The organism is Legionella nigrisilvae, from assembly GCF_977063395.2.
Map to the genome: position 1 here is coordinate 403,701 of NZ_CDRUGZ020000041.1, position 57,671 is coordinate 461,371.

The window sequence follows — 57,671 nt, forward strand, 5'->3', positions numbered from 1 at the left end:
TGCAAAATCGTGCAGAAGCGTTAGGAATTCGCGTAAATTTACAAGTTCACACTGAGCCTGTTCAACAGCTTTATGAGCCTCAAAAATAAAGGAAGTTTCATGCGCTAACTTTTGCAGCTCTGTAAAAAACCTCTCTTTGTCAATTAGATCCACATGTTCTTTAAACTGACGAACCTGTTCTCCAAAATGGTAAATCGTACGTAATTTAATGATTTTCTGTTCAATATTATCTTTACGCTTTTTAAAACCCACCTCTTCAATTTGAAATGCTTTATCCATACGTAGCCACAATTCTTGATTATTCGTGACTCGTCGAACCAAAGCACTCGGCATTTCTGCATTTAACTCTTCCAAACATAGAGTAACAAGTTGCACACCATTCATTTGGTGCAGCTCCTCATCACTAATAGGATAGAAAAATGGACTTTCAAAAACCTCGACCGGAAGCTCCTGAATGTTACTGGAGTGCTTTGTTAATTCTTCATTTGCTTTTTTAAATCGTTCAACAGCTTCTTGAAATAAAGTGACTGTAGCATTCATCTCCTCCCATGAGGTTTTAGCTATTTGTTGCTTTTTTAAATCTCGGAGTATTAAAACTACCTCAGTACCCGCAGATAGTAAGTTACTTATTTTGCTCCAGTAAGTATGAGGTTGATGGATTCTACATTCTGCAGCAGGATGTTCGTACGGTTTAAACGGCAAAGAACAAAGATCGGTACTATTTAAAGCATATAAACGTCTTAGGATGGTACTCTCACGATACTGGGGCAAAAAAGCATGTCCCTCATTAAGCTCGGTCTTTTTATTCGAGTAATTAGCAAGAATATTTGTTGTTTGAGAAAAATTGTGTTCCCAATGATTAAGAGCCTCTGCGTTTTCAGCTAAATAGTCTACATATAAATTAAATTGTTTCGCCAGATCGTTTAAATCTAATTTCGAGTAATCAATTAGATTGATTTGAGCAAGGGGTAAGAGATTTTTTTGTATTCCGGATATCAGTTGAGGAAATGAAATTTCATCGCTGGTTGTTAAAGTGATAGGTTGAGTAAATTCTTTTGCCCGGTCTGTAATTTTTCTCAGCTTATCAATAGACTCTATACTGATAGAAACTGGCTCATCGCATAACACCCAGCTTGTACTTAAATCAGATATCTCTTCTAAGGATGATGGGAAGGGATTTTGCAGGGCATTTATTTGGATCTCAATCTGTTGAAGAAAAAATTCCAGTGCTTCTTGCTCTTTGGTAATGGGCTGTTTCTTAAAATGCTTTTGCATAATCAATAGCTTTTCCAAGATAACTTTGCTTTCTTCCTGTAAATCATCGTATTGATTTTTTAGCAACAGTTCCTGATGTGTTTGGTTCAATTTCGGATCAATCCCAAGCTGCAATTTAAATAACTTTTGAATGCGATCAATAGCTTTCTGGTACGGAAGTGGAATATTTTTTAATTGCTTAATTTCTGCAATCTGATGTTTCAACGGTTTATAACTATCCACATCACCTTGTTGTAATTTTTTAATCGTTATTAACAAATTGGCCTGTAGGTTTGAGAGAGCAGATTGACTCTCAAAATCCATTTGCCCCTCAATAATGAACACCTGATAAATACGTTTCAAATAAGTATCAAAATCAAGTGTAATGTAACTTAAGGGATTATTTTCAGTCGCTACAGCAGTTTTTGGTTTGGAGAGCAGAAACGCTAATAAATCTTTTTTATGATCTTCGTCAGCCAGAAGCCGGAGTTGCTCTAAAGTTTTTTTGACAGATGGCCAATTCTCATCGTTAATCGTAACTTGCATTGCGCCGTATTTATCCGGTGGGAAAACACCTTTTTCGCTTACAAGTTTGGCTTGATATACTGGATCACTAAAATATAAAGACCCAGCAGCAGTATACGTATCTGAAGCGCCCTTTAATGAATGTCCTTGACCGAATTGATCATGGTCTTGTTGTACATTATTAGCATACTTTTTTGCCCCCATTAAAAATTCTAACGGGGAAGCGGCAGGTGCTGTTTGTTCAAGACCAAGCATGAGCAAACAATCTGTGTCATTGCGGTGAAAATAAAAATGACCACTGAAACCATTAGCTGATATTTTTTTTCCATAAAAATTATCTTGCCCCTCGCCACCCATAGCGATATTAATACCAAAATCCTGGGGAGTTTTGATAAGACCGGGTAATTGTCCCATTAAACCCAGCAAAAAACCCTTTCCTTCGACAATTTCACCACCCATACCGCGACGCACATTATGTGTGGCTGAGCGGGAAAAAACATTTTTTCCATCAGGAGGGAAATAATTTAATAATTCTTCCCTATTTGCTCCGGTTAATCCTTTATAGTCAAGAATAATACGACTGGCATGCGATAAATAATCAGCAATAGTTAATTGATCCGAGGGAGCTTGTAATTTCGATGTTTTAGATAAATAAGGGCGTACTTTGAAATCACCCGATGCTAAACAGGATAGTAATAACTGCGTCATATTAACGGCAATATCATTCTTAGGATTATAAATGAAAGTTTTTGCCCATTGCTCAGCAACAGCAGCTTGATCGTGTTCAATGGCACACGAAAGGATATCGAATTTTTTATAAGACATTTTTTTAATCAATATTGAATTTTAAGCTGGATGATAACAAAAAAAGCGTATGGATAGCAAAAAACCCAATTGTATAATTGATGATCCAGTAAAGTTAATTGCTCCTTTTGCAATGAGGTACCTCGAAGCAGAACCCGAGTAATTTTTCTTTGACAAAAGACACCAAGATTCTCCTTTCCCCGCATCCAGGCTATAGCGCATTGTTTCAGTGGCTAATATTTGAAAAATTACTATAAAAATCAAGCAATAAAAAATGTTGGGATAAATGGAAAGAATTCGAGAATTATTATATTCTTAATCTTGAGTTTCATACTCAAGTATACAAACAATTTTATAAGGATAGTAATAATGAATGCATGGAATAGTGTAATTTTTGTAAAAAGTAACAAAGCAATGTCTGATATGAATGCTATGGCTAAATGGGATGGCGTAGAAAAAATGTGGTCTACAACAGGCGAATGGGATTGGTGCATTAAATTGGATCAAAAATCATCCACTCCTGAAAAAGCTGAGGAATTTGTTGCTCGTATGCGTGCAGGACATTGGGTCACTGAGACCAAAACCAATTGGTGGAAAGAAATTGCCGCAAAATAGTAGTGTTATTAACTCGGAGCAGAATGCTCCGAGCCCCGCATTTTTAGCGGCCTTGATACTCCCTTGACCTCATCTCCCAAACCAAATCTGCTTCCAGATGAAGATATTCAATACACATTTATGGTATTATAGCCCTGAGTCCAGTTAGGAAACAAACCAGAACATGTGAATGTCACTTTATGTCAACTTCACAAAACTATGAAAGCAGGTACTAAATATGTATGGGTTTTTTGATTTTAAGACATTAAATATGTCATTAAAATTAACAATACAAGATAGAGTGTTTCTCTATATGTTTAATCAAGCAAATCGTGAACAAAAACTTGCGCTAATTAAAAATCAGAAGATTGAAACCATTGCCCGCCTTACCTATCACGTCCCTTCCATCGAAGAATTTTGCAAGGATCAAGAATTAGTTGAATACTGGGGAAAAATATGGTGCGCCTATGGTGTGGCTTTAGCACAGCAAAAAAATTTACCCTTGGTGATGTTTTTTTCCCAACCCCAATTAAATCAGTTTAATTTAGTACGAGGTGCTTATTTTTTTCATTACTCACAAGAAATAAGAAAAAATATGAAGAACGATTTTGGATTTTCCGAAGTTGAATCGCTCAAAATTGCCATTCGATACGGTTCTGTTCATGCAATTCAGCGTTATAATGAATACATTTACCATAAATTACAACAAGCTAGTACTGAAGAATCCTACACTCTTTATCAACAACTAATCTCCAATAGCAAACGGATGCTTCCCTATTACGGCAGTTATGGTTATATGGTTTTGGCGGAGGCAATATCTCATTACTGCTTGTGGTTACTAAATAATTCTAAAATGGAAGAAGCTCAAATTGAATATAAGCATGTTTTAGATGCTTTGGATTATGCAGAATTAATTTTAAACGAAAGCAAATACAGCATTCAAAATGCAAGTATAGGTGCAGGCCTTAAATGCAGTAATTCTAAGGGGTTTGAATTACCCTCCCAGGCCAAAGATTTTTTTATTGCATATTATACCAATGCTCTTGCAGAAATCTCAGCTTCCTGCTCGAGTAGACCGCAACTGATCTAAAATAGAACAAATGGTCTATATTATAAATAATACAATGAATCCTTATTTCTGATAAATAAGGGAGGTTATGATATGTCCCCTAAAATTTTTATCTCTTACGCAGTTACTCCCAAAAAGGAACTGGTCATCTCAAGTTATCATGAAAAAGTCCAGTCCATGGTTAATGGTTTTGCTTTAATTAAAAAGGATGGCTTAAAGTCGGGAGACTTAAAAAAACTAGAAGAATCTCTTCCTGAAGAATACGATAATAACGATGTAAAAAATAAACTCCTGGGATTATTAAAAATTATTAAACAGAGTGAAGATTTTGATACAGTAACCTATAGGGGCGATTTAAATTTATGTACTCACAAAAAAGAAGAGTTAGCCCCCTTTTTGTTTGACGGGACCTTAAATGACTTTTTCTCAGGAAAAGGGGTTAAGTTAATTTTAGAGTCTGCGAATGTGGAATATGTCGAAGGCGCTATAAAGTTTGCAGATACCATCCAACTAAGCAATGTAATTTTGCAAACTAAAACGGCAACTAAAGATGGAATATCGAAAACGTACCCACCTCTAAATGCAGAATCATCTATTCCATTACCTGAGTCCGATGCGCTTGCTCAACCTTCTATTAGTATTAAAGACCCTCATGCTTTAAGCGATGCGTTAGGGAAAGTAGGGATTTTTAATACCCCAAAAACGGAAACCAGTCCTAAGTCGACAAATGATCTCCCTAGGCCAGGATTTTCAACTGAAATAAATGAATGAGTGATAACAGAGGAGGAATAAAAGAGCCTCCTCATTCATTTCACGAACCTTTATCTTATACCTGAATGTAACAAAGCCATAAATTCATAAGGACTCAGTTGATTTGAGAAATACGTTCCTTGCCCATATTTACAACCATATTGCTTCAGCTGTTCTCTAATTTCCTTATCTTCTACTCCATCAGCCATTACCTCTAGCTCTAAGGTTTGTGCTAATTTAACAATCGCTTCAACAATTTTAGACTTCCTCTTGTCTTTAATCATGTTCAAAATAAGTGACTTATCAATTTTTATTTCATTAATTGGCAAATTGGCTAAATAAAGAATTGAAGAATAACCACTACAAAAATCATGTATTGATAGCTTCACGCCTAAATTGCTTAATTGATTTAATACTTCAATTGATTGTTCCTGATCCGATAGACACGCCCGCTCATTAAACTCTAAGGTCAAATACTCTGGAGCAATTTTATTTTCTTTAAGTAATTTCTCTACAAATTCTGGTAATTTTTTATCAACCGCATCCTGAACAGAAAGATTAACCGATGCAAAAATTTTATGTCCTGCCTGATGCCAAAGTGCTAATTGTTTCGTAACATTTATTAACATGAACGAGGTTAATTGCTGGGTTAAACTCGATCGCTCAATAAGTGGCATAAATTTTTCCAAACTGAGTAAGCCATATTGTTCATGTACAAAACGCACCATGACTTCAGCACCAATGATTCTACCTGTTTTCAGCTCCACAGCAGGTTGATAATAGATCTTCATCTCCTGGTTTTCTATAGATTTCTTCAAGGCATTCATCACAATTCGGTTGGTAGTAAAGTCCTCTTCCATATTTGCATTATAAATAGCAAAAGGCTTTTCTTTCTTTCTTGCATGAAAAACTGCCGTTCGTGCATGACTGATTAAAGAAACGTTATCATCTCCATCACGAGGATAAATTGCAGCTCCGGCCGTGGTACCAATATTTACATGGATACCATCTACTATAAAATCAAGAGTCGTTATCTCAACAATGTTTTTCAATAAGGTGTTATAATTAACCTGTTCATTCAATCTAGGAAGCAATAAAGCAAATTCATCGCTTTCTATCCGAGCTATAGTATTTATGCCCATAGTCGCTTTCAGCATAAAAGGGTTAATTAACATGTCTTTTAGTTTTTTAACAAACTGGGTTAAAACACTGTTGGCATTAAAATCACCGAAATTATCGTGAATGACCTTAAAATCATTTAATTTTAATATAATAACCGCCAATTCATGTAACTCCTCCATTTTATTAATGGCTTGTTTGATTTGCTCACTAAACAGGAAGGCATTAGGTAATTGTGTGAAATAATCATGTTCACTTTTATATTTTAGTTTTGATTCGAGATCGCTACTTTTATATAGAAGAGCTTCCGTTTTATCTGCAACAAGTGATTCTGTGGTGTTCACCAATCCATGGAAAAATGATTGCCCCCAATAAGCAAATAGAAAAGGAGTTAAATCAAGAATCCAAATGGCAGGATTTGTTGTTTGCGCCCTAATAAAACCATTTAGATTGACAAATCCTGTGATTTGATAAGACACAACCAGCGAAGCGATTAAAATACTACAAATCGAAATGCTTAATCCTATATAAGCATATTTGTTCACATATTCTTTTAAAATAATTGAACTTCTTGCGATATTGTAATTTATGTCCATATAAGTAATGGTGACGTGTGTCCATAACTTAATTTTAGTACTTTAATTTATAAGTGGGTAACGATTAATAAGAAGAACCAACAAATTATCGAAATTATTCAAATAACTGGGTGGGTTTGGGCTTTACTAAAAAATAGGTGGGCATATCCCCTATTCCTTTGACTAAAATGGTTCCTCTTTTTTCAAATTCAAAAAGATCTTTCAGCAGTTGATAAGTTTCTTCACTCACATGAATTCGATCGGACTCACCATGAGACTCCATACGGCTTGCTATATTGATGGCTTTCCCCCACAAATCATAGGCAAATTTTTTCTTGCCAATGACTCCGCCCACTACAGCTCCAGTATGAATTCCTATGCGAAGATGAATGGGGAAAAGAGAGTCTTCATTTACAGAACACTACAGGTAAAATGAGGGACGCTTTTAGCAAATGCGTCCTGGTGGTAAGTGGAGCCATCGTCAACTCGTGCACTTAAGGATATTGTGTCAAATTTATGCAGCTGATTCTTTGGAGGCAATAAGATTCCTCTCATAAAATCGCAACTAGATCTAATATCTTTCTCTGGATATAACCAATTTTCATTTGAGGAAGTTATATATCTTTGGGCGTTTGGTTTTATAATATGATTGATTTTTGATACTTCAATTTCATTTTACTCCCTAGATAATATGAAATTAAAAGAGTACTAACCAATGTTTTTCTTATGAGCTTTCTGATCTATCGATTAAACTGAAATACATTAAACATTTTATATACAATTAAGGAAGTTATGGATGTACACGAGACGCTATTTCGTTGATGCATTAATTAAAGCTATTAAAGAAAATAACTTCGAGGATGTGATAGACCTGGTTAGGTTAATCAATGAGCGATCGCCCGCTTCTTTATTTGCTTGTGATGAAGAGAATAAAACGCTTTTACATCTGGCCTTAGCAACTGGTGATGAGGAACTATCTAACTTTTTATTTAATGAAATGAAAAATAATAAAGTGATTTATACAAAAGACCATGAATTAAGAACGGTTTTTTGGTATGCAGCAAAAGATTCATTTTGCGATATTTTTATCAAGCTACTAAATCAGGCAAAAAAGGACGAGCAACAAACTTTGATTTTTGCATGTGACATATATAAATCTACACTTTTACATAAAACAGCTTGGCTTGGTCAGCTTAAAATTATAGATATCTTATTTCATCATGTCATTTCAGATAAAGATAATGAATTTATTAATCAAGCTGATGATGACGGTAATACGGCATTGCATAAATGCTATCAGGTACTTCTGGATTGCAGGAAAGAACAACCAATAGATGAGGAGTCTATAAAAAAGCACATTCAGATCATAGTAATACTATTTAAAAATGGAGCAGACCTACATCTTTTCAATAATGAAAATATCACACCTTTTATGTTGCATAGGCAACTTCCTATCCGCGATCAAGAACATATTTTGCTTTGTCTTAAAAGCGGAGAGAGGGCACAATTTTTACGTGCTTATGCTCAGTTATTCGAAGAACAAAAAGACAAATATGATCCCATGGTAAAAAGTATTTATATACGATATAGCGGAACTCTTAGCCTGGTCGAGTTAGTAAGAGCTAATTATTTATGTAATCCAAGAATGATTCCAAGAGCATTATATCTGCAAAGTGTGAGCGTACCAAAAGATCAAATATTATCCTATGAAGCTAGGGGGTATGCTTTTATCGAGTCAGATCAAAGATCTTTTGAATCAGAAAAAGGTAAAGAAATAGTTGAAGATCGTGGTGATAAAAATGACGAAGACTTTGTCTTAATGATAGGACAAGAAATCATCCCGGACTCCATATTAGTGGAGATGCCGCGAGCGTTCAAAGATAATTTAAAATCAGACACAAAGCTTAATACAGTAGCAAGGAGCAATATTTCGAAATCCTTTCCTTCATCTTCAATCACTTATCACTACCAACATTCAAATAATGACAGGCTTGTTTTGAATTGCTTGATTAAGCAGATGGAAGATTATTTAGCTGACTTACAAAGACGCACTCCACAAGCTGATCCATGTTTTAGGGCGGCAACAATAAGTATGTCAGGTGGATCTATTTGTTGTTCACTAGTTATTATATTATATTTTATTTATCGTGCTGTTGATGCCTACCAATATTTAAAATCTCATAAAGAAGTGCTTGACTATGAAACAAGAGGATATTATAGAGAGCAGGTTGACTTATACGGGGCTCTTGCAATATTGACACCTTGGCTTCTTCTTATTCCTGTAGTCGGGATATCTACGTGCTCTGCTAATTTTTGGAATATAGAAAAAAAGATTGCAAATCTTGAATATCAACGCTTTATTGAAAGATTGGAACTCATTTCGAATAAGCTGGCTGATATGCAAGGGCTTCACGCCCCAATTTATCATGACATTCACGTGCAATTATTGCGAGATATTGGCTTATTAAAACAGGATCAGTACCTGGAGGATACCATTAATATATTTACACGTTGTATTGAGGCATTAAAGGTAATACGACGAGACGTAACAAATAATGAAAAATTATCAGCATATTCAATTTTTTCACGTAGGGAAATTGTTATTACAGTAAATGAAAGTACACCGTTACAACATATTCCCCCATCCAGATTAACTTATGGAACACTATAAATACTTTCTGACTTTGCAGCCAAAAAGCATTGATTCATTATTTTCAGCACAACCTATTGATTTTATTAAGACTGCTAGCTAATCTTGCTCCCCTAAGAGGAGCAATGTTGCTAATGACACCAGCAAAAGAATTACCCATTGTCATTAAAAATCTCAGGAAGAAGTTGAGCAGATCGTTGCATTGGTGCACTCATCCAACCTACCTGAGGGCACAAAACCGTTTGTCATTGGTTGTATTCACCTGGCTTCTTGGATCCCGCGGGCACTGCTCGAGCATAAAGTCTCTGTATCCAATTTAAAGCGGTTTATCTTTGGCAACAGAGATAAGACCACGAACCAATAAGACAATCTCCAAAGGTAGAACATAATAACACTGCTGCAGGAGAACCTGCGCCGAGCCAATCAAATTAAGAGAGCCATGCGCCCAAAGAGCCTAAAGGACATGGACGCCTTCCGCATACCGCCTACATCAATGTACAGGAACACACCATTCCGTAAGAGTTCCTGAGCGCCTGTGAACTATGTCCACATAGCAGTGGCGGCAGACTTTATTCCATCAATCCCGGCGTCCTCATTAACATCAAAGGGCAAAATCTGGCCTCTGTTGATAAATACTGGACTGAGAAGCTACGATGTGCTTTATGTAATGAAATCTTTTCAGCCACCATCCCAGCCCATGTCGATAAAGAAAAATATCATCCGAGTTTTAAAGCAATCTTGGCGTTACAAAAGTACTACATGGCCATGCCATTTCATCGGCAAGAATACGTTCTATCACTTCTTGGTTTTCCCATTCCGGCATCTACCCAATGGCAACTGATGGAAGAATTAGCTGGTTGTGCGTTGTTGGTATTCCCAGTCTTAGAGAAACTAGCGGCCAATGGTTCTTTGGTTCACATTCGCATGCGATTGGTAAAAACAAATACGCCGCCGCTGAAGGGGTCATCAAGAAACTTTTGTCGGAATAAGGCTTTCAAGCCATCGATGCCTTTTCTAAAATCAATGGGTTCAACAGCAAGTAACAACCGATGTTGTGGGGTAATCTGCAGCATCATTGCTCCAGAAATCCAGAATGAGTTTTGATACCCTACTCAGAGGCACTGCATTGATTTTCAGTATACTGCCACAGGGACGATGAAGTTCAACACTACCAAGCGCATCGTTATTCGATAGAAACTCTGAATCAAGCCTCCTCGTAGGTTTTCCTTTTACCTCAACAAATTTCAGGTCCGTTTTCTCTACAGGCAATAATTTTTTCCTGATTTGGATTGGACTAATCCCTAAATGACTGCCGATTTTCGAAGGAGTATAATCACCCAATAATCCCTTGACCTGCTCCCATAACTCATCAGGAATTTGCCCGCGCATTGTTCGTGAGGCTCGCCAGTGTCTATAGGCTTGTTTGACCGTGTCTAATAATCACATCACGTATTATTACATTCGACTTCTTAAACTGTGCTAATAAATCAGACCCCTTCCATTGCACTTGAGCTAATCGATTTATTGCGTGAATGTTTTCATTTACTTATCCATTAAAAAGGAGCTCTAGAATTAAAAAATTATAGTTGATTAAATGGATGTCGGCATTACAAATAAGTATATTTTGGGATATAAAGTTTTAGAATGAACTTGTAGCGTAATCCAAGTACTTTGCAGTATCTTAGATTACGGTTGCTACCCTCAATCGATATTCAAATTTCTATCGCTTCGGGCCAAACGCCACATTGAACCTGTCCAATATGTTTTTTCTGTAATAACAGCATTACCAAACGAGATTGACCAATACCGCCCCCAATCGTTTGAGGTAAAGAACCAGAGATTAATTTCTGGTGCCAATCAAAATCCAACCGGTTTTGGCAACCAGTTAATGCCAATTGATATTTTAAGGTGGACTCATTAACTCGAATACCCATCGAAGAAATTTCAAAAACATCTGAAAGTATTGGATTCCAAACTAAAATATCACCGTTTAGTCCAGTGAAACCCACTTCATTCACTGTACTCCAATCATCATAATCCGGTGCGCGTAAATCATGGGGCTTGCCATCAGATAGTGCACCGCCAATTCCAATTAAAAAAACTGCTCCATACTTCTTAGTAATAGCCCGCTCTCTTTCTTTAGGGGATAAATGCGGATATAAAGCGAGTAACTCTTCTGTATAAATAAAATGAATATATTCAGGGAGAAATGGTTTTAAACCATAAAAATCACTCACCATTTTTTCCGTTTTCTTTATTGCTCCATAAAGTTCAATAACGGTTTTTTTCAAATAACTTAAACCGCGATCATGAGCATTTATAACCCGCTCCCAATCCCATTGGTCTACAAAAACTGAATGGGTTGCACTTAACACTTCCTCATCAGGTCTTAAGGCACTCATATGAGTATATATACCTTCTTCAGCTTGAAAACCAAAGTCTGCGAGCAATTTCCTTTTCCATTTTGCTAAAGAATGAACAATTTCAAAGGAACGTTCTGGCATGGCTTTAATTTTCACAGAGACTGCTTGCTCTGTGCCTGACAAATTATCTTGTACGCCATCCCCGACACACGTTAATAATGGTCCCTGCACTTCAATAAGACCTAATCTTTGTTCTAATTCGCGAGAAAAAGAAGTCTTAACAAAGCTTATTTGTTTTTGTTTTTCAATAAATGCCTGCTTCATAATACTACCTTTAAAATTAATAAAGTTGATATTATATTGCTTTTTTTATGTATTTTTGTTCTAAATTTAAAATAAACCTAGATAAGAAAAATAATATTCATTAAAATAGGATTATTATTAGAAATAATTTAAAAAATTGCCATGAAAGACCTTGAAAATTATCAAATCGATAATCTGGACCAAAAAATACTTAACGACTTAATGAAAAATGCGCGTACTGCGTATGCGGAATTAGCTAAAAAATATGCTGTAAGCCCCGCTACGATTCATGTCCGAGTAGAAAAAATGCGTCAAGCAGGAATTATTGAAGGGGTGCATGTGCATGTTAACCCTAAACGTTTAGGATATGATGTCTGTTGTTTCATTGGAATTACTCTTAATCATGCGAAAGATTATCAGGCCGTCTTAAAAAAACTGGAAGATTTAGAGGAGGTCATTGAAGCTTATTACACTATTGGCCATCATTTTAATATCTTTATTAAGGTAATGTGTCAATCAATAGAGACCTTACAGCAACTTTTAGTCAATAAAATTCAGCTTATTGAAGAAATTCAATCAACTGAGACGTTGATCTCATTACAAAATCCCATCATGCGCTCAGTAACCCCATAGTAAGATATATAATATTAAAAGCCTGCTTAGGAGACAGTCGGAGTTTTCAGGTCTGGACTCGGGTCTTCATTTGTTATTGTTTCAGCAGATGGAGATTCTAATTCACTCAGCGATATTGTTGACAAAGGTTCCTGTACCTTACCCAGTTGAGTCGATGACATAGTAGTCATCTCTATCTCATTATCATCGAATTCTGGAGACTCTGTTTTGGAAGCAAGAGATTCAGAAAATTTACTCATAAAACCGGAAAAACCACTCACCAAGGCATTCACGGATTTTTCTTTTAAATCAGCCCCCTCGAAGCCTTGATAGAAGGACTTTAACCCTTCTACTGCTGCGCCAGCATAAGCTTTAGTCATGGTCCATAATTTTGATGGGAAACTTTGTGTTGAATCATCAAGAATTCGATTCAAATTTTTAGTGACATTTAAAGTATCTTTTCCTAATTTCTCTAGAACATCAGGAGATACGTTTTCTTTTTCTCCAAGGACCGTGCGATGCAGGAATGATAAGCCGGTGCTTTGTAAGGAAGTAGCAGCGTTACTCAATTGCAGTAACTCTAAGGATCGAACTGTTTTTGAGAGGTCTTCTTTAGAAATGTTTGGGGTTAAATTTCCCTCCAACGTCTTAATATATTTTTCTTCTTCCTCGATGATCTTTTTTCTCGCTTCGTTTATTGGGCTGGCATCAGGGTCGTCTAACACTTTTCGATGCTCTGCTCTAATATCCGCTATAATGAATTTGGCCCTCTCTTTCTCATCCAACGTACTCATGGCAAGTGATTTATTGTATCCCTTCATACCCTGGTCGAAGCTTCCTGCCCACATTTTCGCGGCAGTATCAAAAAAACCCTTGCCCTCTTCAAATCCCTTTAGTGCACCTTGACACATGCCTATAGTGCCTTGAACACAAGCTTTTGCAAAACCTATCGCTTTATCTTTCAGGGATTTGGAATCATCAAAAGCAAATCCGGTGGCCAAATTCCATGCGATCCTAATTGAATCTGTTGCATTGTTGAGCACAGCCTTGGGGTCAATCTTTTCATCCTTAGTTCGTTCATAAGTGGTTATTACCGCATTACTTAATAATTGAGCTGTGTTTGTACTGCTACGCAAATCTAAAAGAGATTTATGCGCTTGCTCGGACTTGGTTGTATCCGACAAAGCCCCTTCTAATTCATTGACACGCGATTTTATGCCTTCAATTAGTTCTTCCTTTGCCTGTCGATATTGTGGAGGCATCGCCGAATGCTGCCAATCGGAAAGATTTTTACGTATTTCGGTAACTAAACGTTCAGAATCCAATTTACTTTGCATAATCATTTTTTCTATCAATATTCCATACCCAAAAGTATAGCTTAATAAGTCGATATATGCTCCTTCTGGTGGGCACTTAAGCATCGCTTAATAATCATTGTGTTAATATAAAAAACACCGCCGCCGTGGTAAATAAAGATGAAAAACGCACTAACTGGTCTACTGGTTGTACTTTTATTGCCCTTCACTGCGCTCGTCAGTGTTGCATTAGTTGCATTGTTGCTTGCCATGTTTGCCCTTGTTTTTCCCGTTGTTGTTCTTGGTGGTACTTTATTAGGAGCAGGCGCTCTCTCGGAGAAATTTACGGATTGGCTGTTCCCGAATCAGAATAAGGAGTTAGATCCAGGCAAAGGACCTCTAATTGCCTCAATATCCACAACCCTTCTCTTCCTTTTATTACTCCCAGCACCCATTGCGGCTGGGGCGATTCTTGCTGCAGGGGTTGTTTCTATTTTATTACCACCTGCCTTAGCAATAAGCAGCGCTTACTTTATTGCAAAAGATGCAATAAATCGTCTTTTTACTGCGCTTAATATAACTAATGACGAACCTCCGATAAAACACAGCTACAGCAAATTGCCAAAAAATTCAAATGAAGTTCGAGAAACTTTAAAGGATATCCCTTATTTTGGTTCTTTGTTTGAACAAATACCTTCACCCTCCACCTCAAAAAATGAAACGGTGGAGCCTAGTTCAACTTCGCGGTGGGATCCGTATTAATTTACTTATTTTCTTTAATGGCATTTCTCATAATTACAATTTTTTTGCCCTCATTTATAAAGAGTATTTTGGTGATTTCTACTCCAATAAAGAAAATTTGAGATGAGTAAAACATCCATATCAAGATAATAATTAACGATCCGGCAGCTCCAAATACAGAAAATTTATGAAATTGAATCAGGTAAAACTCAATTAGAATTTTACCGCAACTAAATAATACCGAAGTGATTAAAGCGCCTAACCACACATCACGCCATTTCAAAATCACATCAGGCAGAACTTTAAATGTCATGGCAAATAAGAATGTAATTAGAACAAAAGAGAACACATGACTGATTATAAAATCCATTAAAATACTTGTACCTACAATATAATTTAAATACTTACCTAAAATTGCTAAAAAGGTACTGAAAATTAGGGAGACTAATAATAAAAATGCAACTCCTAAAACAATTACAAAAGGAAAAAAACGGTTTTTTATCTTGGTAAACCATGTTTTGTTAGGATTAATTTTAACTCCCCATATCTCATTTAACCCCACTTGAATTTCCGTGAATACTCCCGAGGCACTAAACAAAAGGATAATAAAGCTTGCTATTTTTGTTACAAAGGAATTGTTGGGCTTATTCGCATTTTGAATTATTTCCTGAATTTGTAATGCAGGTTCTCTTCCTATTAAACTGCTTGCTTGAGACAAGATTTGGCTACGAGACGCTTCCTCTCCAAAGACCATCCCCACAATAGAGATACAAATTAATAAAATGGGAGCAAGCGAAAACAACATATAATATGCAAGTGCTGCAGCTTTACTTGAAACTCTGTCTTCACTCCAATTATTAAATAGCTCTTTTAAAAAACTCCAAAAGCTCATTAAAATCATTTTCGTCCTTGTTTTAGCTGAATTATTTAATATTATTTTGTTACAATCTGCAGCTATGTTTCTATTTAGAAAATAGATAGACTTTTATAATCTTGGATAATGATTGATGAATCAATTTAAATTTTTAAAAATAATTAATTATCAACTAAATACTTACGAATTAATAGCAGCATCCATCCAAAATGACATACGCCATCTCCAATCCAAGCTAATTAGCCAACAACTATCAAAAGACGAAGCAAATGCTCTAGAACTCTCTCAAGAATGTCTAAACCTCCTGATTGAATCAACTTTTTTACAAATGTATTCCCAACTCGAAGCGGGCTTGTATCTTGAGTGCAGGGCTTATTCAATTAAGAAAAAGGCCAGCATATCTCGATTTGAAATGGCCCTTAGAGAGCTAGGATACGATGTTGGTGGTGTGTACTGGAGCGCCTTACTTGATATTTCTAAAATTCGAAATTGCTTATTACATGGAAATGGAAGGTTAGATTCAGACCGATATGGAATCGATACCCAAGAGACGCTACATCTTCTAAATTCAGCTACCCATACTTCTCTACTTGAACTTATAAATCACCAAGAAGGTGCCTCTAAAATAAAAATCAACGAAACATTTCTTCATTACTGTTTTACGCAAATAAAAAATTTTATTAAATCTCAAAATAGAATTGAATAACGAACATTTACAATGTTTTATTTTTACTCAAGAATAATGAGAATTAATTACTTGAAACCATACTGAAATATATGGTTATTTACTGCATAAAAAATAATTTTGACATTTCTTCACTTGCAGATGCACACCACAAAATATTTAGTGCATCCGTATACTGCAGGGGTTTAATAATACAACCCGATACATGTAAATCTCGGGTAATGAGTTTTTCTTCCGTAGTATAAAGGCTAGTAAGCACAAAAACCTTAATATCCCCAAAATCAAAACCCTTCCTTAACTTTTTCAAAAAATCGATGCCGTTCATTTGAGGCATATTAAGATCAAGCAATATTACATTTGGCTTGATCTTATTTTGACCATGACGTCCATATAACATATCCAGTGCTTGTTTCCCATTTTTTGCTACAGCAATCTCAACTGCCTTGTTCATTTTGGTAAACTCACGTTGCATCGTCTCAATATCAACTTCATCATCCTCTACATATAAAATATCAACCGGAGTAGTCATGCTGTATCTCCCTATCTGTTCCATAGGAGCGAGTGACTTCTCCCTATGTACTCTTTTAATTATAATATAGATCAGCGCTCCCGTTTTTTTCTGAGGGTTATCCTAGGATCAAACTAATATTTACCCGCAATTCGTTTCATTTTTAATCATAATTTTCCAGAATAATTATTTATAAGTAATAAAACGTTGAATCATATAAATAAGCTCCTGCGCAACTAATAATATAAATGATTGATAACACTCCAGTTTGATTAATTTAAAATCAACTACTACACTAAAGTGGCATTTATCACAAGGAGGTTTGTAATGAATAAAACTATCAATTTGGTATGTGTTGCTTCAACAATGCTTGGCCTAGGTGCTTGTACTACAACGGAAACGGTGAATTCACCTGGATATAGAACTAATTATGCCTATTCTTCGGGTTATGTTTCACCGGGGTATACAAGAAGTTATTATGGGGTAGGCTTGAATAGCGGTTACTATAACAGCCCTTATCGTTACTATAATACTTCTTATGGTTATGGTTACAGTCCTAATTATTATTCTGGTGCAGGGTATTATTCCAACAATTTAGGATATGGAATTGGAACAGGATATTACTCCGGCTATAGACACTATAATAGACATATCGGATATCAGAATAATTATGTTGGATATGGAAATAGTAAGTATTATAACCGCCACATGAGGTATCAAAGCAACCAAGTCGGTTATCAAAGTGGTCAAGTAAATTATCAAAAAAGATATAGACATTCCCAAGTTAATTACCAAAGTAATCAGCTAGGTCATCAAAATACCCAGCTTAATTATGGTCAAGGTACTTACCAAAAAGGGCAGATAAATTATCAGAACGATCAAGGTACTTACCATAAAAACCAAGTAAATTACCAAAGTGGTCAAGGTACTTACCAAAACCAAGTAAATTATCAAAGTGGTCAAAGCAGTTATCAAAAAAGCCAAGTAAATTATCAAGGTGCCCAAGCACAAGGAAAATATAAAAAGAACCAAATGGGCCCTCAAAATGGGCAGGTAGGTTATTAATAAATTAATAATAATGAACGTAGGTTAGGACTTGGTTTTGTCCTAACCTTTTTTGTTAACCGCTATGAACATACTAACCCCGCCAAAGATATCTATAATTAAAACAAATAGAACTTAAAAGGTATGAAGAATTTAATTCTAAAGTAAGGCAATAAATACTTTTTACTCAGAAAAAGGAAAGATTAAAATGTTAACAGCTGCTTTTATTTTTTTAGTTATAGCTATCGTTTCAGGATACATTGCATTTAAAGGAACCGATCCTACATCAACACCGAATGCTAAAATTGTATTTTATATTTCTACACTGATTTTTCTCTTATTGCTTATTATATATATTTTTCACTCACCCCCACCAGCCACTACAGAAATTCAAAATCCTCTTTTAAATTAAGTAGGGGAAAGGTTTTGCTTCATCTAAGGTGCATATTTTGCCGCTTTAAAATTAAAGAACATTTTAAAGCAGCTAATCTCAGATTCCAGAGGGCCATGTTTTATTGGGTAAAATTAGTATGAAAAAATTCGTCAGAAACAGGAACGAATTGAGGGTCCACAGGAGTTTTAGGAGCATAAATACTTTTAGATAATAATGATGACTTGCAGGGGTTTAGCGAATGCGGCAGCTTCGATGCCGCTTCTTTATCGAGTAGTACCGTAACGTTTTTATGAGCAAATAAAGCAGTAGCCGGGATTTCTTCATTCGGTGAAGAAGCAGCATAAACCCTTGAAATTATGTCTGCTTTGGCAAAACCTGTCGCTAACAAATAACATGCTTTAGCGTTTTGGATGATTGTTCCGATACCCATCGTTATAGCATGTGTTGGTACTTCACCTTTAGTCTTAAAAAATCGTTGGTTGGCTTCACGAGTCTTATCATCTAACTGGATTAATCGTGTCTTAGAATTAAATGCAGATCCTGGCTCATTAAAACCAATATGACCGTTTAAACCCAAACCTAAAATTTGAATGTCTATGCCCCCCACCTCTTTAATCTGTTCTTCAAATTTTTTTGCATGTTCCTCAATTAATTCAAGCGGCACCGTGCCATCAAGCATATGAATATTTTCTTTTTTAATATTCACATGATTAAAAAAATGTTCATGCATATAGTAATTATAAGATTGATTATGGCTTGGCTCCAAACCCCAATATTCATCTAAATTAAATGTAATTACTAATGAAAAATCTAAGTGTTCTTTTTGATGTAGTCGAATTAACTCTTTATATAAAGGCTCGGGAGTGCTCCCTGTTGCAAGACCTAAAACCGTAGGTATCCTTTTCTCATTATTTTCCATTATTTTCTTTTGAATTGCTCGAGCAGCCTTACTTGCCATTCCTTCAGGTGTTTCCCTAACAAAAATGCGACTAAACATAAAAAACTTTCTCCGTGAGTTCGAGGCGTAATAACCTATATAATCCAGAATTTATAATAAAACGAATGGCTACTAAAAGCACGCTTCTCACAACCGCTCGTTCATCTCATTCTTATATTTTGTTACAATGCATCATGTGCAGGATGCCAATGAATAGTAAAAATTTGATTTATCGACTTACGATTCTAGCTAATTGAGCAAGGGAACTCTTGGCATTTCCTGAGGAGTTAAGTTCTAAAGAATCTCTTTAGATCCTTAACTGGAGTTAATCCCAAGAGGGGACTGAAATGCTAATTAAAAATATCTATGTTTATAACGATTCAGGGATGAAGGAATTAAAACATGTGCAAGTTACCGATAATGGTGTAAAGGTACTCTTCAATGTAGATGAGGATTTGTCGCCTCTTCAAGAGGAAAAAACAATTGACTCTAAAGGCTCCTATTTCCTAATGCCAGGATTGTTAGATGCGCATGTCCATGGTCAAGGGGGTATTGATTTCGCTGACTTAGATGATGAAAAGAGTGATGAATCGTTGGAGTGCATTGTTAAAGCACTAGGAAAAACGGGACTTTCTTATGCATTGGCAACTTTAGTATCTATGCCAATATCCGCCTTAAAGAAATCATTGATAGAAATAAATGATTTTGTTTTGAAACAAGAACTTTTTCCTATTGCAGGTCAAACTCAAATCGTGGGAGTTCATCTAGAAGGACCCTTCATCGCCAAGAGTTGCAAGGGAGCTCATGCTGAAGAGGCGCTGCAGGACAGTATTTCTATAGAAAAATTTAGAGAGATTATTAGCGTAGCACCGAATATAAAACAATGGAAAATTACCCTCGCACCCGATTTACCAGGCGCAGAAGAATTTATCAAACAGACAAAAAATCTGGAGCAAGAAGGCATTTTTGTAAAAGTATTTATCGGACATTGCAATCCACCCGATAAAGAACTCATTGGGCGCGCTGTTGCAGCAGGAGCTTGTGGATTTACGCATCTCGGTAATGGTTGTCAAGAATCATGTAGCCGAGAAACACGAAAACTTACTTTAAATGATGCAAAAAGCCACGTGGTCCAATGGATACTTGAAAATCCTGAGCGTTGCCCTGCGGGCGTGGAACTTATTGCGGATGGAGTACACCTATCACCTTCATTTATTTCTCTGATACAGAATACCATTAAAAACAAAATTATACTGGTAACAGATGCCCTTGGTCCCACGGGTTGTAAAGATGGAGTCTATAAACTAGGGACCTTGGATATTTGTAAAGAACAAAATAGTTTCTATTTGGCAGATAATAAAGGCGATTTTCTTATGAAAAAAGGAATTTTACCCTCTGGAGAAGAAGGATCCGTTAAAACACTGGCAGGCAGCGCAGCTTCATTATCATTTTGCGCGCAAAAATATTTTGAATCGATGCCAGATGAATCGCCAGAAAATCGTATGGATTTTATGTATACCGCACTTATCACCAACCCCAGAATAACTTCTTTATCTAGGGAAGGGATTCACAATTTATCGGATGACAAAAATTTTTCTATTTTTAATAGAAATGGACAACTTATTTTGAGTTCATGTCATGGCAAAGTAATAGAGCATCAGCAATTAAGCTGGCCTATAACGGGTATGCTGCAATGTGGCTTCTTATCAAAGCCCCCTACTGTCCAAGATTCACCCGAACCCGAGACCTATTGGACTTACAATTAGCGCGAGTATAGCTCTCTCCTGTTTAAACTTCATGGTTTACGCGTATGCTATATTTAATTAAATGAATCATTGCTAATATTTTAAGAAAAGATAGTTAGAGCCTATTTTCAAGCTTACATCTCTCAAAACATGGAGTATGTTAGATGAGTACCCAGCAATCCATTCGTATTGGACAGTCAGCCGCAAAAGAACCGCATACCGCAGTCAAAGAGTTTCATGCTGCAGTATGTCAACCTAATATGGAACTTGTTCTCTTTTTTTGCTCCAGTTTTTATGATCTTAATGCCATAGCTAATGAATTAAATACCCTCTTTCCGAATGTGAAAGTAATTGGATGTACAACCGCGGGTGAAATTGGACCCAATGGTTATACAGATCATACTCTTTCAGGTGTTAGCTTTGCATCCGATGGTTTTACAGCCGTTGCGGGTTATCTAAACGATTTAAAAAATATAAATTATAATAAGGGACAGGTATTTGTTAATAATTTGCTTCAACAACTTGAAGCGCGAGCTCCTTCTACTAATTCTGAAAACAGCTTTGCCTTTTTGTTAGTAGATGGATTATCGCAACGCGAAGAACAAGTTACTAATATTTTACAAGATATTTTAGGGGAAATTGAGCTTTTTGGTGGCTCCGCCGGCGATGACCTTCGTTTTGAGAAAACATGGGTTTTTGCGGAAGGTGCCTTCCATACAGATTCTGTCGTTCTTATCTTGGTTAATACAATTTATCCTTTTAAGTTGTTCAAAGCTCAGCATTTTGTTTGTGGAAATGAAAAGATGGTCGTGACCCAAGCAGATCCCGAGCGACGTATTGTCAATGAAATTAATGGTTATCCAGCAGTAGAAGAGTATGCCCGCATCGTAAAAACTCCAGTGAATGAACTGGATCCCATGCAGTTTTCTTTAACACCCTTGGTGATACGCATCAACGGAGTTGATTATGTGCGCTCGATTCAAAAAGCTAACCCAGATGGAAGTTTAATATTTTACTGCGCAATCGATAACGGTTTAGTTTTTATGGCTGCTCATGGAATTGATCTAATAAAAAATGTGGAGCAAACCTTTCAAGAAATTCAAACATCTATCGGCAAGCCACAATTGGTCCTAGCATGTGATTGCATACTGCGAAATTTGGAGATGCAACGTCAGGGATTGAAAGAGGACGTAGAAAAGATTTTTCGGAACAATAACGTGGTTGGCTTTAGCACTTATGGAGAACAATTTAAGGGCATTCATATAAATCAAACCATAACAGGGCTAGCAATAGGAGCATTACGGGAAAATCACGATGCCTGAGAAGAGTCTTAATAATACTAAAGAATTGCAAGCGGAAATTGAACGCCTCAATAAAATTGTTAAGGCATTGATTGATAGAGCTGAACAAGATATGAATGCTCCACGGACAGATTTTGGAGTATTTCAAAACACAATTATTCTTGAAGATAAAGTAAGAAAACGCACTCAAGAGTTAGAAGAGTCACTCCAAATAAATGCAAAGATAACTCGTGATTTACACCAAGCAAAAAAGGAGGTGGAACAAAGTGAACAGTATTTACGTGACATTACATCTGCACTGGGCGAGGGTTTATTAGTCATCAATAAAGAAAATAAGATTGAGTTTGCGAATGACGCAGCATGCAGTATCTTAGGCTATACAGAAGCTGAAATGCTGGGTCAAAATGCCCATCAACTATTTCATCATTCCTACCATAGTCTTATCCCCTATCCCATAGAGGATTGTAAAAATATGGAAGTGATACAAACCGAAAAACCTTATATAAGTGATGAAGATTATTTTTGGCGTAAAGATGGATCATGCTTCCCTGTTTCTATAATTACTACGCCCATTCGATTAAAAAAAAATACCAAAGGGATTGTGATTGCATTTCATGATATAACTCAATCAATACAAGAGCGAAATCGTTTACGGGAAATGCAAGCAGCTATTGAACAAAGCCCTGTATCCGTCCTGATCGTTGATAAACAAAGAACGATTATTTATGCCAATCCGCAAATCATCAAATTAACAGGCTATTCTCGGGAACAATTATACGGCCAAAAAACAGAAATTTTTCATGGAAAAATGACACCTAGAAATGTATTAGCTGATTTATGGAAAAAGATTCAATCTGGCCGACCCTGGAATGGCGAACTTCTCTACCACCGAAATAATGGAAAGCCACTCTGGCAATCGTGGAGCATTGCCCCTGTTTTTAATACTCATGGAGAAATTCAACATTTTGTGGGTGTAGGGGAAGATATCACTGAAAAAAAGAAACTCCAGGTATTGCTCCAAGAAATGTCTTATCGGGATGGATTGACCGGGATCGCCAATCGTCGTCGATTTGATGACTTTCTTAAACAGGAATGGAATCGTGCATTGCGTTATTCCAAACCCTTATCCATTATTATGATGGACATTGATTTCTTTAAGCGTTACAACGACAGCCTTGGTCACCTGGCTGGCGATGACGCTTTGAAATATGTCGCTCGAGCATTAAAAAATAGAGTAACCCGAAGTACTGACTTGCTTGCACGGTATGGTGGTGAAGAATTCACTTGTATTTTACCCGATACGCAAATGGCCGGCTCACTTAAGTTCGCCGAGTCTTTACGACAAGCTGTATTAAAATTGAAACTCCCACACCCTGATTCAGTTATATCTCCTTTTATAACGATTAGTGTGGGTGTAGCCTGTTGTCTTCCTAAAGAAGATAACCTAAATTACCTATTAAATTTTGCAGATGAAGCGCTGTATCGTGCAAAATCGCAAGGACGCAATCGGGTCGAGTTCATTGATTTAACCTAGAGGGTGGATGAGAAAGAATTCATTCATTGGTTTTGGGCGATATGATATTAGGATTCTTACTGATGTAAGATAATTTACTTATACGATTGCTGGTTTTGTACTGTGGGTTTTAGGTAGGCTAAACACAAAATGCTTGCAACCAATGCAGTAATACAACATAAAACAATGGGCAAAATAATGGATACAACAATCAGCAAACCGCCGGCAAAGCAAATAATAGCATCACCTAAGGTCCGCAAGCTTAATTGTGCGCCCATAACTTCGCCCTGAATGGTAGTATGGGATCGATTTGAGATATGTATAGTCATGGTTGTGGTAACACTGGTGATGCTAAACCCAAGGAGTCCAAAAAAAAGAATCATAATCGAAGGATATTGAAAAGCAATCATGGCAGCAAAAATCAAAGTGGTTGCCATCATCGCCAGAATTATAATTTTATGAATCGGCATACGTTTTGAAAGATGCTGTGGGAGCCATGAAGCACCTAAAGCAAGTGCGGCTGATAATACCGCATTATACCCTGCAATCATGCCTGGGGACATATCCCATTTTCCTGCTAGATAAACTGGCCCAAATTCATAAAAGATATCTACGGCAAAGGTAAACAGGGTACTTATAACCAACAAATGTATCAAATGTGGGTGATTTTGAAATAATAATTTGAATTGTCGGATAATGTTGAGTCTATTCCATATACTTTCTTTTTCAAGTTGGTGCAAAATTTTATAGTCAGGTAATTTCCACCAGGAAAGTCCCAGTGTGGAAATTGAAGCCATTGCTGCAAAAGTAAAAGGGAGAGACCACGAAAACCAGGGGACGATGGATGAGTTGGATAATAGTCCACCAATAATTGGTCCAATGATGTAACCTACTCCGGCCATACTGTTGATCCGGCCAAAACTCACATACTTGTTGATGGTAGTTAGCTCCGACGCGAGTGCCCTTGCAACAGCAAAAGTCCCCTCCATGAATCCCGTTAAAAAGCGACTGAATAATAATAGCCAAAAGCAATTGGTCCAAAAAGAGATGACTGTTAGGAGATAACCCAGTGTGCTGCCCGCCAAACTAATCATCATTATTTTTTTGCGGCCGTACAAATCTGAACTTCGCCCCAAAATAGGGGAACCAATGAATTGTCCCAGCGGAAAAATTGCAAGAGTTAGCCCGAGTAAAATACGTCTGCTGTTTTCACTCCACCCGGGAGAAATAATCAACTGGTCTGACGATTGTAAAAATAGAGGCGGCAAAATGGGATAAGCAATAGATGAACCAATAAAACTGATAAAGACGATCAGTAAAATAATCCAGAGTTGTCTTTTTTCTTGAGTTGTTTGCGTGTACATGTTCCTTCTTGGCCATTGAACTAACCAGGGCTATTGACTTAAAAGATTTCGATTATTCTAACTTTTTTTTCTCCATAGGTCGATATTTTTTCATAAAGAACATTATTGAATCATATTTAAAACTGACCGTAACTTACAGCATTACAGTCATTTTCAAGCAACGCTTTAAATTGCTCTACCCATGTATTATCAACAAAATCAGGCAGCACTAAATTCTCCGTGGGACGCATTGTGGCTTCAAAATGTTTATACAAATAGGGGCGATAATAAGTAAGGGCAGGGACTTGCAAATCTATTTGTTTGGCTTTTTCATCATTAACCCGTACACGCAATATATCTTTAAAATAAATATTCGTTTCAAAATTAAGCATCTCATCATCCGACATGACTCCACCTTGAAAGATGAGCGTTTGCCTACTTGCCGCAGATAATCGTGCATAATAGTCCTTTTTCTTGGCTGCTAAATAACGTTTCGCATTTACATGATTGCCAATAAGCAAGGCAATTTTTGCAGAAAATCCAAGGGAATAGGCCAGTTGGGCTCCGAGCCATTCATGATGCACCACGCCTAAATCAGCCATCATATTTTGTTGGGTACCGGGAATAAAATGTCCAATATCATGAAATAAGCAGGCAAGAATAACTTCCAGATTATGCCCCGCTTGCTCCGCAAAATAAGCACATTGTAAAGCGTGTTCTAATTGCGACACAGACTCTCCTATGTAATCCATGTCTTCGGCGCAACCCAAATACTGAAATGCCCTATCAATTTTTTGGTTTATTGAGTTCATTTACATAACTTCGGTTGCGGTAATCGGATTAGCCACATTATAAATAGCAGCACCTGCGGAATAATCTTTATTAGGATCACGCTCACAGTCTGGAGGAAATTTGTCTCTTTTATCCTGATAATAAGCGTCCCGTTTAATCCCACCTTCAGCAAATTTGCTAAATGTGATAAACAGCGCACGCCGAGGTTTATTGCTACGATTAGCCTCAGAATAATGGGGTAAATAGGAATCAAACAATATAACGTCCCCCGTTCTACATTCAATTGGAGACCATGAAAAAGTCTCAGCAATCTCTTTACTGATGGATCCATCCACCTCTTGAGGAAGAATCATAGGTTTATTCGCACCGCCCTGGACTACTTGCAAACACCCATTTTCTAAGGTGCAGTCATCTATAGCCACCATCATGGTAATGTGAAATCGTTGATTAAAACTAATAAAAGCAGGAGCATCTTGGTGCGGCTTAAATCCTCCTCCGCCTGGGAATTTATAATTAATTTTTTCTTTGAAAATAGCCGCTTTCTCTCCCATTAATGAAGAAACCAAGTTTAAAGTACGTGCACTATTAGCCACCTCATACATACCTTGATGGTAATCAATAAAATTTTCGACGCGACAAAGCTGGCGCTCCCCCTTCGCATTTTGCTCAAAATATTTCATCCATTTTCCTGGTGTTTCGGGCCAAGAGGTTAATTCATCACACCAGGTTTGCAGTTGCTGCTTCAACTCACTAAATAAGAAATCCCGTATTACTATAAATCCCTGCGCGCTCCAGAAATCATATTGTTCTTCACTCAGTAGATAATCCATATTTTTCCTTACGACGTTGTTAGCATTGTATTTTCAGTAATTGGTTCTGATAACGTAACCAATTTAGCTTCTTCCTTTTCTAAATATATTGTTAATAACCAGCCCAGCAGAACGGTGCTTGCCAGGATAGCTAGAGTCAGATAGATACCCAATCGAACTTGAAATACAGGTAAAAATACGGTGCCGATGAACGCTCCGAACTTACCTGTCCCCGCCGCGAGTCCATGACCGGTGGCTTTAAATTCAGGATTATAAATTTTTGCAGGCAGCAGATAAGTTGAAATTCCTGGTCCAAAATTTATAAAAAAATTGAAGAGGATGAAGCCGACAAAAATCGTACTGGTGTTGGGAAAGAGGTAACTTATGCTAAGAATTAATAAGCCCAAAAACGAAAACAAGAATCCAGTTTTTTGCAATTTAATCAGGGGTACGTGATTTACAAAAAAAAGGACTGCAAAAGCGCCTAACGAAACAAAAATATTGACCACTAAAGTGCTTTTCAAAACTTCGGTTTGTGCGCTTAAAAAGCTCGCTTCGCTCGATAAGTTAAATGCTTGTAAAACATAGGGGGTAAATAACCCTATTCCATAATAAGAAATATCTAATAAAAACCAACACAGACAAAGACACACAGTAATCTTTATCATTCGAGGAGAAAATATGAATTGGTAGTTTGTAAGAATAGTATGTTTGGAATACGGCTTTAAACGTTGATGAACTTTCCATAAAAAGCTTTCAGGTAATTTGGCTCTAAATAACAACCCTACCACAGCAGGAATCGCGCCCGAGGCAAATATCCAGCGCCACACATCCAATTGTGGATGAAGTTTAAAGAGTAACCAAGCAACGAGGACACCTACAGGGGAAGCAAGACAATTGATAAACATCGCCGTTGCAATGAATTGGTTATTTTTATGAGGTGGGATCATTTCGGCCAAATAGGCTGCACAAATAGGATAATCCGCACCTACCCCAAAACCAAGTAAGAATCGGAATACACAAAGAGAGGTGATATTCCAAGCAAAGGCCGAACAAATCGCGACAAATACAAAAAAAATCAGATTTATAATGAGCATGCTTTTCCTACCCACCATATCTGCCAATCGGCCCACGATAATTGCGCCAAATACTGCCCCAAGGGGAGCTGCAGCCTGAGTAAGCCCAATCATAAAGGAGGAAGGATGATACACAGCATTAATAAAAGGTTCAGCTACTGAAGCGATATATAAATCATAACCATCAATGAACAAACCCAAGGCACAAACTATCCAAACATGAAGGGTTAGGGATTTATTAGTATTTTCGTCCATGAAAATCTCTATTAGTAATAAAAGATTGAACTTTTATTATGAAAGCAATTAGTTGGTTTTTAACACAATCGTATCACAAAAACAAATAAGATCATTTGACCAAAAAAGCAAACGGCCTATCTTAACAAAGCCCAATTTACTTCCTAAATTTTAGAAAAATAAGACACAAAGACATGGACTTAACTTAAATCCACAAAATACCGATCGTGGTATTATTTATACTGTTTATCAGAACCCTTTAATTGAACAGTTCAGTGAAGGTGGGCATAAGTGTCGCAGGCCCTCCCCTTATGGAAAGGTGGGTGTCCCTCACGGTTCCTGTTTTTTTGACTTTTCGATCTTATGACTGCTGTATTAGGAGCCCATTCTCATTGAAGCGCCCTCTCTTTCAGGCATTACAAAGTCACTAAGAGGTTGATTCGATGATTGGAATTTTCCACCTTCATACACACTTCCATTTCCATTGTATAAAGTACCATCTCCATTGGAATAAGCGAGCACTTCATTTTTCTCATTAACCAAAATAAAAGAGCGATTTGCTTTAGCTTGAGCTCCAAAGAAAACACCTACTTCTTCCTCAGAAGGAAAACTTAAAGTGAGTTTTCCATTTTTTTCTTCAGGTTCTTTATACCAACTTTGCTCGCTGTATTTTCTTTTATAGTCTTCAAGAATAAGTCTGGAGTCTTCGCTCTCAACTCCAATTTTTTTCATAAATCCTTTCTTCAATTCTTCTGCCATTTGCTGGCTGCTCATTTGCAAAAACTCTTTATGCTTGTTCTCGAGTTTCATTTTCTCTTGCATGTCATTTTGATTTAAAACACCCAGATCTTCCTGTTTTTTCTTTAAATCAAGTAATCGTTGAATCTCTTTTTTAAGTTCTTCTTGCTTTGCACTCATCACTACCACTCCAGCTATTTTTTAAGTATTTTAGTCTAAAAATCAATCAAGATTTATTTTAAATTAAACTTTTTTACAGATTTATTACAAATGACTTATTCAAAATAATAACTCAATTAACGAAAACAAAACTCCAAATTATTGGCTCAATGAAGTAGATTTTCCTACTATTTCCTCTTCAAAAAATTGAAGGGGAATATTTTTTACTTCAGATGGAATTAACGAACGCTCTAAGTACCCAAAAAGAAGGTCGTTAATAATCAACGCCAGTGTAGATAAAGCTAAAGTGGTTAGGAAAAAAGCTCCATAGTCCATATCAAACTGGAATGCGATCAGGGATGCTAGTAGTAAGCCTAATCCACTGGCCATTCTACTTCTAATGGTTCTATTCCAATAAAATGCCCCATTCTTTTCATATCGCATTCTTTGAATATTTTTCAATTGGGTAAGACGTTGTTCCTTATACTCGTGATAATCTGAAGCTTTTTGTCGAAAATCGTTGTACTTGTAAGGAGAAAAAAAGCAATTGGCATCTAAACTTATCCCATTAAAGCGTTGGCAGCTTAATGCAACAGACAGCATATCTTTAGGGTTAAGAAGATAATTTTTATCTTCATTCTGAGCATTAAGAATCATTAAGAGTATTTCATTAGCAAGTTTATCAAAAGGACTTTGATTTTGTTGACCGGCATTGCGCATTACTATTCCTTGTTTTTAGCAGACACCTATCACCTGTGATCTCAGTACAGGAGAAAGCTAAATATAGTGTCACAAATTTAAAACTGATGGTAGATAAGCTCCTTTTTTAAGCAACGAGGGCAGAGAAATTGTTCTATAATTAATCATATCCATTCTTGTTGGAGCCCCACTATGTTAAGCCCATCAATTAGAAAATACATGCACACTCATAATATTCCCTATAAGACCATCAGTCATCCTAGAGCATATACCGCATCCCAATGTGCCCAGGCAGCCCATATTAAAGGAAATCATTTTGCTAAATCTGTAGTGGTTAAATTGGATGGCAAATTTGTATTGGTTGCAATTCCAGCCAATACCCGTCTCAATTTAGACCTATTCAAAAAAGAGACCCGAGCAAAACGAGCAGAAATTGCTAAAGAGTTCGAATTTCAAAACAAATTTACTGACTGCGAAGTGGGCGCGATACCCCTTTTAGGTGAACTTTATAATATGGAGGTCTATCTGGCCGATAGTCTTGCACATAAAGAATGGCTTGTCTTTAATGCGGGAAACCATGATCAACTGCTAAAAATCAAAGGTGAGGACTTTTTAAAATTGGTTCATCCAAAAACCTTATTGCAGTGTTGAAAACAGTTTTCGATGGTAAGAAATTTCTAGTTCAACAGTAGACTTTTATACATACTTTAAGCACCGAGTGAAATATGGAAATTGCTGTAAATATGGGCCGTTAGTTGGAACAGTAAACCGTAAAAACGTATCGCTCTTAATAAATACTTAATGTTTGTACTATATGATTATAAGTAATTCATTTTCGGGTAAGAAGTATGTCACAGTCGAAGGAAGAGCAATTTAAAATCGTTGATGAGGTTCGACTTCTTCTCGACGAATTACGAAGCTTAAAAAATACGCAATTTCAAAAAATCAAACAACCTAAGTTTGAGCAAATGGTATTCAACGGACTCGTTAAAAGATTTTCTCCCCTCGCAACTGCCAATAATTTTCTCACTTCATTAATGCCAACTGAACGACCAAATCAAAATTCAGATTTAGAGGTGGATGAGGTCAATGAGCTTTGGAAAGATCTTTGGAGAATTTTTTCTCAATTAGAATTAGACATTAACTCACTTGTCTCACTCCCTGAAAATGAGCGTCTTCCCAAGCAAAAAGCCATTTTTACAGAAGCTTTAAAAGAAATAGGCCCCAAATTCGCGAGAGCAATTGAGCTTGATACCGATATAAAATCCTTTGAGTACAGCAAGAAAACCTCTTATGCTGCGATGCAGTCTCTTGCACAAGAAAAGATGGCATCCATTAAGGAGCGATTGGATACTGAACTTAGTATCGAACCCTTAAAACAAAAATGGCAAGAGGTAGAACAAATTATCCGTAAAGAATTTCAACAAGAGCTCCCAACAACCCATGATTATGTGAATCTTTTAAATGCCCTTCATCAATTAGAGGACCTGGAAAAAATCCCGCAAAACAGGTTGTCCAAGGGACAAAAAATTGAAAAGGTAGCTCCTAAAAAGAGAAAAATTAAAATTCGGGATATCGTAGACGGTTTTGAAGATGAGACCAGTTTGCTTTCAGAGTTAAACGCCTCATTGATTTCTACCATTACCAGCAATTTAGAAATTCTCCACATGCTAGAAACTACCCAATGGGAAGAGCTTAAGCTTAAACCCTTTCCCCAGAATGAAGCGATTAAAAAACTTGAAGATTTTTATCGAAAGGCACTAGGCAGTTCTTCTTTAACTATTCTGGAACGTTTTTCTCAACTCACTGTAAAAATTCGTGAATTAAAACACGAAATGTTTGGTGAGCAGAGTGAAGAGGCAGAACAGTTAAAGCAAGAAGCAGACGCTCAATTACTGCAACTCGAAAAAGACATGGATAACTTTTCTCAGGAGACTGAAAAACTCAAAGCAATGAAACTAAATAGAGAGCATTACCTGCGAGCTGCAAATAAATTATTAGAAGAGCAAAATAAATTATTAAAAGAAAGACTGGAGAAAATTAATCCCATCATTAATAAAATCTTGGCCATCGATAAGGTATTAATAGACTTCAAAAAATCCGACCAACAGGAAGAATTATTTTCTATCAAAAAAGCAGAGTTTTATAAACACTACGAGCCATTTTTAAATGAAGTAGCCGAGTTTGAAAAGGAACTGCGTTTAAGATTAAAGAATAAAAATGGTTCGGAAATTGAGGGACTAAAACAAGAATTAGATGATTTAGTTCAACAGACACTCAAGACGCATGAAGAGATCAAGGAAGCTACCAAAGCAAATCTTGGAAATTACACTAGCCTATTAAATCATGTTTTTAAATTAGAAAAAGCTGAGGAAAGGGCAAGAACTATTTTCAAAAAGATTGAAGAGAGAATTCCCGAACAAAAAAGAGAAAATCAAATAAGGGAAGAGTTCTCCATTAAAAGAGAAATGCTTCTTGAAATTAATGAAACCTTGCGATTGTCTCATACTCAATTTAAAGCTGAAGAAATACAACAAGAGATAATCAAGTTCCTGGATGCTAAAATACACCGCTTTGAAAAAGCTTTGACCGACGCCCCCATTAAAAAAGTTGAAGAAGAGTTAGAAGCAATTAATTCAACACTGGAACATTTAAGTGAAACCCTAATCAAGGCAAAAGTATCTCAAACAGTGGCTCAGCAACACTTTAGAGCTTTATGTAATAGGTATCGATTTAGCAAAGATCCTCTATTAAGCACCATGGAACAGTTAAGGGATGCTCCCCATTATCGAGATATCCACCTAACAATCGATCTTAACCAACATGATCGGTTCAGAGAAACTCTTGATAGAGAAGATTTTCTTATTGCTGCGGAAAATTTTGACTTTGAGGGATGGGTTACTCATCTAACTATTTGGTCACGAGAAGAATTAGTCGCCTATTGCAAACAGCTTGCCGAATTTGCTGAGATCGCACTTATAGGAGGTATCGAAGCCTACTCAGCACAATACAATCCAGCAGCCATCGCATCATTTGAAGATGCAATGTCATTTGGTGCTCAATCGCAAGTGAATCCTCTTACCCTCTTCCGTCAAATGTCTGCATTTATTTCTGTCGCGGCTGACAATACGGATGAGCTTGATAGAATAATTAAATCCATCTATTCCAGCTACTCATATCTAAAAAGGGATTTTACAAATCAATATCCCCCTATCAACCTAGATGCAATGCCAGCATTTCTCACGAAACTGGAGTTTTCAGAAGAGATTGTTAGGCAAATTAGCGATGAACGACTTTCGCAGATATTGATTGATGTAAACAATCAGGGAGATCTTGAAGCATTTTTGCGTCAGGAACTGCAGACTTATCATTACCTACAGCGAGACATGCAGCTCCCAAGTGAGGAGCAGTTTCAGCATTCGAATCTCTCAGATTTATCTGCATTACGTTCCAGCCGGGATCTCATTGCCACCATTCTCAAAGTACATTACCTTACTGTAATTCAAAAGCACATTGAAGTAGAACAAGCTATCGCTCCAAAATCTAAAGTAATGGACGATTTACTCCACTTTAAACAGTCTGTTGGATCCAAACCTATTTACGCTTTTCTTTCTAATAACTTATTGGGTGCAATAGAAAATAGCTTAGAGAAACTAAAACAGGAGCAGATTTATAATAGTTTTAATACGTTCTATGAAATACAAATGGGTGCACTGGGCCACTCCCTATCTCAAGGTTTAGAAGATGAGCTCACTCTAGATGCTCCGGAGAAATTAATTCGACTCCAAGAAAAAATTAAAGCAAACGCCGAGAGTCATTCATTAGATCAAGCGTCGCTTCATTTAACAAAACTAGGATTTCCCCAAGATTTTTATTCCCTCATTGAAAAAAATGCGGATTTTTTAAAGTGGTCTGAGTTTTTGCAAGAGTCGTTGGGAAAAATGGAAATTCCATTCCTTTCTAATGAGGATAAACAATTCATTCAAGAGGTCTCTCATCCCTCTTGGTTGAGGAACCTAAACGAAGAAATAAAGAGCATTATTTTAACTGAGCCCCAAAATGCAGAGGACTGTTTTAATCGGGTCAGCAGGTTAAATCAGCTTTCTTCACAAGTTGAACGGTTATCTGGAATTCAAAAAAAATGGACACAGATGATTGACTGCGTGCTAACCACTTATCCCAGTGAATCAAAAACTTATAATCCCCGTTTACATGGAGCCCAACAAGTGGATGAATGGGTTCAAATCAACGCAGTTATTAACAACCAACAAGTAAAACAAAACTTAATAGAATATCGAACTAATCGGGCTCAATTGGAAAGAATTAAGAGGCATGGGTTTGAAACCAATATTGATTATAAAAATCTAATAATGACGTTACAAGGCAATAAATGCATTTTGGATGCAGGACGCGAACAATATCAAATGTTAAAAGACAGACGCGAAAAGGCAGTCGGCGAATTACCTACAAAATTAATTGCAGCACTAGAAGTATTGGGTGCATTAAATTTTGAAATTAACAATACTTTTAACAAAGATATGACTCAAGAGCAAAAAGCTTTATTGCTGGCTATAAATGGAAATATGGTTAATCTATGGCGAAATGGACAAAAAATATTAAACGATCTTGAAACATGCCACCTAGGCAGTGAGGAGCTTGAAACCGCAATAACTGATGCATCAACTTTTCTTACGAGTTTACCTTATACAGTCTCTAAATGTTTTGATGAGGAACACTATAATGAGCTTGATGAAGCAGGCCTTGATGAAATGGATAAAATCTATAACATGGTCATGGAAGCCATAGCAGAGTTCTGCGAAGAATGGGAGATTGAGTTTGAATATAACCGTCCCGTAAGTCAAGTGACACAAGATTATAAGAAAAGAATCAGCGAAATCACAAACCAAATTGTAATTCCTGAAGATGAAATAGCATTAAATCCTAAGAAATAGCAGCTCACTATTTTATCGCTATACATACTCACAATAAAACCTAATCAAAAATTAAAATAAATTAGGTGGCGTCTTTACATCTGCGGCACTCCAGGCTTCGTGAAATTTTTTTTCTACTTGTTCCGCATCTTTTGTGCGTCCCATTTTTTTCAGGCTGTTCGATAAACCCCAAAGAGCCCAACCATTATTCGGATATTGTTTTAAATCAGCCTCATACATTTTGATTGCCTCTAAAGGACGGTTCCATCTTAGATAAACATCACCTAACAGCTCTTTTATTGGAACATACCAATCTGGTGGTTCATGGTAGCCCATATCATGCTGAATTGCTGAAGCGATCTTCAATTGATTGATGCTCTCTTCCTTATTACCCTGTATAGCCTCTAAACGAGCAGTTAAAACAGCGGCAGCAATTTTTAAAAGCGATACTCCATTCTTTTCCAAGTTTTTTTTACTTGGACCTTGCTCGATAATTGCCTTTAACTCAGTTAATTCCTGTTGTGCTTGTTTTATTTGATGTGTATGGGACAAAGCCATCCCTTGAGCGTAATGCCACATACCCAAAGCATATTGATATTCTTTAGACGGTTTAGGCTCTTTAAGTAAATCATCCCATAAAGCAAAACGCGCCTGAACAAAGTAAGGAATAGGAATAAACCATTGCAAAGAGGCTTCATTTTTTAACCAGTCATTAAACGGTGGTGCAAGCATTTTTCGTGCTGCCCAGAGTGCTAATTTTTGTCGCCCTTCCATGGTGGCAGTGGTTCTTAAAAAATCATAGTTATGCATATAAAGATAATTAATCTCAGGAGCGAACCCTTGTTGCCTACATGTAGTATTATACGTATTGAATGCATCAATTGCCTTTAGATTGGACTCACTTCCTTGAGCATATTTTCCAGTAAGGAAGTAGATATGTGCCGGCATATGGACTAAATGTTCTGAGCCAGGAACTAACGTGGTTAACCTGTTAGCACTATCCATCGCTTTTTGGGGCTCTTTGGAACTTTCAATTGCATGAATGAAATAATGATTCGCACCAATATGTTCCGGCTCATTCGCAAGGATATTTTTTAAAGCGTTAACAATCAGGACTGTTTTGGGATTTTCTTTGCCATCGATCCCCCAAAATTTCCATTCAATCACCTCAAAAAGGGCATAAGCGTATAATGCCTTTGCGTTATGATCAGTAGGATAATGAGCAATAATTTTTTCCATTGCTTCAGCATAAGCAGCCATTTCAGTGGAAGAGGATTTATCAAAATTAGTGCTGGAGCGATGACAACTAAAAGTTCCCGAAGATTCAGTTTCTTGCGGTCGCGGTTGATGTTTAAAGCGCTCCATAAGAGCAAGAATATAAGCGTTTTCCTGGGGCGTCATGTATTGTTTGAGGGAAACTGCCTTTTCAATTGCCTGTTTTGCATCCTGATATTCATGCCCTGTCATTGGTGCATTAATTTTAGAACCTGTTGCCAAAGCAAATCCCCAATAACACATCCCACACTGAGGGTCCAATCGCATAGCTTCTTTAAAAGAACGAGCCGACTCCCCCCATTCAAAACCATAAAAAAGAACCATTCCTTGGTTAAAGAATTTTTGCGCTGATTTATTGTTCGTAGAAACATTAAAATGAAACGAACCCAGATTATCAAAAACAGGAGCCAAAGGCTTAGACAAAGGAGCTTCAGCAAACGATAAATTGGAATAACTTAGGAGGGGAAGACACAGTAGTAACAAAAATTGATACATTAGAATCCCCCATTCCCTTATTAAATTTTAAAACCCAATATTTTATCAAGCAGTTCAAAACGATTTTTTAACTCAATTAATAGTAGATATTAAACCAATAGTAAAAACAAGAGCAGCCAGATTGCTCACAGCCATACTTTCTTAGTCGAAGTAAAAACTCCAAAGCTCTCCCACGGAGGTTATACTATTTCATCAACGGTTAAATCAAATTACCCAGCAATAAACTAGGATTATTATTGTTGCTTGCAGGATTCAGTTCATTTGTAATAAATCTGATTGCAAAGGTTATTTTGCCTGCAGTCTAAATCAAGGCACTGGTAGCTTTGGATAGAACTTCATCCTCACCCATTCGCTCCATAATAATGTACATGCACACTCCCAAAAGGATGACCCCATCAATAACGAGAACCACCGGGCGCATCGAACCATCGAACAAAAGACCTGTTAAAGCGACGGCCCCGGAAGAAAACAATAACCGGGTAGACATAATGAACGAAGAACAAACTCCTTTGAGGTCAGGTAAAATTTCTAATGATTTGGCAAATGTCACGCTCATTGGGAATGCGCAACCAAACGCCATCCAGCACATTGCAAATGTAATCAATCGTGGATAGCTTGGATATTGAAATGCAAAATAAGTAAGCAGTACTATGGATAGGATGCAACATACCATCCCTAAGTAGACCGCTTTTCGGCTGCCTATTCGATTAATTATGTTATTCGCATAAAAGCTGGTAAGCGAAAAAATTAATACAATTAATCCTTGCTGCATTGCGAATTGAAAATAGGATAATTTACACGTACTAATATAATAAAATGAAGCACTACCCACAAAAGTTAAATAAGCCGTAACTAACATGTTCGGCATGCTGGCATAAATTAAAAACTTACCATGCGCACACACAGTTCGATAATCATTAAATATAGTCGAAAGCTTTAATGGCTGCTTTTCTTCTTTTGTTTCAGGCAATTGCCATACCAAAAAAAGCCATGAAATAAGAGCAATAATTGCAATAAACGTAAAATTAGCTCTCCAAGTAAAATAATTGATCAGCGTGCTGCCTAAAATCGGAGCTGCTGCCATAAAAATAGTGACATAGGCATTAATTTTACCAATATAATTTGCAGCTATTGCACCATTATATCGATCAGAGATCATGGTAAATCCAAGTACTACGGTACTACTAGCGCCTAAACCTTGAATAAAACGCCAAAACATCAATTGGTATATTGAAAATGAAAAAACACAACCTACTGCTCCAACTAAAAAACAGGTTGCTCCAAAAATCATTAAACCACGCCTTCCTAAAGATTCGGATAATGGCCCGTATAACAATCCAGAAAGACAAAAGGCTAAAAAATTAAGGCTTAAGGTACTTTGTACTTGGGCCTCAGTACTTCCGAAGAACTTCATAATACTAGGGAAGCTGGGTAAGGAAATATCGATTTCCATACAGCAACCCAATAATGAAATAATAATGAGTGACACGAGTGATAGTGGAAAGGATCTTGATGCCATAATACTTATCTTCTTGATAATAAACAGGGGGCGATATTTAGAAGAATACTTCTCAAATCGTCATACAAACTGCAGCAGTGCATTGTAGCAATATTTGTCAACCTTGAGAAGCAATCGGAACGGTTAAAGATGAACTGCTTTGTAAGCGACTTTGCATATAAACAAGGAAAAATAAAATGATTAATCGTTCAAAATTATTTCTTTTCTCTGCGCTCTTTGGGTTAAAAAACTATTCGTTTCCTGTTAAGCTTCGCTTGGTTTTTTGAATTTAACATAGGTGGAAATAATGAAAATTATAAATAAATCAGTATTTATAATACTGGGTTCTTTATCTATGACAACCATGGCATCAACAAGCAGTGCTAGTTTATATGAAAAAATATACAGGCTGGCAGAGCAAATTTATTATACTGAGCATTCATTAAGTCCAGAACAACGCCAAATGACGGAAGAGCTATCCAATCAAATTGAAGCCGTCATAAGTATACCCAATGATGTTACCTGCGGAACAAAGAGTGATGTTTTTCAAGAAGCGTACAAATGGTCGTATAGTTCTGATGGCTTAAATGAAACATCCTCTGGAGCAGAAAAATTTGCCACTTTCATAATAAGTAAATCCTGCCCAGCCGCCTACTTTAAGGTTTTTAAACCCGCCTATAAATTTGCTTACGCAAGCGATGGCATGAATAAAACCCGCTCGGATGCGAAAAACGTTGCCACTAAAATAAGTGATTACGAAGCTACAAAGTATTACACTAAAAACTCATTGCAATGTTATATCGACAATTATAAGTTTGCCTATTCCAGTGGCGGTATGAATAAAACTCGCTCGGAATCTGAGATTTTTGCTAACCAACAATGTTTGGGATAATTACTGGATAATAATTTAAGCGGCTATCAAAGATAGCCGTTTTGTTACATTCTGATTGTCCTAACGCTGGTAATTTGAATTTAAAGATCAAAATATGGCGCACATTGATCTCAAAAATCACCCTATGTATGCTTGATGATCGTATTTTAATTGAGATCAATTAATGAAAACTAAAATTTTACTCGCTATTTCCTTAATTACCGGCATTTATTCTGCCCACGCTAATAATTGTGGCACTTTGAATGTTTCTGTTTTTAATAAAAGCGGTCACACCTGTACTTTGCGAGCAATGAATTTAATAAACGGTCAGATTATAATAGGTCAAGCGCCAGGAATAATTGCAAATGGAGAAAAAGCTCCCTCTTTCACACTTCAACAAACTTACAGCGCGGGTCCTAACATTCGCCTTGAATACGAATGTGATAATAAAACAATAAGTATCGTTTCACGACAAGATTTATGTGCTATGAATGCAGGTGCTATTTCTGGTAGCTACTCGAGTTCAAACAACGTTCATGCTGATTTCCTTACCACTATAGGCAGTTGGTGGAGCTCTCTTCCTGGTGAAATCCACTGGACTATTGGCTAATTAAGCAATTGCGAAGAGGTGTATTTTAATCCACCTCTTTTAACAAACAGTACTGAACCGCTTAGAAATTTCCATAAAAAAAACTCCTTAGCGCTCTACCCCCTAGAAGTTATAAAATTCATGATGATAGCTACCGATTCATCGATTAAGTATTTTGACGTATCAATCACAATTTGCTTGCTATCCCAGGGTTCATAATTTCGATCCAGAACGGCTTGCCATGTAGGAAGTTTGTGTCCTTTTATATCCGCAATGCGTCCTTCTACTCGACTTTGATGAACTTGTTCATCGGAACAAATTAATTCGATCTGGATAAGATCTGAGTCCGTTTGTTTTGCTACTTGTTGCCAAGCTTGGCGTGTTATCGCGATAGGATTAACCGAGTCCGCCACAACATTTAATCCTAAGGTCAAATTTTCACGAGCAACGGCATAACTGATTAAATATCCCTCTGAGCCCACTATCAACTTACCTGAATAGTCATCCAGATTAATTAACGCCTGCTCAATAGTATCTACTCGTAAGTAAACTGCCTTTAAGCGCTGGGCAATAATTTTAGAAATTGTCGTTTTGCCCGTGCCAGGTAACCCACCAAAAACGATTAACATCATAAAATTGTCTCGTTGAATTTTTTTCTCATTTTCCTTTTTTCTTAAAAAACTGCAACTTTATCATCACAAAATTTGCATTGAGTTTTGTTGATCGAAATACCCAAACCTACTTTTTGATTCAATTATTTGAAATTGGTTACCAAAGCAGTATAATTGCCACTTTTTTATCCAGCATGGTGGTTACAATGACAATATTAGCGGTTTGTGGACCTATAGGTAGTGATTTTAAGACGTTCAGCCAACAATGTTATTCTTTATTAAATAAAGATAAGACCCTATTGATTGATAGTTCAGAGTTTAAATCCAGCAATTCATTATTAGCTGCCATCGAAAATGTCCAAGGCGATATCATTATTTTTGGGGCTGATATTTTTTTAGATGAACAATTACGTTCAAAATTGGACATCAAAGTGTTTCTTGAGCTGGATGCAGATCTGTGTCTAAGTAACTATTTGAAATCAATCGGTGCAAACATAAAAAATGTTGAAGAGCACATAGAATTTTATTCTACTCATATTAAACCTCTAAATGAAAAAGTTAGATTATCCGCCAAATATGCCGCTCTGCGCCGCCCACAAGAAAGTTCAAATCATACATTAATTGATTTGCTTATTAATAAAGATGATAAAACATTAAAAAAATCAGTTTTACCTGCTGTAACCAGAGATATGTTCTGGAAAACTGAATCGCAAGAGCAACAAATAGATAAGCCTATGAGCACTACCCACTCTAACCTTTCATATATGTAATCAATGTATAAACCTGAGGAATCGTCACTTTTTTAAGTAAGTGGCATTCCCGCGCAGGCGGAACCCCATTAAAACAAATAGGGTAAAGAATTAAATATTGATAGATTCCCGCCTGCGCGGGAATGACATTATAAATCTTGGGAATTTATAGCCAACCTACCTTTATTGGGCGAAATTGCATTTACATTATAAATTTAACAATACACCCTGTTTCGGTTTAATCAGTTCTACACCAATATCATTTTCTTGAAACAGCTCCTCTAAAATCTGCCTTCCTACATCGTCCTTAGAGTTTGAACCATCTCCAAATCGAGGTTTGATGTGAGTTACAACAACTGGAAGTCCTCGTAATGAATTTTTTAAATTTAGAGGATCAACGATCGACGCCAATTGTCGCAATTCAGACATGAATAAGTTTGGTTTTAAATGACCGAATAATTTGTTATTGGGTTGGGAATTTAAAAATGAGCATTCGAGCATGATGCCATGAAGCTGCCTATTTCTTATAAGTGGTGCAATCTCGTGCCAAATATTCTCCATGTTGGTCGATTGCTCCGTGCTATCAGCTCCCGTGTCGCCAAAATATAAAAGATATTGATTATTGTAACGGATTAAAAAAGCACTTGATGGCATCCCACTATGACTCAAAGGAAACGCTTTTACCTGCAGATCCGTTTTAGGAATATCAATCCACTGGAGTAAGGGCAGATTTTGATAGTGTTGATAATTCAAATGCGGAATGTCTCCTTTATCCCCAAAATTACCCCACACCGACCAATTAAAAATATTTTTCTGCAATGCCAGCATGGTTTCTTCGCGAGACATAATTGTTTGCCCCTCTCGCAATTCGGGTTGTGCCATCACCAGCCCCATAAGATGATCAAGATGGGCATGAGAAATGAGATACACAGGAATATGTTTTTGCAGCAAATCTTCAATATTTTTATGGCGGACTGATTGTCTTTCAATTGCAACTTCTAGTCCATGCACCAACGTCCCCCCGTCAAGAGCCACATAATCCTCACTCTCGATCGTCTTTAATAAGTAAGCAGATAAATTTCCATCTTTCAAACCACCATAAACCCCCAGAGGAACAAGTTCAAAAGCAGGTGCACAAAATGCACTCTGAGAAAAAAACAAAATAAACATTGAAATTAATAACTGTCGCATATGGATTTCCTTAAATGATGCGGTAGTTTTGTAAATAATATAGAGGTTAATGAAGGAAACAACTTAAATCGATTAATACAACAAATTTATCCTACTGTGGGAAACATTTATACTCACGCAAAGATTGAGGGATAGATTCCCGCCTGCGTGTGAATGACATATAAACCGTGGGAATTGCCTGATTAACCGCGGGAATTTACTCAATATAACTATTTGTTCGTCCACTCAGCAAATGGTTATCTACTTCTTGGGTGTAAGAATTTTAAGTGGTATCCTGTCCACGCATCCCCCCTGTTTTAGATCAAATTTAGTATGTGTACCGTTGCGGCGGTTAAACGGTAACCAGGAGGGATTTCTTTTCTGCAGGACGAGAATCAAAAAGGAACTAACAACATGCTGAAAACGAGTCAAGTGAGTGAAAACTTGCGTCAATCGGGTATTCGTGCCGCAAGCACAGAATGTGAAAAAATTGGCGGTATAAATTTAGGGCAAGGTATTTGTGATTTACCAACCCCAGCGGTAATTAAACAGGCAGCTATCCGTGCGATTGAACAAGAAAAAAATGTGTACTCTGCTTGTGAAGGGGTGTTCCATTTACGGCAGGCTATTGCCGATAAAATTCAAACATTTAATAAAATTCCAGTTCATGCCGAAACAGAAGTTCTGGTGACCCACGGCTCTACTGGCGCATTTATTTGTGCGGTGATGTCTTTGTTTAATCCTGGTGATGAAGTTATTTTGTTTGAACCTTTTTATGGCTACCACAAAAATATTCTGGAGCTATACCAAGTGAATGTTAGAGCAGTACCGATTAATTTACATGACTTTAGCATTCAAATGGAGGATCTTGAACAAGCGATTACCCCTAAAACTCGTGCGATTATCATTTGCACACCGTGTAACCCCTGTGGCAAGGTGTTTTCTGAGCAGGAATTATTAGCGATTGGCAAAATTGCAGAACACTATAATTTAGCGGTTATCACCGATGAAATTTATGAATATATTACTTACCCAGGTCACAAACATATATCCTTTGCTCGTTTAAAAAATTTTAAAGAGCGCACCATCACGATTTCAGGATGTTCAAAAACTTATAATATGACAGGATGGCGGTTAGGTTATGCGAGTGGTCCCGCGCATGTAATTGCCAAAATGGCTTTAATTCAAGATTTAGTATATGTGTGTCCTGCAACCCCATTACAACATGCAGCGGTCGATGCGTTTAAATTACAAGACAATTATTATCAAGAGATGTGTCAAACTTATTTGGAAAAACGAGATCATACTGTACGTGAGTTACGTGACATTGGTTTTGAAGTAACTGTTCCCCAGGGCGCTTATTATATTATGGCTGATTTTTCACGCATGGGCTTTAAAAATGATGCCGATATGACCCGCATGCTACTGGAACAGGCCAAAGTTGCCGTGGTTCCGGGACGTTCTTTTTATTTAAATCCAGATAAAGGGAAAAATGTAGTGCGTCTTTGTTATGCCTTAAGTAAAGAAAAAGTGGCACAAGGGTTGAAACAGATAAAGGATGGGTTAGTGCTATGTCCTTCCTAAAACATAAGTACCACACATAGCATTTTTTCATAGAAGATGTATGAAATCCCTGTTCTTTAAATTCAAAAGTTCTGAAGTAGTGTATATAATGGCCGCAAACTAATAAAAACAAGAACAGGGACTTATCATGAAGCGTTATTATTTTAATAATTCAAAAAATTATATTGACAGCAACGAACAACTTTCGACTGAGCAAATCGAACAATTAAAGGAAATCATGTCTTTTTTTCCTTATCACAATAAGGATAATTGGGCAGAATTATTCAGGTCATTTCAGCCAGAAAAATATCCTTCTAAATTAGTAAATATGGCTGCTAACGCTTTTGATCACCATGGCTATACCATGTTAGGTTTGGCTTGTGAGTACGGTAAAGATGTTGAAATGGTCCAAAGACTGATTGATATGGGTGCTAATCCCGATATTCCTGATCACAACATGAAAAAACTACCCTTGCACCGCGCAATCAATAATCAATTGTCCAGTTCTAATCGTGATTCATTAGAGGCGGTTGCGGTGGTCCAATGCCTTCTTGAAAATGGGGCTAATACTCAAAATAAATCCTTTCAAAATTGTACCCCTCTTTTTTTTGCTCAATCCCAACAATTTAATGCTGCAGCAAAACTCATGAAGGACCATCTTTTCAGTTCTAGAGGTTATGGAGTGGTGCAAAAACTATTACTTTCAGGAAATACCTATGGTTTAAAACAAAAGTTGAGTCACTCTAACGATTTAGCATCCTTCATTACCACATTGAAAGGCTGGTCCCCTGTATTTGCTGCCATCCACCATAGTTATGCGCACCAAAATACACTGAGTAATCTCACACTATTAAAAAAACATCATGTTGACTTTAATAGTACTTACTACCTTAAAACCTATTCAGGTATACCTATATATTGTTCGATGAATCCAATTGCTTATTTACTATTACGCGGCGGTGACTCAAGGCTAATTGGCGCATTAATTAAGCACGGTGCTGATCCTGAGCATCCCTCCATAGCTGTAGTTAAAAAAATTATTGAGTCCAACCCTACTCATAAAGCATTTAACTATGTAGTTAAAAATGATAATAATCCATTTGATGTTAACTCAAGGGCCATGCTCGATCTATTTGAATCAAAATTTACTAAAGGGAATCAAGAGAGAAAAATTATTGCAAATTCCTCCTATTCACCGGGATTATTTGAAGTAAAAGTCAATGCACCAAGTGAAGATGGAAGCATGACGGATGAAGAGTTGGCGAATAGTATATTCGGTAAGGGATCACTTACTGCAAAAAGATATAATTAATATCGATAAACGACAGATACTGGGCTGCAAAGCCCAGCTTTTGATGAATATACATTTGGAAATTAGTGACTCATTGGGTGAATCAAAGGTTTTTAGCTGTCAAGACTTAGGGTAAATAGTTTATATATAATTTGTCATCCTGCATCCACTTCTATAAATTAAATCGGAGGTTACTCTTTGTTATTCGGTTCTAAATTTTTTAAAAAAGCTCCTCTCGAAGTATCGGCTTACCTATATTCTCATATAAACACTCCACAGGATTTTTTAGCCGCATGGCTCGCGAATAACGGTTCCAAGCGACGAACCAAAAGACAGCAAAGAGCGATCGAACTTGCTTTATTCGACAAAGAAGGGATTGAATTTTATCCTGCTAAAATCAAGTTATTAAGAACACTAATCTCTGAAGATACATTAACCGAAAGTGATCCAGAACATTTAGCCTATTTAGGTAGGAAACTGACAACTCAATTGAATGATCCTAATTTAAGCCTCCAGCAACTGATGCAGGGTATAAAGCTAACCGCCGAGATGAATAAAGTATCACTTCCTTCATTAGATATCCCAAGTACATTATCTTCACCCAAGTTCTTTCACCTATTTTTTTTAAGGAACGTTTTAATTGAATCAGTGAGCAAAGAGGATCTGGAAGCCTTGATGGATGAGTTAAAAAGCAAACTAACGCCCTCAGATCCCGAGATGAATTGCCGCTCCATTGCATTTTTATCGAGCTTGGCTCACAAAGCGGATAAAAAAGATCTTATGCTTTTAGTTGATCCTGTAAAGAGCATACTTGACTATAACGAGAGTTGGCTTAGTGGTGGGCTAAACGAAGTGCTAGCCATACTTGTAACCAAATTGGATAAACAAACATTAGCTCCTCTTGTAAACTCAGTGAAACAGCACCTTGATGAAAAGAAAGGACCGTTTATAGCCGCATTACGGTATCTAGCAACATTAGCACCTAAAATAGAACCAGAAATGGTGGAACCTCTGGTTAATTCGATTAAAGAGATTATGAATGGTGCGAAAGCTGGCAACCCTTTAAGGAGAGAAAATTCTCAATATGTTTGTACTGAGGCACTAAATTGTTTCGCTAAGCTAGCGCCTGAAATGGACAAGAATGCACTGGAATCTCTTATCGAACCTTTGAAAAATCAACTTGAGGCTCCTTCATTGAGTCTTTCCATAGCGGCTGCAGAATGTTTGTCAGCATTTTCTTCCCTGATCACCACGGAAATACGTCTCACGCTGTTAGAGTCTATTCAAAAAAAACTAAACGATGATAAATGGAATATAAGATGTATTACCTTAGGGTATTTACCCAAACTTGCTCCTGCAATGGATAAAAAAATGCAAGAAGATGTGGTCAATTTAGTGGAAGAAACACTGAATGAAGATAATCCAAAAGTGAGAGCGAGTGCCTTAGACTGTTTGGCAAAACTGATTTACTCTTCGAGTAATGAGATAGACGAACACTTAATTAATTCAATAAAAAATAAACTCAATGACCATGAAGCCTTTGTTCGTTCTGCCGCCATACAATGTATTAAAGCGCTTGCACCCCGAATGAAAGCAGAAATGCTGCAGCCCATTACCCAGTCAATAAAAAGCATGAGTAATGATCCCGATCATAATGTTCGAATTTTAACATTATATTATTTAGTAGCATTATGCCCGAAGAAGGGGAAAGAAATTCCAGAAGATTTTATTGAGGTAATAAAAACCAAACTGGATGACACAAATGGACATGTCCGCGAAGTAGCATTCGAATGTTTGGCAAAGCTTGCCGCAAGTATGCACAAAGAAACTCTGGAAAAACTATTCGATCTGGCGCAAAAAAAACTCAATGACACTAAGCTTATCAATTCTAAGACTCTGTTAAAATTTTTACTAGCAGCCGCCCCCCGAATTGACGCAAAAAAACTGGAAAACCTTGTCAAACCCATACTAAGCAAACTCAATGACCCCGATCCCAATTTACGTCATGCAGCACGGCACTGTTTAATAGCTTTTGCTGTCCGAATAGACCAAGATCCCCTGAAACAGCTTATTGGTGACTTACAAAATAAACTCGATAGTCAAGATACAATAACACGTAACCAAGGATTAGATTGTTTAGCAGCACTTAGCTCTTTTATGGATAAAAACACCCAGGAATCCCTAATAATTCCAGTGAAAAGTACACTGGTTTTTGAATGCGCCACAACGCGCATTGCAGCAATGGGTTGTCTTCTCAAATTCATCTCAGCTATAGACAAAGAAATGATAGGCCAACTTATTGATCCAATAAAAAACTTACTTAAAAACGAAAACCCTGATATTCGCATCATGGCTTGCCGTTTACTTTGTTATATTCTGATTAACAACCACCTTATTTTCAAAATGGATACCCCACCAACCAGCACCTTAGAAGAATTACTCGTTCAGACTGTGGCTGACTGGGTTACACGAATTCATGCAGTGACAAACCAACTAGAACCTATTGTGGATAATCCAACCTCAGTCATTCCTTCATTTTTCTTTTAAATCCTTGCTAGGGGTTAAGCAGCACAAACCGGTTGATTTAACGTTGTCTCTTGCTTATAGAAAGGATTCGCATGCTCTTGCTGCTGGCCTTGGACAAAACGGATCAGGCTTTCAACATCAGAGTAGTTAAAATTAAAGGAACCGAGAAAGACATTGTCTCTACCGCTGATTGTTCTTAATTGTTGGTATTGCGTTTCGGTCAGTGAAACTTTATAGCACGATAATATATTGTTTGAACCTAGCCGTCCTGACTCCATACGAGCAAGTGCCTCGGGCGAGGAATAAAATTTGCGGGTTATATTAGTTTCTTTCGCTAAATTCCAGATATATATTTTCTGGTAATCACTGGATTTTATTTGTTCGACGATCGGAATGAAAAAGCAACGTAGTTTTTCATCTTCAAGGTTTTTTTTAGGTGCTGGATTAAAAAACATATTATCTCCCTTTAAATAGCAATTCAGCGCAGCATAAACGAACGAATCCTCAAACTTCCATATAATTTTATTTAATCTTCGAATAATTATGCTTTAAGTCGAAAATATCCTTAAATTAGATAAGGTTAGAAGTTTTTTTCATGTTCTGTCCCCGCGATGAACCTCTTCAACTTAATATAAACTTAATTTTTATATCATAAAATAAGCATAATGATCAATTTTTACGAGAAACAATGATATGAAAACAGAGCAAACTGCACTTGCCCATATTGCAAAGGAATGGAGCATTTTAAAAGGGATGATCAATAGCAGTCAAGAAAAGAGGTTTTTTAAAACTGGCAGTAGCTTAACAGCAATTGATGACTTTTTTAATAGGATAGCACTGGATCGTCAGCCAATGAATATCAGCGAATTGGCTGAGGCGTTGCAGGTTTTAGAACATTTAACTATCGTTACTGCAGACCTTAAAAAAGTTTCTTTTGCTAACTGGTTGGACCGTAATCGCTACCGGACTTCTCAAGACATTGGTATTGAAAAGAGGGATGATAGAAGTGTCGCAGAGAAAAAAGATGTTCAATTTCCAATACCGGAAAATTCTTCTCTCTTTCGTCTGCTTGTCAAAACACATGATACCTTAATTAGTCATTATGAATTGGCCTATTTTCATGCCCAAGGGGAAATTCCTTGCAGCGAATTCACCTATAGCCAAAGTGATCTTAAAGAGTCACAAGCTATTTATGATATAGAAACAACGACCCAGGACGAAGTAACGAGCGATAATTCTACAGTGATTAAAGATCTTGTACGAAGAGGAGTAACAATATATGGCGCTGCAATTATTCCGAGGAATATCGATGATCATAAAGATGCTATTCTGATGGAAGCTATAGAAAATTTTGCAGGTGATAAAATTAGTGTCCCCCATTCACGAGCAAATAAACTTTATAATTTCGGTGGTCAATTTTTACATGGCAGCCTCTTGCGGGAATTTACTAATACAACCAAGTTGGTTGAAGGTGACATTCAAGGCATAGAACGTGGTCGAACGACTGGCCACATCAATTGGTCAAAAGATGGTAATGGTAAAATTTATGCGACGATTAATTTGAAAATCCTCACGTGCTCTTATGCAAATCCTGCTGACGAGTATAGTCCTCAACAAATTTTTGCAATGGGTAGTGATGGTATTTCTTTGATAGAGCTAAATGACAATGAGCTCGAAAAATCTATGGAACAATGTGCTAAAGAAGTTAGAGGTGAAACACAGGACAATATAGTCCCTATTGCCAATATAAAAGCAAAAATCGAGATGGTAAAAAATGAGTCCGGCACAGGTTATATGCTTAAGGTGAGCGAATTTACTCTAAAATATAATACTCCTGACTTAGTTTCTACAAAGGCAGATGAACCTTTAGAACACATCCTTTACCGCAAAAATTAATCGTCTTGTTCATCCTTTGTGACAGTACTAAATTCAGGTAAAAAAAGGTGTTGTTCTTGCTTACCTTATTGTTCAGGATGTACATTCGAATCTAATGCAGAATCGTCATTATTTTCTTTTTTTTGCTCATCCTTGCGGCTATTTTTTTCCTTATCTACTCCTTCTGCTCTCTGGAGTCTGTTTTTGAAATCATTTTGGTGTTTAAAGCGTTGTATCTCAGTTTTTTCTTCATCCGTGTACCATTTCCTGACAAATAGTAGACGAACCACCCTTATAAACAAATTCTTCACATTTTTCGGTTGGACTGCGAAATCGGGAGTAACTTCGCGAGCAAACTCCTTAAATGCTCTTTCATAAGCTTTGAGCATAGCATCTCTCTTCTCTACATCTGAGGCTGTATTCATTTGATTGGGAATTTTTTTTATTTCAGATAATTTCTGTGAAAATTCAAGTACACGCGTAATTGATTTCTCAATAGCAGCAATATCAGATTCATTTTGCGGAGTAGCAAGCTGGGCCGTAAGCTCCACATGAGCATTATTTAAAAGCGAGCTTATATTGTCCATTCTTTTTTTTACTTCTTCTAAAGAATCTTCCTCGGCGAAATACTCCTCGATAGAGGAGATATCGGGTATGCCCATTTCTTCCCTAGCAATAATGTTCTCTCGAAGATCAAGAAGTTTTTTTCGCAATTCGATTGCCCCCATCTTATCATCTAGGGCACTGGTTTTGACAGAACCTTCGAGGCCATATTGTTCTTCAAATTCTTTAAGTTCTCTATCTCTTATTAGTATCTCGTAGTCAGCTAATCCCAAGTTTTGATCTTCTTTAGTAAGTGCGATAACAATAGGAATTCTGTTGTTAGGATCCAGTTCACGAATTTCTTGCACCGCTTTTTTAGCAACCTCAAATGAATGCGAATTTTGTCTATCGATGCAAATCACACAAATTTGTGATTGTTCAATATAATGTTTTGTTATGTATGGAGCGATAGTATCGTATGAGCCTGCGAAATCCAGTAATCTAAGTTGAGATCCATCATCAATAGATATACTGTACGTATCAATTGACGATGTGTGTATGTTCCCCGGTGAATTTTCGCCTCGCAACGCATTACAAAGTTTTGTTTTACCCGAATTTGTGGTCCCACAGACCATTATTTGAAAGGAAGGGTTTTTACCGTGTTGAACTTTTGCTTTTGCCATGGATAAAACTCCCCGTCCTATTCATTATTATTTAGTATAGTAGAGACCTATCAGCAACATGGGCTTATACGAGAAAATATAAGTAAGCCTAGGCTTATTTCGAAACTCAATACTCTCCTATCCCTGAAACCCATTTCCATGCATCCTCATCTTCTAAGATTTGTCCGGGCTGACAGTCAAAAGGTGGAATCAAAAAGACAAATTCAAGAACCCCTATCTACTTATCTCTTTCCATTTTGGAAAAAAATGGTTTTAAAATGAATACATTCTCCTGTGACACTAGACTGGCTAAAATATGCTCTATCGATGTATTTTTTATATCGTCTTTGCTTAAATTATACAAATTGGAGAATGTAATGTCTTTTGAAAAATTACCCGTCGAATTGCAAAAAATGATTCTATCTAATCTTGATGCACCCGAGCTAATAAAAACAGCTAAGGTTTCCACATCCCTACACAAACAAAGTTCAGAACTTTTAAATGAGCTCCATGCAGGTTATCCAAGAGAACGAACTTTAAGCACGACATCCGATTACTATGCTGTTGGAGCAAAAGTAGAGATTTCAGAACCTTCAAATCTATGGGATAAAGGTTATCCATATAGGAAAGAGCGAAAGGCCATTCCTGAAAATGAAATCAAAAATGCCATACCCAAACAAGGCACAATGAAATTGTTCCGCACGCAAAAAGAAGCACAAAGCTATGCCCTAGAAACCGCAGAAGAAAACCACTCTACGATTGAACGGATGGCAGCTGTTTTTCATGTGAAATTGAAAGAATCCATAGTGAGTACTATTACCAAAAATGAGATTACTCCCGCTTTATATACCCTCTTCAGACAAGGACCCAAAATCAAAGCAACTGAATATGTACCAGTGGATGTGAGTAATCTTAAGTTTCTTTCCGGTCAAGTTTCTGACTATCCTGGTATAGCATTAGCAGGTCAAGAAAATAAAGAGGATCCATGTGCATGTGTACTCATGTAAAATTCACCTGCATTGATATTATTGATATTAAGGAAAAGTTAGAAAATAAGTTTTACCGAAGATTTTTTCTTTGGTAAAACTTTTTCATAATCAACTTCTCATATTCTTCTGCTTTGGAAACATTCTAACTTGAAACTTTGCTTCACTAGCTGGCTTTATCTCTACTGCCTTTACTGAAAACAGGCTTAATCAAAAAGATCAATCGTTTTTAAACAACTATACTCTTAATCTCGAGAAATTCATGGATGCCAAAATCAGCGTATTCCCGGCCATTACCAGACTGCTTATAGCCCCCAAATGATGAGAAGGCGTCCCAGTCCGGATAGTTTATTGATACTGTACCGACCCGTAATTCTCTGGCTACAGCCCGGGCATGATCTATATTTTCTGACTGGATATAGGCAGCAAGTCCATAGATGGTGTCATTGGCAATACGGATCGCATCCTCCTCATCCGTATAAGAAATGATCGACAAGACTGGTCCAAATATTTCCTCGCGAGCAATTTTCATTTCGGGTGTTACGTGTCCAAATACAGTGGGACGGATATAATAACCCTGATTCAGAGGTTCTGGACGACCTAAACCACCAGTGACAAGGGTAGCACCCTCCTCCAGTCCTGATTGAATCAGAGCCTGGATTTTATCGTATTGCAGTTGACTGACCACTGGACCTAGATCAGATTCAGGGTCTTTAGGATCACCGGTTCTAAAAGCTTCAGCTGCTACTTTTGCGATATTCAATGCTTCTTCGTGCCTCTCTTTGGGTACTAGCATACGAGTTGGTGCATCGCAGGATTGTCCGCTATTTCCGAAGCAATTTTGCACTCCCTTAGTGACGGCAGTTACAAAATCAGCGTCTGGCAAAATAATGTTAGCCGATTTACCGCCAAGTTCTTGAGTCACACGCTTGACTGTATCCGCTGCAACTTTGGCAACGATGATACCGGCGCGGGTTGAACCGGTGAAGGAGACCATATCCACATCAGGATGGGATGCCATCTCTTGACCAACCTCCTGCCCAGTTCCATTAATCAGGTTAAAAACCCCTTTAGGCACGCCGGCAGCATCCATAATCTCCGCAAAAATGATGCCGCTTATGGGTGCAATTTCGGATGGTTTTAGAATTACAGTACAGCCAGCAGCAAGGGCTGGGGCAACTTTACAAACTATTTGATTGAGCGGCCAATTCCATGGCGTAATTAATGCACAAACACCTATGGGTTCCTTAACAATGGTGGTTCTACCACGGTTTTCACTAAAGGTATAATTCTTAAATGCAGTAATAGTGGCTTCCAGATGGACACGACCCACTAAGGCTTGTGCATCGCGAGCAAATGCAATGGGTGCCCCCATTTCGTCGGAAACCGCCTGTGCTATATCCTCAAAGCGTTCGTTGTAGAGTTCAAGAATGTTCATTAGAAGTGCCATACGAGAATTGTGCGACGTTTTGGAGAACGTTTCGAATGCGGTCTTAGCTGCAATAACTGCCTTATCTACATCCGCCTTAGAGCCTATAGCAATCTGAGTGTAAGCCTTTTCAGTGGCGGGATTAATGACGTCAAGAGTAGCTGGAACAACAGGGGGAACCCATTGACCATTGATGTAGAACTTTAAGTGATTGCTCATAATAGGCTTCCTTTCTGCAAACAAATTTCATGAAGAGAGTAGACTAATAAAATCCTTTAGTGGTTTCAAATCAATTCAATCAGATTTTAAATTTTGTTTTTAAAAACGCTCAGAGCAAGGACCTATACCGAGAAAACGTGGTGATTTTGAAATTACCTTGCATTAAATCAGACTTTTCTCAGTAGTAAAACCTAACTCACTTCTGTAGGTAATTTAATTATAAAATGACATCCTCTGCCGATATCACTTACAAGAGAAATGTTTCCCTTATGAGCAGTAACAATTTGTTGAACAAGCCATAAGCCCAGCCCCATGCCATTTTGAGTTTTATTTGAAAGCAATTGCATATAAGGCTTAAATACTAGCTCTTGATACGATCTAGCGATACCTTTACCTTGATCCTTAATTTCTAAAATTATCCCTTTAAAATCTGGCCTCAAATTTATCGAAATGGGTTGTTCAGGAGCATATTTAATTGCATTATCAATGAGATTTGTTAAAACTTGCTCAATACGAGTAGGATCCAAAAAAACAGTTAGAGAAGAAGGAACATTAGTTTTTATCTCACATTTTGCACTACGACATTTTCCTGCAAATTTCTCAACCACCCTTTGAATCATATTCGATAAATCGAAATACTGAAGCTCTAAAGGTATATTTTTTTCGTTTAACACCAAGGTAAAATCTAAAAGCTTATTAATAAGAATCTCTAAACATAGACTCTGATCTTTAATCTTTCTTATGAGATTCATGAATTCCTCAACATGCTCCATAACATATTTTTTATCCATTGAAAGAATTCCATCTACATAGAGGCTTAAAGCAGTAATAGGGGTTTTAAGTTCATGAGAAGCAATTGAAAGAAAATGCTCGCGGCTCTTTAAAGCATTTTCCAACTCCATAGTTCTTAATTTAACTTGATTTTCTAATTCATTATTTTGCTTCTGTAATTCCTCTTTTAGCACTTTTAATGAAGCATTCTCCACCATTTCCCATTGTCCATCTTGAAGAATCAAAGCGAATTGGTGACTTTTTATTACATCAAAAATTACTTTTGAATCACTTTCACAAGTACGATAACAACATAGGGCTATGATTTTGTGATTATACAAGGTAGCACACACTTTATTTTCGAAGCATAAAAAATCATTTTTTGCTTGTGGGGTGGAAAAATTAGTAGGTCCTCCGGCAACGCGTAAACCAGTATATCCTTGTTTTAGTGCATTTTTTTCTAATGCCAGTATATTAGCGAGAAGTGGTTCGGCTGTTTCAGCACAAGCATTCCTAAAACAAACTTCTCTTTCAAACAAAAGCATTTGCCCTTTATCTATTTTTGTCTTTATGTCAGGGATATCCTGAATCAATCGGTTATAAACAATATTCGTATCTTCGGAATTTATCCAGACGCAAAGTTCATTGTTATTAAGACCCTTTTGAAAGTATGGAATGAGCACTTCCATCAAATCTTGAGGTGTTGTATAAAAATTACAAAAATGCGTCCCCCATTTTAGCAGACCAATCGCAGGTATGCCTGAATCTGTAACTATTTTAGACTTTAGAAAAGTCGGAGTACAAACAGCTTCTTCTGTTGCATTTTGATTCATATTATTCACTTAATTCTGATGATTATTTATATATTTTTTTAAGTATGTTAATAGAATTTGAGTATTTAGTGGTTTTTTTATTAAAACTTCATTTTCCTGCATTACTAACGCATCAGTTTTTGTACTTGCTGACATTATTATAGTGGGGATATTTTTTAAAATAACTGATTTTGCTTGTTCTTCACGAAAGGCAAACCCATCCATTCCAGGCATCATTAAATCTAAAATAATTACAGAGGGCGAGATATTATATTTTAATTCTTCTAGGGCATGCTCACCATTACTAACCATAGCGATACTGTATCCTAATAAATTAATAAACCAAGAAAGAGCGTCTTTTATCCCTAAATCATCTTCAATAAGAAATACATCAACTTTTTGGAGGGAATTATTTTTTTTGAGGAGGTCCATCAAACCCTCTAATCATTATAAGCCTTAAAAAATTTTCTTGGAAATGTTTGGATTCACCAATAATATTAAATTTAAAAAATGTTTTAAACAAGAGAGCTCATAAAAATCTGAAATTTCACTTAATATAAGAACTCCTATAAAATTCCTCTACTCTTTGATACTAATTCTTCTTTAATTTACCTATTCTGTGTTTAATTCGGACCAATTGGTTTTGATTTATTTTCAGTAAAAATTTCGACCCGATCTCGTCCATTTTCTTTGGCATGATATAGGGCGATATCAGCTTTACGCGCAATCTCTTCTAAAGAAGTACCTTCTGTAGGCGCTTCGACTAAACCAATTGAAATGGTTATAGGCGGTAAGTTGATATGTTTAAATGTAATTGAGGTCTTTTTTACTTGTTCGCGGAAAAAATTCATTCGTTCACTGGCCTTACTCACAGAATTATCTATTAAAATGACTAAAAATTCCTCTCCACCGAAACGAAAAATTACATCATAACCTCGAAAATTTTCCATTAATGATACGGCAAGTTTTTTTAAGACCTCGTCGCCTGCGGCATGACCGTATCGGTCATTAAAGTTTTTAAAGAAGTCTATATCAATCATTCCCACTGAAAAAATACTTTTGTTCCTAATGGCCCTCTCTATCTCTGTAGGAAACCGCTCTTCTAAATATCGACGATTGAATAAACCAGTTAGCGGATCATGGATGGATTGATCGCGTAATGAATCACGTAAATTTATATTTGCGAAAGACAAAGCAATGACTTCTGATAACGTAATGACTAATTGTTGATGATAATAATTCGATACGGCAGTATTTTTTTCCGAATTGAGATTTAATATACCAATAAATTTACCTACAGCAATTAAGGGAATACATAAAGATTTGCTAATCTCATTAGAGATATAATGACGGCAATCAAGGTGGGTGCGGAATTTATCTACAATATAGATTGTTCCACTCCTTATGGCCCAACATTCATCAGAATGAAAAGATAGCTTTAATGTTTTTTTATCGCCCCACTCCGTAACGGTTTTCAACTCACCAGAGGTAGGATCTGCAATCACAATCCCCCCTCTCCAACCTGTAAATAATTCATCGACAGTTTCATTGATTAAAGAATAAGCTTCGGATATATTTTGACACATCTGTAATTTTTCATTGATTTTATTAATAAGCATCATTGCATGTTCACGTTCTTTTAACTCTTCATTGTTACGTTTTATAAGATTATTGCTCCGTGTTAGTTCATGAATGGATTGATTAAGTTGGGCTTGGGTGGTGTTGATAACTTGAAGCATTTTATTGCAATCCTTGCCCATCTCATAAATTTCATCCCTACCTGACATCTCAATAGTTTTTGAAAAATCTTGTTTGGAAGTAATTATGCTTAATTGATCTTTGAACGAGTTGATTCTTCTTAGGATAGAAAATTTTAATAAGAAAAAAACAAGCCCCATAATTATCAGGCCAATAAGAGCAACTATGAATATATACAAATGAATGGTGCTAAGCCCTTCTAAGAAAGTTTTACGAGGAAAGGTGGTTCTCAAAATGGCGATTGGTTTACTGTTAATGTCGTTCAATAAAGAATAATAATAAAGAATTTTATCATCATGCGGAACGATGTAGTAATCATCTACAGTCTTTAATTTGTTGAAAATTTCTTGCAGTTCTGTGTTCTCAGCTATATCTTCTAAATAATATAACCTAAGCTGGACTTGTAATGTTTTTGCTAAACGCTCTAAATCTTTTTTTTCAAAAAAATAAGCTAAAATAACATTCCCGTTTGGTTTTTGGGTAGTCCCACTATCACTTACGGCATATGAAGTCAAAAGTAACAAACCTTCTGGGATGCGAATAAAGCCAGTCACGGTATCTTGAGGGCTTTGATGTTGGAGAATTATTCTATTTTTATAAATATAATCTATTAAATTTTTTGAAACTGGGACAAATTGTTTCTGCTTTTTGTCTAAAGCGTTTCCTTCAAAATAACGGCCTTTATTATCGAAAAATAAGATAAAATCACTGTGCGTATCCAAAAAAGATACTTTGTTCATTAAATTAATTTTTTTAAATGATGTATTTTTTCCTGCTAAAAATTCATATGCATCATCCCAATGTGCCCAATCGATCGTGATCAGCGCCAGGCTTTCTTCTATACGTTTTAATGCTTCTTTTGTGCGTAATACCTCTTGTTGAATATCTTTTTTCTCCATAGCTTCATAATCATTCAGCACAATTTCATAAGACAACCAGGTGATTGAACCTATAATAATCAAAATAGTTGAAAATGCGATTAAAAACATTTTCGTACTTAGATTCATTATAAGACCTCGATCCTGGATATAACCTGAATTAATACTCTAACTTTAAATATAACGAATGAATAGGATAAACTTGTGTTAATGCTTTGTTTAAAGGCCGTCAGGATGGGTGCAAATATGCTTATATTCCCCACTTTACTGAGAAAATTTTCTTTAATTGTGTAGCAGTTCTTCAAATTCCGTTTAATTGTTAAATCCTTTTTAAGGAATGCGTTTTAATATTATAGAATATTTCGGCTCTCTGGAGAATGAGGGGAAAGATAGAGTTAAATTTTTCTCTAAAATTGTTGCCGCATAGAATGTAATTCTCCTAAGCAAATAAGCCTTTGGGGGATGATCTCGCTACCAATTAATCCCTATAAAAGGAGTGTTTCCAGAAATCAATTTTTGAATCAGTTTAGTTTATTTCGGCTTTCTTAAAACCAAAATGGATTATAATTATACAATTCATGGTAAAAGAGTAATAATTTGAAAGCTCGCGCAGAAAACAATACAGGGTATCTTTATGTGATTAAAGCGGGTTCTGAACCTTCTT

At 36.7% G+C, this 57,671-nt stretch carries 48 protein-coding genes and 1 pseudogene (2 of these 49 cut by a window edge); 23 read left to right on the plus strand and 26 right to left on the minus strand.

The features are described from left to right. Positions 1-2,604, minus strand: partial view of a LepB GTPase-activating domain-containing protein gene (locus ACWTE2_RS27745; protein WP_454785316.1) — the 5' portion only. The gene continues 1,068 nt to the left of window position 1, outside the view; only the first 2,604 of its 3,672 coding nucleotides appear in the window; its start codon is at positions 2,602-2,604; the stop codon falls past the left edge of the window. Positions 2,605-2,952: 348 nt separating this feature from the next. Between ACWTE2_RS27745 and ACWTE2_RS27750 the strand changes: the two genes are divergently transcribed. From ACWTE2_RS27750 to ACWTE2_RS27760, 3 genes are all read left to right on the plus strand, one after another. Further along, complete coding sequence (locus ACWTE2_RS27750; protein ID WP_454785317.1) at positions 2,953-3,198, plus strand: hypothetical protein; 246 nt, start codon at positions 2,953-2,955, stop codon at positions 3,196-3,198. A 250-nt stretch (positions 3,199-3,448) separates the two neighbouring features. Beyond that, positions 3,449-4,267: a DUF5630 domain-containing protein gene (locus ACWTE2_RS27755; protein ID WP_483099548.1), complete on the plus strand. Its 819-nt coding sequence runs from the start codon at positions 3,449-3,451 to the stop codon at positions 4,265-4,267. Between the two features lie 72 nt (positions 4,268-4,339). Next, the gene (locus tag ACWTE2_RS27760; protein WP_454785319.1) at positions 4,340-5,017 is read left to right on the plus strand and encodes a hypothetical protein; all 678 of its coding nucleotides are present in this window, start codon (positions 4,340-4,342) and stop codon (positions 5,015-5,017) included. Positions 5,018-5,067: 50 nt separating this feature from the next. Here the strand turns inward: ACWTE2_RS27760 and ACWTE2_RS27765 are convergent, their stop codons facing one another. Together ACWTE2_RS27765 and ACWTE2_RS27770 are read right to left on the minus strand one after the other, a co-directional pair. Continuing rightward, positions 5,068-6,711 carry a putative bifunctional diguanylate cyclase/phosphodiesterase gene (locus ACWTE2_RS27765; RefSeq protein ID WP_454785320.1) on the minus strand — a complete coding sequence of 548 codons (1,644 nt, stop codon included), beginning with the start codon at positions 6,709-6,711 and terminating at the stop codon, positions 5,068-5,070. Positions 6,712-6,805: 94 nt separating this feature from the next. After that, positions 6,806-7,093: pseudogene (locus ACWTE2_RS27770) on the minus strand (adenylate/guanylate cyclase domain-containing protein); the annotation flags it as partial. Positions 7,094-7,486: 393 nt separating this feature from the next. Here ACWTE2_RS27770 and ACWTE2_RS27775 point away from each other — a divergent pair. Further along, complete coding sequence (locus ACWTE2_RS27775) at positions 7,487-9,361, plus strand: ankyrin repeat domain-containing protein (protein ID WP_454785321.1); 1,875 nt, start codon at positions 7,487-7,489, stop codon at positions 9,359-9,361. A gap of 893 nt (positions 9,362-10,254) precedes the next feature. Here ACWTE2_RS27775 and tnpB read toward each other — a convergent pair. The 3 genes from tnpB to asnA all read right to left on the minus strand — a co-directional run bounded on the left by tnpB (position 10,255) and on the right by asnA (position 12,027). After that, positions 10,255-10,416, minus strand: a complete 162-nt coding sequence (gene tnpB, locus ACWTE2_RS27780; protein ID WP_454785322.1) for an IS66 family insertion sequence element accessory protein TnpB — start codon at positions 10,414-10,416, stop codon at positions 10,255-10,257. Next, positions 10,370-10,729, minus strand: coding sequence for a hypothetical protein (locus ACWTE2_RS27785; protein ID WP_454785323.1), 360 nt, complete (start codon positions 10,727-10,729; stop codon positions 10,370-10,372). Before ACWTE2_RS27785 ends, tnpB begins: the two co-directional genes overlap by 47 nt. 323 nt (positions 10,730-11,052) lie before the next feature. After that, complete coding sequence (gene asnA, locus ACWTE2_RS27790; protein WP_182392786.1) at positions 11,053-12,027, minus strand: aspartate--ammonia ligase; 975 nt, start codon at positions 12,025-12,027, stop codon at positions 11,053-11,055. A 141-nt stretch (positions 12,028-12,168) separates the two neighbouring features. Here asnA and asnC point away from each other — a divergent pair, with 141 nt between their 5' ends. After that, positions 12,169-12,639 (plus strand): transcriptional regulator AsnC, encoded by a 471-nt coding sequence (asnC, locus tag ACWTE2_RS27795; protein WP_454785324.1) that lies wholly within the window; start codon positions 12,169-12,171, stop codon positions 12,637-12,639. Positions 12,640-12,665: 26 nt separating this feature from the next. Here asnC and ACWTE2_RS27800 read toward each other — a convergent pair whose 3' ends face one another. Continuing rightward, the gene (locus ACWTE2_RS27800) at positions 12,666-14,039 is read right to left on the minus strand and encodes a hypothetical protein (protein WP_454785325.1); all 1,374 of its coding nucleotides are present in this window, start codon (positions 14,037-14,039) and stop codon (positions 12,666-12,668) included. A 54-nt stretch (positions 14,040-14,093) separates the two neighbouring features. Here ACWTE2_RS27800 and ACWTE2_RS27805 point away from each other — a divergent pair, with 54 nt between their 5' ends. After that, positions 14,094-14,675, plus strand: coding sequence for a hypothetical protein (locus ACWTE2_RS27805; RefSeq protein ID WP_454785326.1), 582 nt, complete (start codon positions 14,094-14,096; stop codon positions 14,673-14,675). 1 nt (position 14,676) lies between these two features. Here ACWTE2_RS27805 and ACWTE2_RS27810 read toward each other — a convergent pair whose 3' ends face one another. Then, positions 14,677-15,555, minus strand: coding sequence for a YihY/virulence factor BrkB family protein (locus tag ACWTE2_RS27810; RefSeq protein WP_454785327.1), 879 nt, complete (start codon positions 15,553-15,555; stop codon positions 14,677-14,679). Between the two features lie 106 nt (positions 15,556-15,661). On the opposite strand from ACWTE2_RS27810, the gene ACWTE2_RS27815 reads away from it, so the two are divergent. Then, a complete protein-coding gene (locus ACWTE2_RS27815) occupies positions 15,662-16,234 on the plus strand; it encodes a hypothetical protein (protein ID WP_182392781.1) in 573 nt (190 codons plus the stop codon). Positions 16,235-16,313: 79 nt separating this feature from the next. Here the strand turns inward: ACWTE2_RS27815 and ACWTE2_RS27820 are convergent, their stop codons facing one another. Next, positions 16,314-16,742: a response regulator gene (locus ACWTE2_RS27820; protein WP_454785328.1), complete on the minus strand. Its 429-nt coding sequence runs from the start codon at positions 16,740-16,742 to the stop codon at positions 16,314-16,316. 306 nt (positions 16,743-17,048) lie between these two features. Here ACWTE2_RS27820 and ACWTE2_RS27825 point away from each other — a divergent pair, with 306 nt between their 5' ends. After that, the gene (locus tag ACWTE2_RS27825; RefSeq protein ID WP_454785329.1) at positions 17,049-17,786 is read left to right on the plus strand and encodes a hypothetical protein; all 738 of its coding nucleotides are present in this window, start codon (positions 17,049-17,051) and stop codon (positions 17,784-17,786) included. A 187-nt stretch (positions 17,787-17,973) separates the two neighbouring features. Next, positions 17,974-18,177: a DUF1328 family protein gene (locus ACWTE2_RS27830; protein WP_182392778.1), complete on the plus strand. Its 204-nt coding sequence runs from the start codon at positions 17,974-17,976 to the stop codon at positions 18,175-18,177. A 100-nt stretch (positions 18,178-18,277) separates the two neighbouring features. On the opposite strand, the gene nagB is transcribed toward ACWTE2_RS27830, so the two are convergent. Beyond that, positions 18,278-19,156: a glucosamine-6-phosphate deaminase gene (nagB, locus tag ACWTE2_RS27835; protein ID WP_454785330.1), complete on the minus strand. Its 879-nt coding sequence runs from the start codon at positions 19,154-19,156 to the stop codon at positions 18,278-18,280. A gap of 287 nt (positions 19,157-19,443) precedes the next feature. On the opposite strand from nagB, the gene ACWTE2_RS27840 reads away from it, so the two are divergent. The 3 genes from ACWTE2_RS27840 (at position 19,444) to ACWTE2_RS27850 (ending at position 23,676) form a co-directional block, all read left to right on the plus strand. Further along, positions 19,444-20,862, plus strand: coding sequence for an N-acetylglucosamine-6-phosphate deacetylase (locus ACWTE2_RS27840; RefSeq protein ID WP_454785331.1), 1,419 nt, complete (start codon positions 19,444-19,446; stop codon positions 20,860-20,862). 143 nt (positions 20,863-21,005) lie between these two features. Further along, a complete protein-coding gene (gene nosP / locus ACWTE2_RS27845; protein ID WP_454785332.1) occupies positions 21,006-22,163 on the plus strand; it encodes a nitric oxide-sensing protein NosP in 1,158 nt (385 codons plus the stop codon). Continuing rightward, positions 22,156-23,676 (plus strand): sensor domain-containing diguanylate cyclase, encoded by a 1,521-nt coding sequence (locus ACWTE2_RS27850; protein ID WP_454785333.1) that lies wholly within the window; start codon positions 22,156-22,158, stop codon positions 23,674-23,676. Before nosP ends, ACWTE2_RS27850 begins: the two co-directional genes overlap by 8 nt. 74 nt (positions 23,677-23,750) lie before the next feature. Here ACWTE2_RS27850 and ACWTE2_RS27855 read toward each other — a convergent pair whose 3' ends face one another. From ACWTE2_RS27855 to ACWTE2_RS27880, 6 genes are all read right to left on the minus strand, one after another. Beyond that, positions 23,751-25,019, minus strand: a complete 1,269-nt coding sequence (locus tag ACWTE2_RS27855; RefSeq protein WP_454785334.1) for an MFS transporter — start codon at positions 25,017-25,019, stop codon at positions 23,751-23,753. 116 nt (positions 25,020-25,135) lie between these two features. Then, positions 25,136-25,810: an HD domain-containing protein gene (locus tag ACWTE2_RS27860; RefSeq protein WP_454785335.1), complete on the minus strand. Its 675-nt coding sequence runs from the start codon at positions 25,808-25,810 to the stop codon at positions 25,136-25,138. Then, entirely contained in the window at positions 25,811-26,620 is an 810-nt protein-coding gene (locus ACWTE2_RS27865; protein ID WP_454785336.1) for a phytanoyl-CoA dioxygenase family protein, read from the minus strand. It lies immediately after the preceding gene. Positions 26,621-26,628: 8 nt separating this feature from the next. Continuing rightward, the gene (locus tag ACWTE2_RS27870) at positions 26,629-27,930 is read right to left on the minus strand and encodes an MFS transporter (RefSeq protein WP_454785337.1); all 1,302 of its coding nucleotides are present in this window, start codon (positions 27,928-27,930) and stop codon (positions 26,629-26,631) included. 354 nt (positions 27,931-28,284) lie between these two features. Next, complete coding sequence (locus ACWTE2_RS27875; RefSeq protein ID WP_454785338.1) at positions 28,285-28,827, minus strand: Dot/Icm T4SS effector CegC4; 543 nt, start codon at positions 28,825-28,827, stop codon at positions 28,285-28,287. 138 nt (positions 28,828-28,965) lie between these two features. Beyond that, positions 28,966-29,526, minus strand: a complete 561-nt coding sequence (locus ACWTE2_RS27880) for an F-box protein (RefSeq protein WP_454785339.1) — start codon at positions 29,524-29,526, stop codon at positions 28,966-28,968. Between the two features lie 171 nt (positions 29,527-29,697). Between ACWTE2_RS27880 and ACWTE2_RS27885 the strand changes: the two genes are divergently transcribed. Together ACWTE2_RS27885 and ACWTE2_RS27890 are read left to right on the plus strand one after the other, a co-directional pair. Continuing rightward, the gene (locus tag ACWTE2_RS27885) at positions 29,698-30,156 is read left to right on the plus strand and encodes an aminoacyl-tRNA deacylase (protein ID WP_454785340.1); all 459 of its coding nucleotides are present in this window, start codon (positions 29,698-29,700) and stop codon (positions 30,154-30,156) included. A 197-nt stretch (positions 30,157-30,353) separates the two neighbouring features. After that, positions 30,354-34,457 carry a hypothetical protein gene (locus ACWTE2_RS27890; protein ID WP_454785341.1) on the plus strand — a complete coding sequence of 1,368 codons (4,104 nt, stop codon included), beginning with the start codon at positions 30,354-30,356 and terminating at the stop codon, positions 34,455-34,457. Positions 34,458-34,508: 51 nt separating this feature from the next. On the opposite strand, the gene ACWTE2_RS27895 is transcribed toward ACWTE2_RS27890, so the two are convergent. Together ACWTE2_RS27895 and ACWTE2_RS27900 are read right to left on the minus strand one after the other, a co-directional pair. Further along, entirely contained in the window at positions 34,509-36,206 is a 1,698-nt protein-coding gene (locus ACWTE2_RS27895) for a tetratricopeptide repeat protein (RefSeq protein ID WP_454785342.1), read from the minus strand. A gap of 301 nt (positions 36,207-36,507) precedes the next feature. Beyond that, a complete protein-coding gene (locus ACWTE2_RS27900) occupies positions 36,508-37,725 on the minus strand; it encodes a multidrug effflux MFS transporter (protein WP_454785343.1) in 1,218 nt (405 codons plus the stop codon). Positions 37,726-38,011: 286 nt separating this feature from the next. Here ACWTE2_RS27900 and ACWTE2_RS27905 point away from each other — a divergent pair, with 286 nt between their 5' ends. Next, positions 38,012-38,596, plus strand: a complete 585-nt coding sequence (locus ACWTE2_RS27905) for a hypothetical protein (RefSeq protein WP_454785344.1) — start codon at positions 38,012-38,014, stop codon at positions 38,594-38,596. A gap of 163 nt (positions 38,597-38,759) precedes the next feature. After that, the gene (locus ACWTE2_RS27910; protein ID WP_454785345.1) at positions 38,760-39,185 is read left to right on the plus strand and encodes a hypothetical protein; all 426 of its coding nucleotides are present in this window, start codon (positions 38,760-38,762) and stop codon (positions 39,183-39,185) included. A 95-nt stretch (positions 39,186-39,280) separates the two neighbouring features. Here ACWTE2_RS27910 and ACWTE2_RS27915 read toward each other — a convergent pair whose 3' ends face one another. Continuing rightward, positions 39,281-39,796 (minus strand): P-loop nucleotide/nucleoside kinase family protein, encoded by a 516-nt coding sequence (locus ACWTE2_RS27915; RefSeq protein ID WP_454785346.1) that lies wholly within the window; start codon positions 39,794-39,796, stop codon positions 39,281-39,283. A gap of 185 nt (positions 39,797-39,981) precedes the next feature. Between ACWTE2_RS27915 and ACWTE2_RS27920 the strand changes: the two genes are divergently transcribed. After that, positions 39,982-40,545, plus strand: coding sequence for a nucleoside/nucleotide kinase family protein (locus tag ACWTE2_RS27920; protein ID WP_454785347.1), 564 nt, complete (start codon positions 39,982-39,984; stop codon positions 40,543-40,545). 186 nt (positions 40,546-40,731) lie between these two features. Here ACWTE2_RS27920 and ACWTE2_RS27925 read toward each other — a convergent pair whose 3' ends face one another. Further along, on the minus strand, positions 40,732-41,715 hold the full coding sequence (locus tag ACWTE2_RS27925; protein ID WP_454785348.1) for an MBL fold metallo-hydrolase: 984 nt from the start codon (positions 41,713-41,715) through the stop codon (positions 40,732-40,734). A 393-nt stretch (positions 41,716-42,108) separates the two neighbouring features. Here ACWTE2_RS27925 and ACWTE2_RS27930 point away from each other — a divergent pair, with 393 nt between their 5' ends. From ACWTE2_RS27930 to ACWTE2_RS27940, 3 genes are all read left to right on the plus strand, one after another. Beyond that, positions 42,109-43,278, plus strand: coding sequence for a pyridoxal phosphate-dependent aminotransferase (locus ACWTE2_RS27930; RefSeq protein ID WP_454785349.1), 1,170 nt, complete (start codon positions 42,109-42,111; stop codon positions 43,276-43,278). 127 nt (positions 43,279-43,405) lie between these two features. Beyond that, on the plus strand, positions 43,406-44,569 hold the full coding sequence (locus tag ACWTE2_RS27935) for an ankyrin repeat domain-containing protein (RefSeq protein ID WP_454785350.1): 1,164 nt from the start codon (positions 43,406-43,408) through the stop codon (positions 44,567-44,569). A gap of 177 nt (positions 44,570-44,746) precedes the next feature. Continuing rightward, positions 44,747-47,095, plus strand: coding sequence for a hypothetical protein (locus ACWTE2_RS27940; RefSeq protein WP_454785351.1), 2,349 nt, complete (start codon positions 44,747-44,749; stop codon positions 47,093-47,095). A gap of 14 nt (positions 47,096-47,109) precedes the next feature. On the opposite strand, the gene ACWTE2_RS27945 is transcribed toward ACWTE2_RS27940, so the two are convergent. After that, a complete protein-coding gene (locus ACWTE2_RS27945; protein ID WP_454785352.1) occupies positions 47,110-47,529 on the minus strand; it encodes a hypothetical protein in 420 nt (139 codons plus the stop codon). 238 nt (positions 47,530-47,767) lie between these two features. On the opposite strand from ACWTE2_RS27945, the gene ACWTE2_RS27950 reads away from it, so the two are divergent. Continuing rightward, positions 47,768-48,970: a hypothetical protein gene (locus ACWTE2_RS27950; RefSeq protein WP_454785353.1), complete on the plus strand. Its 1,203-nt coding sequence runs from the start codon at positions 47,768-47,770 to the stop codon at positions 48,968-48,970. A gap of 65 nt (positions 48,971-49,035) precedes the next feature. On the opposite strand, the gene ACWTE2_RS27955 is transcribed toward ACWTE2_RS27950, so the two are convergent. Continuing rightward, the gene (locus tag ACWTE2_RS27955; protein WP_454785354.1) at positions 49,036-50,175 is read right to left on the minus strand and encodes a GTPase domain-containing protein; all 1,140 of its coding nucleotides are present in this window, start codon (positions 50,173-50,175) and stop codon (positions 49,036-49,038) included. A gap of 356 nt (positions 50,176-50,531) precedes the next feature. Here ACWTE2_RS27955 and ACWTE2_RS27960 point away from each other — a divergent pair, with 356 nt between their 5' ends. Further along, positions 50,532-51,161 carry an F-box protein gene (locus ACWTE2_RS27960; RefSeq protein WP_454785355.1) on the plus strand — a complete coding sequence of 210 codons (630 nt, stop codon included), beginning with the start codon at positions 50,532-50,534 and terminating at the stop codon, positions 51,159-51,161. 208 nt (positions 51,162-51,369) lie between these two features. On the opposite strand, the gene ACWTE2_RS27965 is transcribed toward ACWTE2_RS27960, so the two are convergent. The 4 genes from ACWTE2_RS27965 to ACWTE2_RS27980 all read right to left on the minus strand — a co-directional run bounded on the left by ACWTE2_RS27965 (position 51,370) and on the right by ACWTE2_RS27980 (position 57,136). Beyond that, positions 51,370-52,788 carry an aldehyde dehydrogenase family protein gene (locus tag ACWTE2_RS27965; RefSeq protein ID WP_454785356.1) on the minus strand — a complete coding sequence of 473 codons (1,419 nt, stop codon included), beginning with the start codon at positions 52,786-52,788 and terminating at the stop codon, positions 51,370-51,372. Between the two features lie 191 nt (positions 52,789-52,979). Then, positions 52,980-54,392, minus strand: a complete 1,413-nt coding sequence (locus tag ACWTE2_RS27970; protein ID WP_454785357.1) for an MEDS domain-containing protein — start codon at positions 54,390-54,392, stop codon at positions 52,980-52,982. A 9-nt stretch (positions 54,393-54,401) separates the two neighbouring features. Continuing rightward, positions 54,402-54,803 carry a response regulator gene (locus tag ACWTE2_RS27975; protein ID WP_454785358.1) on the minus strand — a complete coding sequence of 134 codons (402 nt, stop codon included), beginning with the start codon at positions 54,801-54,803 and terminating at the stop codon, positions 54,402-54,404. Positions 54,804-54,994: 191 nt separating this feature from the next. Next, entirely contained in the window at positions 54,995-57,136 is a 2,142-nt protein-coding gene (locus tag ACWTE2_RS27980; RefSeq protein WP_454785359.1) for a diguanylate cyclase, read from the minus strand. Positions 57,137-57,604: 468 nt separating this feature from the next. Between ACWTE2_RS27980 and ACWTE2_RS27985 the strand changes: the two genes are divergently transcribed. Next, positions 57,605-57,671, plus strand: the 5' end (the start) of a protein-coding gene (locus ACWTE2_RS27985) for a membrane-targeted effector domain-containing toxin (protein WP_454785360.1). 1,814 nt of this gene lie beyond the right edge of the window; only the first 67 of its 1,881 coding nucleotides appear in the window; it begins with the start codon at positions 57,605-57,607; the stop codon falls past the right edge of the window.

Bases quoted from the DNA above. Each gene is read 5' to 3' on its own strand.
- ACWTE2_RS27850 (WP_454785333.1), top strand. From the start codon at position 22,156: ATGCCTGAGAAGAGTCTTAATAATACTAAAGAATTGCAAGCGGAAATT.
- nosP (WP_454785332.1), top strand. From the start codon at position 21,006: ATGAGTACCCAGCAATCCATTCGTATTGGACAGTCAGCCGCAAAAGAA.
- nagB (WP_454785330.1), bottom strand. From the start codon at position 19,156: ATGTTTAGTCGCATTTTTGTTAGGGAAACACCTGAAGGAATGGCAAGT.
- ACWTE2_RS27955 (WP_454785354.1), bottom strand. From the start codon at position 50,175: ATGGCAAAAGCAAAAGTTCAACACGGTAAAAACCCTTCCTTTCAAATA.
- ACWTE2_RS27815 (WP_182392781.1), top strand. From the start codon at position 15,662: ATGAATCAATTTAAATTTTTAAAAATAATTAATTATCAACTAAATACT.
- ACWTE2_RS27910 (WP_454785345.1), top strand. From the start codon at position 38,760: ATGAAAACTAAAATTTTACTCGCTATTTCCTTAATTACCGGCATTTAT.
- asnA (WP_182392786.1), bottom strand. From the start codon at position 12,027: ATGAAGCAGGCATTTATTGAAAAACAAAAACAAATAAGCTTTGTTAAG.
- ACWTE2_RS27855 (WP_454785334.1), bottom strand. From the start codon at position 25,019: ATGTACACGCAAACAACTCAAGAAAAAAGACAACTCTGGATTATTTTA.
- ACWTE2_RS27925 (WP_454785348.1), bottom strand. From the start codon at position 41,715: ATGCGACAGTTATTAATTTCAATGTTTATTTTGTTTTTTTCTCAGAGT.
- tnpB (WP_454785322.1), bottom strand. From the start codon at position 10,416: ATGATGCTGCAGATTACCCCACAACATCGGTTGTTACTTGCTGTTGAA.
- ACWTE2_RS27965 (WP_454785356.1), bottom strand. From the start codon at position 52,788: ATGAGCAATCACTTAAAGTTCTACATCAATGGTCAATGGGTTCCCCCT.
- ACWTE2_RS27880 (WP_454785339.1), bottom strand. From the start codon at position 29,526: ATGCGCAATGCCGGTCAACAAAATCAAAGTCCTTTTGATAAACTTGCT.
- ACWTE2_RS27765 (WP_454785320.1), bottom strand. From the start codon at position 6,711: ATGGACATAAATTACAATATCGCAAGAAGTTCAATTATTTTAAAAGAA.
- ACWTE2_RS27885 (WP_454785340.1), top strand. From the start codon at position 29,698: ATGTTAAGCCCATCAATTAGAAAATACATGCACACTCATAATATTCCC.
- ACWTE2_RS27920 (WP_454785347.1), top strand. From the start codon at position 39,982: ATGACAATATTAGCGGTTTGTGGACCTATAGGTAGTGATTTTAAGACG.
- ACWTE2_RS27950 (WP_454785353.1), top strand. From the start codon at position 47,768: ATGAAAACAGAGCAAACTGCACTTGCCCATATTGCAAAGGAATGGAGC.
- ACWTE2_RS27900 (WP_454785343.1), bottom strand. From the start codon at position 37,725: ATGGCATCAAGATCCTTTCCACTATCACTCGTGTCACTCATTATTATT.
- ACWTE2_RS27830 (WP_182392778.1), top strand. From the start codon at position 17,974: ATGTTAACAGCTGCTTTTATTTTTTTAGTTATAGCTATCGTTTCAGGA.
- ACWTE2_RS27840 (WP_454785331.1), top strand. From the start codon at position 19,444: ATGCTAATTAAAAATATCTATGTTTATAACGATTCAGGGATGAAGGAA.
- ACWTE2_RS27775 (WP_454785321.1), top strand. From the start codon at position 7,487: ATGTACACGAGACGCTATTTCGTTGATGCATTAATTAAAGCTATTAAA.
- asnC (WP_454785324.1), top strand. From the start codon at position 12,169: ATGAAAGACCTTGAAAATTATCAAATCGATAATCTGGACCAAAAAATA.
- ACWTE2_RS27755 (WP_483099548.1), top strand. From the start codon at position 3,449: ATGTCATTAAAATTAACAATACAAGATAGAGTGTTTCTCTATATGTTT.
- ACWTE2_RS27915 (WP_454785346.1), bottom strand. From the start codon at position 39,796: ATGATGTTAATCGTTTTTGGTGGGTTACCTGGCACGGGCAAAACGACA.
- ACWTE2_RS27760 (WP_454785319.1), top strand. From the start codon at position 4,340: ATGTCCCCTAAAATTTTTATCTCTTACGCAGTTACTCCCAAAAAGGAA.
- ACWTE2_RS27805 (WP_454785326.1), top strand. From the start codon at position 14,094: ATGAAAAACGCACTAACTGGTCTACTGGTTGTACTTTTATTGCCCTTC.
- ACWTE2_RS27875 (WP_454785338.1), bottom strand. From the start codon at position 28,827: ATGAGTGCAAAGCAAGAAGAACTTAAAAAAGAGATTCAACGATTACTT.
- ACWTE2_RS27905 (WP_454785344.1), top strand. From the start codon at position 38,012: ATGAAAATTATAAATAAATCAGTATTTATAATACTGGGTTCTTTATCT.
- ACWTE2_RS27935 (WP_454785350.1), top strand. From the start codon at position 43,406: ATGAAGCGTTATTATTTTAATAATTCAAAAAATTATATTGACAGCAAC.
- ACWTE2_RS27970 (WP_454785357.1), bottom strand. From the start codon at position 54,392: ATGAATCAAAATGCAACAGAAGAAGCTGTTTGTACTCCGACTTTTCTA.
- ACWTE2_RS27865 (WP_454785336.1), bottom strand. From the start codon at position 26,620: ATGGATTATCTACTGAGTGAAGAACAATATGATTTCTGGAGCGCGCAG.
- ACWTE2_RS27785 (WP_454785323.1), bottom strand. From the start codon at position 10,729: ATGCGCGGGCAAATTCCTGATGAGTTATGGGAGCAGGTCAAGGGATTA.
- ACWTE2_RS27975 (WP_454785358.1), bottom strand. From the start codon at position 54,803: ATGGACCTCCTCAAAAAAAATAATTCCCTCCAAAAAGTTGATGTATTT.
- ACWTE2_RS27980 (WP_454785359.1), bottom strand. From the start codon at position 57,136: ATGAATCTAAGTACGAAAATGTTTTTAATCGCATTTTCAACTATTTTG.
- ACWTE2_RS27945 (WP_454785352.1), bottom strand. From the start codon at position 47,529: ATGTTTTTTAATCCAGCACCTAAAAAAAACCTTGAAGATGAAAAACTA.
- ACWTE2_RS27930 (WP_454785349.1), top strand. From the start codon at position 42,109: ATGCTGAAAACGAGTCAAGTGAGTGAAAACTTGCGTCAATCGGGTATT.
- ACWTE2_RS27870 (WP_454785337.1), bottom strand. From the start codon at position 27,930: ATGGACGAAAATACTAATAAATCCCTAACCCTTCATGTTTGGATAGTT.
- ACWTE2_RS27820 (WP_454785328.1), bottom strand. From the start codon at position 16,742: ATGACTACTCCGGTTGATATTTTATATGTAGAGGATGATGAAGTTGAT.
- ACWTE2_RS27750 (WP_454785317.1), top strand. From the start codon at position 2,953: ATGAATGCATGGAATAGTGTAATTTTTGTAAAAAGTAACAAAGCAATG.
- ACWTE2_RS27960 (WP_454785355.1), top strand. From the start codon at position 50,532: ATGTCTTTTGAAAAATTACCCGTCGAATTGCAAAAAATGATTCTATCT.
- ACWTE2_RS27825 (WP_454785329.1), top strand. From the start codon at position 17,049: ATGAATAAAACTATCAATTTGGTATGTGTTGCTTCAACAATGCTTGGC.
- ACWTE2_RS27895 (WP_454785342.1), bottom strand. From the start codon at position 36,206: ATGTATCAATTTTTGTTACTACTGTGTCTTCCCCTCCTAAGTTATTCC.
- ACWTE2_RS27810 (WP_454785327.1), bottom strand. From the start codon at position 15,555: ATGATTTTAATGAGCTTTTGGAGTTTTTTAAAAGAGCTATTTAATAAT.
- ACWTE2_RS27860 (WP_454785335.1), bottom strand. From the start codon at position 25,810: ATGAACTCAATAAACCAAAAAATTGATAGGGCATTTCAGTATTTGGGT.
- ACWTE2_RS27800 (WP_454785325.1), bottom strand. From the start codon at position 14,039: ATGCTTAAGTGCCCACCAGAAGGAGCATATATCGACTTATTAAGCTAT.
- ACWTE2_RS27890 (WP_454785341.1), top strand. From the start codon at position 30,354: ATGTCACAGTCGAAGGAAGAGCAATTTAAAATCGTTGATGAGGTTCGA.